The 56,666-nt window shown below is 64.7% G+C and carries 48 protein-coding genes, 1 tRNA gene, 2 pseudogenes and 1 riboswitch (1 of these 52 running past the window's edge); of the genes and pseudogenes, 30 read left to right on the forward strand and 21 right to left on the reverse strand.

Annotated features, from left to right (window positions below; genetic code table 11):
- Positions 1-228, reverse strand: a pseudogene (locus NJLHNGOC_RS07760) (hypothetical protein); the annotation flags it as partial.
- A 298-nt stretch (positions 229-526) separates the two neighbouring features.
- Here NJLHNGOC_RS07760 and NJLHNGOC_RS07765 point away from each other — a divergent pair.
- The 6 genes from NJLHNGOC_RS07765 to NJLHNGOC_RS07790 all read left to right on the forward strand — a co-directional run bounded on the left by NJLHNGOC_RS07765 (position 527) and on the right by NJLHNGOC_RS07790 (position 6,833).
- Positions 527-1,573: a rod shape-determining protein gene (locus tag NJLHNGOC_RS07765; protein ID WP_110529819.1), complete on the forward strand. Its 1,047-nt coding sequence runs from the start codon at positions 527-529 to the stop codon at positions 1,571-1,573.
- 144 nt (positions 1,574-1,717) lie between these two features.
- Positions 1,718-2,617 (forward strand): rod shape-determining protein MreC, encoded by a 900-nt coding sequence (gene mreC / locus NJLHNGOC_RS07770; RefSeq protein WP_110529950.1) that lies wholly within the window; start codon positions 1,718-1,720, stop codon positions 2,615-2,617.
- Between the two features lie 12 nt (positions 2,618-2,629).
- Positions 2,630-3,196 (forward strand): rod shape-determining protein, encoded by a 567-nt coding sequence (locus NJLHNGOC_RS07775; RefSeq protein WP_110559314.1) that lies wholly within the window; start codon positions 2,630-2,632, stop codon positions 3,194-3,196.
- 49 nt (positions 3,197-3,245) lie between these two features.
- The gene (mrdA, locus tag NJLHNGOC_RS07780) at positions 3,246-5,171 is read left to right on the forward strand and encodes a penicillin-binding protein 2 (RefSeq protein ID WP_113595885.1); all 1,926 of its coding nucleotides are present in this window, start codon (positions 3,246-3,248) and stop codon (positions 5,169-5,171) included.
- Between the two features lie 118 nt (positions 5,172-5,289).
- Positions 5,290-6,444 carry a rod shape-determining protein RodA gene (rodA, locus tag NJLHNGOC_RS07785; protein ID WP_113595886.1) on the forward strand — a complete coding sequence of 385 codons (1,155 nt, stop codon included), beginning with the start codon at positions 5,290-5,292 and terminating at the stop codon, positions 6,442-6,444.
- Complete coding sequence (locus NJLHNGOC_RS07790; protein WP_113595887.1) at positions 6,441-6,833, forward strand: DUF3293 domain-containing protein; 393 nt, start codon at positions 6,441-6,443, stop codon at positions 6,831-6,833. The genes rodA and NJLHNGOC_RS07790 overlap by 4 nt, the downstream gene beginning before the upstream one ends.
- 204 nt (positions 6,834-7,037) lie before the next feature.
- Here NJLHNGOC_RS07790 and glyS read toward each other — a convergent pair whose 3' ends face one another.
- A complete protein-coding gene (gene glyS, locus NJLHNGOC_RS07795; RefSeq protein ID WP_113595888.1) occupies positions 7,038-9,098 on the reverse strand; it encodes a glycine--tRNA ligase subunit beta in 2,061 nt (686 codons plus the stop codon).
- Between the two features lie 7 nt (positions 9,099-9,105).
- A complete protein-coding gene (locus NJLHNGOC_RS07800) occupies positions 9,106-9,993 on the reverse strand; it encodes a glycine--tRNA ligase subunit alpha (protein ID WP_113595889.1) in 888 nt (295 codons plus the stop codon).
- Positions 9,994-10,205: 212 nt separating this feature from the next.
- On the opposite strand from NJLHNGOC_RS07800, the gene NJLHNGOC_RS07805 reads away from it, so the two are divergent.
- Positions 10,206-10,991 (forward strand): DUF2076 domain-containing protein, encoded by a 786-nt coding sequence (locus tag NJLHNGOC_RS07805; protein WP_113595890.1) that lies wholly within the window; start codon positions 10,206-10,208, stop codon positions 10,989-10,991.
- A 69-nt stretch (positions 10,992-11,060) separates the two neighbouring features.
- Positions 11,061-11,723 carry a DNA oxidative demethylase AlkB gene (alkB, locus tag NJLHNGOC_RS07810; protein ID WP_113595891.1) on the forward strand — a complete coding sequence of 221 codons (663 nt, stop codon included), beginning with the start codon at positions 11,061-11,063 and terminating at the stop codon, positions 11,721-11,723.
- Between the two features lie 188 nt (positions 11,724-11,911).
- Here alkB and eda read toward each other — a convergent pair whose 3' ends face one another.
- Both eda and edd read right to left on the reverse strand, forming a co-directional pair.
- Positions 11,912-12,526, reverse strand: coding sequence for a bifunctional 4-hydroxy-2-oxoglutarate aldolase/2-dehydro-3-deoxy-phosphogluconate aldolase (gene eda, locus NJLHNGOC_RS07815; protein WP_113595968.1), 615 nt, complete (start codon positions 12,524-12,526; stop codon positions 11,912-11,914).
- Positions 12,527-12,583: 57 nt separating this feature from the next.
- Positions 12,584-14,425, reverse strand: coding sequence for a phosphogluconate dehydratase (gene edd / locus NJLHNGOC_RS07820; RefSeq protein WP_113595969.1), 1,842 nt, complete (start codon positions 14,423-14,425; stop codon positions 12,584-12,586).
- Between the two features lie 440 nt (positions 14,426-14,865).
- Between edd and NJLHNGOC_RS07825 the strand changes: the two genes are divergently transcribed.
- On the forward strand, positions 14,866-15,372 hold the full coding sequence (locus NJLHNGOC_RS07825) for a cupin domain-containing protein (RefSeq protein WP_239021417.1): 507 nt from the start codon (positions 14,866-14,868) through the stop codon (positions 15,370-15,372).
- 14 nt (positions 15,373-15,386) lie between these two features.
- On the opposite strand, the gene NJLHNGOC_RS07830 is transcribed toward NJLHNGOC_RS07825, so the two are convergent.
- The 5 genes from NJLHNGOC_RS07830 to ssb form a co-directional block, all read right to left on the reverse strand.
- Positions 15,387-15,462: transfer RNA gene (locus tag NJLHNGOC_RS07830), tRNA-Lys, on the reverse strand.
- 310 nt (positions 15,463-15,772) lie between these two features.
- Positions 15,773-16,261, reverse strand: a complete 489-nt coding sequence (locus tag NJLHNGOC_RS07835; RefSeq protein ID WP_110529854.1) for a peptidylprolyl isomerase — start codon at positions 16,259-16,261, stop codon at positions 15,773-15,775.
- Between the two features lie 97 nt (positions 16,262-16,358).
- Entirely contained in the window at positions 16,359-16,871 is a 513-nt protein-coding gene (gene coaD, locus NJLHNGOC_RS07840; protein WP_113595972.1) for a pantetheine-phosphate adenylyltransferase, read from the reverse strand.
- Positions 16,864-19,650, reverse strand: coding sequence for a DNA gyrase subunit A (gyrA, locus tag NJLHNGOC_RS07845; RefSeq protein WP_113595971.1), 2,787 nt, complete (start codon positions 19,648-19,650; stop codon positions 16,864-16,866). The genes coaD and gyrA overlap by 8 nt, the downstream gene beginning before the upstream one ends.
- Before the next feature lie 314 nt (positions 19,651-19,964).
- The gene (ssb, locus tag NJLHNGOC_RS07850) at positions 19,965-20,504 is read right to left on the reverse strand and encodes a single-stranded DNA-binding protein (protein ID WP_113595973.1); all 540 of its coding nucleotides are present in this window, start codon (positions 20,502-20,504) and stop codon (positions 19,965-19,967) included.
- 280 nt (positions 20,505-20,784) lie between these two features.
- Between ssb and uvrA the strand changes: the two genes are divergently transcribed.
- The 3 genes from uvrA to speE all read left to right on the forward strand — a co-directional run bounded on the left by uvrA (position 20,785) and on the right by speE (position 25,499).
- Positions 20,785-23,850 carry an excinuclease ABC subunit UvrA gene (gene uvrA / locus NJLHNGOC_RS07855; RefSeq protein WP_113595974.1) on the forward strand — a complete coding sequence of 1,022 codons (3,066 nt, stop codon included), beginning with the start codon at positions 20,785-20,787 and terminating at the stop codon, positions 23,848-23,850.
- A gap of 172 nt (positions 23,851-24,022) precedes the next feature.
- Positions 24,023-24,487 (forward strand): adenosylmethionine decarboxylase, encoded by a 465-nt coding sequence (gene speD, locus NJLHNGOC_RS07860; RefSeq protein ID WP_110526671.1) that lies wholly within the window; start codon positions 24,023-24,025, stop codon positions 24,485-24,487.
- Positions 24,488-24,620: 133 nt separating this feature from the next.
- Complete coding sequence (speE, locus tag NJLHNGOC_RS07865) at positions 24,621-25,499, forward strand: polyamine aminopropyltransferase (RefSeq protein WP_113595892.1); 879 nt, start codon at positions 24,621-24,623, stop codon at positions 25,497-25,499.
- A gap of 65 nt (positions 25,500-25,564) precedes the next feature.
- On the opposite strand, the gene NJLHNGOC_RS07870 is transcribed toward speE, so the two are convergent.
- On the reverse strand, positions 25,565-26,578 hold the full coding sequence (locus NJLHNGOC_RS07870; RefSeq protein WP_113595893.1) for a LysR family transcriptional regulator: 1,014 nt from the start codon (positions 26,576-26,578) through the stop codon (positions 25,565-25,567).
- 153 nt (positions 26,579-26,731) lie between these two features.
- Here NJLHNGOC_RS07870 and NJLHNGOC_RS07875 point away from each other — a divergent pair, with 153 nt between their 5' ends.
- Genes NJLHNGOC_RS07875 through NJLHNGOC_RS07900 form a run of 6 tightly spaced genes read left to right on the forward strand, consistent with a single transcriptional unit; the run spans position 26,732 to position 32,125 of the window.
- Positions 26,732-27,622 carry a D-amino-acid transaminase gene (locus tag NJLHNGOC_RS07875; protein ID WP_113595975.1) on the forward strand — a complete coding sequence of 297 codons (891 nt, stop codon included), beginning with the start codon at positions 26,732-26,734 and terminating at the stop codon, positions 27,620-27,622.
- Positions 27,619-28,461 (forward strand): substrate-binding periplasmic protein, encoded by an 843-nt coding sequence (locus NJLHNGOC_RS07880; protein WP_113595894.1) that lies wholly within the window; start codon positions 27,619-27,621, stop codon positions 28,459-28,461. Before NJLHNGOC_RS07875 ends, NJLHNGOC_RS07880 begins: the two co-directional genes overlap by 4 nt.
- 11 nt (positions 28,462-28,472) lie before the next feature.
- Positions 28,473-29,540: an amino acid ABC transporter permease gene (locus tag NJLHNGOC_RS07885; RefSeq protein WP_206059737.1), complete on the forward strand. Its 1,068-nt coding sequence runs from the start codon at positions 28,473-28,475 to the stop codon at positions 29,538-29,540.
- Positions 29,537-30,283 carry an amino acid ABC transporter ATP-binding protein gene (locus NJLHNGOC_RS07890; protein ID WP_239021408.1) on the forward strand — a complete coding sequence of 249 codons (747 nt, stop codon included), beginning with the start codon at positions 29,537-29,539 and terminating at the stop codon, positions 30,281-30,283. The genes NJLHNGOC_RS07885 and NJLHNGOC_RS07890 overlap by 4 nt, the downstream gene beginning before the upstream one ends.
- Positions 30,280-31,341, forward strand: a complete 1,062-nt coding sequence (locus tag NJLHNGOC_RS07895) for a DmpA family aminopeptidase (protein WP_206059738.1) — start codon at positions 30,280-30,282, stop codon at positions 31,339-31,341. Before NJLHNGOC_RS07890 ends, NJLHNGOC_RS07895 begins: the two co-directional genes overlap by 4 nt.
- Complete coding sequence (locus NJLHNGOC_RS07900; protein WP_113595897.1) at positions 31,325-32,125, forward strand: M55 family metallopeptidase; 801 nt, start codon at positions 31,325-31,327, stop codon at positions 32,123-32,125. The genes NJLHNGOC_RS07895 and NJLHNGOC_RS07900 overlap by 17 nt, the downstream gene beginning before the upstream one ends.
- 179 nt (positions 32,126-32,304) lie before the next feature.
- Here NJLHNGOC_RS07900 and NJLHNGOC_RS07905 read toward each other — a convergent pair whose 3' ends face one another.
- The 3 genes from NJLHNGOC_RS07905 to NJLHNGOC_RS07915 all read right to left on the reverse strand — a co-directional run bounded on the left by NJLHNGOC_RS07905 (position 32,305) and on the right by NJLHNGOC_RS07915 (position 33,988).
- On the reverse strand, positions 32,305-33,057 hold the full coding sequence (locus tag NJLHNGOC_RS07905) for an FkbM family methyltransferase (RefSeq protein ID WP_165837884.1): 753 nt from the start codon (positions 33,055-33,057) through the stop codon (positions 32,305-32,307).
- Positions 33,058-33,246: 189 nt separating this feature from the next.
- The gene (locus NJLHNGOC_RS07910; protein ID WP_113595899.1) at positions 33,247-33,651 is read right to left on the reverse strand and encodes a hypothetical protein; all 405 of its coding nucleotides are present in this window, start codon (positions 33,649-33,651) and stop codon (positions 33,247-33,249) included.
- Between the two features lie 22 nt (positions 33,652-33,673).
- On the reverse strand, positions 33,674-33,988 hold the full coding sequence (locus NJLHNGOC_RS07915) for a putative quinol monooxygenase (protein ID WP_113595900.1): 315 nt from the start codon (positions 33,986-33,988) through the stop codon (positions 33,674-33,676).
- A gap of 162 nt (positions 33,989-34,150) precedes the next feature.
- Positions 34,151-34,238: riboswitch (glycine riboswitch) on the forward strand.
- A gap of 299 nt (positions 34,239-34,537) precedes the next feature.
- On the opposite strand from NJLHNGOC_RS07915, the gene gcvT reads away from it, so the two are divergent.
- From gcvT to NJLHNGOC_RS07945, 6 genes are all read left to right on the forward strand, one after another.
- Entirely contained in the window at positions 34,538-35,671 is a 1,134-nt protein-coding gene (gcvT, locus tag NJLHNGOC_RS07920; protein WP_113595901.1) for a glycine cleavage system aminomethyltransferase GcvT, read from the forward strand.
- A gap of 64 nt (positions 35,672-35,735) precedes the next feature.
- Entirely contained in the window at positions 35,736-36,101 is a 366-nt protein-coding gene (gcvH, locus tag NJLHNGOC_RS07925; RefSeq protein WP_113595902.1) for a glycine cleavage system protein GcvH, read from the forward strand.
- 44 nt (positions 36,102-36,145) lie between these two features.
- The gene (gene gcvP, locus NJLHNGOC_RS07930) at positions 36,146-39,031 is read left to right on the forward strand and encodes an aminomethyl-transferring glycine dehydrogenase (RefSeq protein WP_113595903.1); all 2,886 of its coding nucleotides are present in this window, start codon (positions 36,146-36,148) and stop codon (positions 39,029-39,031) included.
- A 177-nt stretch (positions 39,032-39,208) separates the two neighbouring features.
- The gene (locus NJLHNGOC_RS07935) at positions 39,209-40,309 is read left to right on the forward strand and encodes an ABC transporter substrate-binding protein (protein ID WP_113595904.1); all 1,101 of its coding nucleotides are present in this window, start codon (positions 39,209-39,211) and stop codon (positions 40,307-40,309) included.
- Positions 40,310-40,320: 11 nt separating this feature from the next.
- Positions 40,321-41,331 (forward strand): FecCD family ABC transporter permease, encoded by a 1,011-nt coding sequence (locus NJLHNGOC_RS07940; protein ID WP_113595905.1) that lies wholly within the window; start codon positions 40,321-40,323, stop codon positions 41,329-41,331.
- A gap of 17 nt (positions 41,332-41,348) precedes the next feature.
- Positions 41,349-42,095, forward strand: a complete 747-nt coding sequence (locus tag NJLHNGOC_RS07945) for an ABC transporter ATP-binding protein (protein ID WP_113595977.1) — start codon at positions 41,349-41,351, stop codon at positions 42,093-42,095.
- Between the two features lie 151 nt (positions 42,096-42,246).
- Here NJLHNGOC_RS07945 and NJLHNGOC_RS07950 read toward each other — a convergent pair whose 3' ends face one another.
- The 3 genes from NJLHNGOC_RS07950 to NJLHNGOC_RS07960 all read right to left on the reverse strand — a co-directional run bounded on the left by NJLHNGOC_RS07950 (position 42,247) and on the right by NJLHNGOC_RS07960 (position 45,397).
- Positions 42,247-42,573 (reverse strand): hypothetical protein, encoded by a 327-nt coding sequence (locus tag NJLHNGOC_RS07950; protein ID WP_239021409.1) that lies wholly within the window; start codon positions 42,571-42,573, stop codon positions 42,247-42,249.
- Between the two features lie 155 nt (positions 42,574-42,728).
- On the reverse strand, positions 42,729-44,600 hold the full coding sequence (locus NJLHNGOC_RS07955) for a hypothetical protein (RefSeq protein WP_113595906.1): 1,872 nt from the start codon (positions 44,598-44,600) through the stop codon (positions 42,729-42,731).
- A 149-nt stretch (positions 44,601-44,749) separates the two neighbouring features.
- Positions 44,750-45,397 (reverse strand): class I SAM-dependent methyltransferase, encoded by a 648-nt coding sequence (locus NJLHNGOC_RS07960; RefSeq protein ID WP_113595979.1) that lies wholly within the window; start codon positions 45,395-45,397, stop codon positions 44,750-44,752.
- Positions 45,398-45,539: 142 nt separating this feature from the next.
- Between NJLHNGOC_RS07960 and NJLHNGOC_RS07965 the strand changes: the two genes are divergently transcribed.
- From NJLHNGOC_RS07965 to ftsY, 4 genes are all read left to right on the forward strand, one after another.
- Positions 45,540-45,941: a VOC family protein gene (locus NJLHNGOC_RS07965; protein ID WP_113595907.1), complete on the forward strand. Its 402-nt coding sequence runs from the start codon at positions 45,540-45,542 to the stop codon at positions 45,939-45,941.
- Between the two features lie 76 nt (positions 45,942-46,017).
- Complete coding sequence (gene dapF / locus NJLHNGOC_RS07970; protein ID WP_113595908.1) at positions 46,018-46,842, forward strand: diaminopimelate epimerase; 825 nt, start codon at positions 46,018-46,020, stop codon at positions 46,840-46,842.
- On the forward strand, positions 46,839-48,089 hold the full coding sequence (mtaB, locus tag NJLHNGOC_RS07975) for a tRNA (N(6)-L-threonylcarbamoyladenosine(37)-C(2))-methylthiotransferase MtaB (protein ID WP_113595909.1): 1,251 nt from the start codon (positions 46,839-46,841) through the stop codon (positions 48,087-48,089). The genes dapF and mtaB overlap by 4 nt, the downstream gene beginning before the upstream one ends.
- Before the next feature lies 1 nt (position 48,090).
- Positions 48,091-49,083, forward strand: coding sequence for a signal recognition particle-docking protein FtsY (gene ftsY / locus NJLHNGOC_RS07980; protein WP_113595910.1), 993 nt, complete (start codon positions 48,091-48,093; stop codon positions 49,081-49,083).
- Positions 49,084-49,336: 253 nt separating this feature from the next.
- On the opposite strand, the pseudogene NJLHNGOC_RS07990 reads toward ftsY, so the two are convergent.
- The 3 genes and pseudogenes from NJLHNGOC_RS07990 to NJLHNGOC_RS08000 form a co-directional block, all read right to left on the reverse strand.
- Positions 49,337-50,562: pseudogene (locus NJLHNGOC_RS07990) on the reverse strand (phosphoglycerate kinase).
- Entirely contained in the window at positions 50,562-51,584 is a 1,023-nt protein-coding gene (gene gap, locus NJLHNGOC_RS07995) for a type I glyceraldehyde-3-phosphate dehydrogenase (RefSeq protein WP_113595911.1), read from the reverse strand. Before gap ends, NJLHNGOC_RS07990 begins: the two are co-directional and overlap by 1 nt.
- A 19-nt stretch (positions 51,585-51,603) precedes the next feature.
- Positions 51,604-53,613 carry a transketolase-like TK C-terminal-containing protein gene (locus NJLHNGOC_RS08000; RefSeq protein ID WP_408890693.1) on the reverse strand — a complete coding sequence of 670 codons (2,010 nt, stop codon included), beginning with the start codon at positions 53,611-53,613 and terminating at the stop codon, positions 51,604-51,606.
- Between the two features lie 275 nt (positions 53,614-53,888).
- Between NJLHNGOC_RS08000 and NJLHNGOC_RS08005 the strand changes: the two genes are divergently transcribed.
- Together NJLHNGOC_RS08005 and hemA are read left to right on the forward strand one after the other, a co-directional pair.
- Complete coding sequence (locus NJLHNGOC_RS08005; RefSeq protein WP_165837885.1) at positions 53,889-54,407, forward strand: hypothetical protein; 519 nt, start codon at positions 53,889-53,891, stop codon at positions 54,405-54,407.
- A gap of 246 nt (positions 54,408-54,653) precedes the next feature.
- Positions 54,654-55,949, forward strand: coding sequence for a 5-aminolevulinate synthase (gene hemA, locus NJLHNGOC_RS08010; RefSeq protein WP_113595913.1), 1,296 nt, complete (start codon positions 54,654-54,656; stop codon positions 55,947-55,949).
- Between the two features lie 171 nt (positions 55,950-56,120).
- Here hemA and NJLHNGOC_RS08015 read toward each other — a convergent pair whose 3' ends face one another.
- On the reverse strand, positions 56,121-56,666 hold the 3' portion of the coding sequence (locus tag NJLHNGOC_RS08015; protein WP_113595914.1) for a GNAT family N-acetyltransferase. 9 nt of this gene lie beyond the right edge of the window; the window shows 546 of its 555 coding nt (coding positions 10-555); its start codon lies off the right edge, out of view; its stop codon occupies positions 56,121-56,123.

The raw sequence follows: 56,666 nt of genomic DNA on the forward strand, positions 1-56,666 counted from the left end.
GGCGCCCACGGCCGCGCCGCCCGCCGCGCCCGCCAGCGCGCCAATGGCCGCACCTTCGCCACCACCGGCCAGTCCCCCGATCGCGGCCCCGCCGCCTGCCCCGATCAGCCCGCCACCCAGCGCGCGCTGCCCGGGGTCATAGGGGTTGGTGCAGGCGCCCATGGTCGCGCACGTCAGTGCCGCGACGAGAAAGCCGGTCCGCCGACGCAGGAAATCGTGAAGGATCATTCGTGTTAATCTCTTGTGCAGGGGCGGCGGAACTGCCGCGCCGACCATGGTCATATTGTAGCTTGCGCCCCGCAGGAAAGGACATCGCGCAGGATAAAATTCGGGCATTTTGTAACAAAGCGCCTTGGCGGCCATAAATTAACGAATTAAAACCATGTCTCCTCTTGCTCCCATCCGTCTGCATCGGTAAGCCCTCGACCTGATCCAGGATTTCTCGGCAGGGGAACAGGCGTCTGGCCGCGTTATCCGGTCGGGGCTTCGGAATGGGTCATGGCTGCTTTGTTGTCGGGAGTTTTGGATGTTTGCTCGTGTGCTGGGTCTGCTGTCCGCTGATATGGCGATCGACCTCGGCACGGCCAATACACTGGTCTATGTCAAGGGGCGCGGCGTCGTCCTGAATGAACCTTCGGTCGTTGCCCTGGCCGAGGTGCGGGGCAAGAAACAGGTTCTGGCCGTTGGGGAGGAAGCCAAGCTGATGGTTGGCCGTACCCCTGGCAATATTACGGCCATCCGCCCGTTGCGTGATGGCGTCATCGCCGATTTTGAAGTTGCGGAAGAAATGATCAAGCATTTCATCCGCAAGGTGCATAACCGGCGCATGTTTGCCAGCCCGCTGATCATCGTGTGCGTCCCGTCCGGCTCGACCGCGGTCGAACGCCGCGCGATCCAGGAAAGCGCCGAAAGCGCGGGCGCGCGCAAGGTCTTCCTGATCGAGGAACCGATGGCGGCGGCGATCGGGGCGGGCCTGCCCGTGACCGAACCGTCGGGCAGCATGATCGTCGATATCGGCGGTGGCACAACAGAGGTTGCGGTCATCTCCCTTGGCGGGATTGTCTATGCCCGTTCCGTGCGCGTGGGCGGCGACAAGATGGACGAGGCGATCATCTCCTACATCCGGCGCAACCATAACCTGCTGATCGGCGAAAGCTCGGCCGAACAGATCAAGATCGGGCTGGGATCGGCCATCGCCCCCGATGATCCGGACGACATGGGCCCCTGGCGGGAGGTCAAGGGACGCGACCTCATCAACGGCGTCCCGCGCGAGGTGGTGGTGTCGCAGGCACAGATCGCCGAAAGCCTTGCCGAACCCGTCAGCCAGATCCTCGACGCGGTGACGACGGCGCTGGAGAATACACCCCCCGAACTGGCCGCGGATATCGTGGACAAGGGGATTGTCCTGACGGGTGGCGGCGCGCTGCTGTATCGTCTGGACGAGGTGCTGCGCCGGGCGACGGGCCTGCCGGTCACGGTGGCGGAGGACGCGCTGTCCTGCGTTGCGATGGGCACCGGGCGCGCGCTGGAGGAAATGAAGCGGTTGCGCAATGTGCTGACAAGCATGTACTGACGACAGGCAACCGCATGACCACCCGCCGCGGGGGATGGTCGATGCAACACGATGAGGGGGATGCAGGACGATGGGGGGCCGGCGCTCAGGCACGTTCGATAGCTCCGCGCGTGGCGTGGACAGATGGACGGCGCGCCCATGGTGATGCCGGTTTCCATCCAGTCCCGCCAGGCGATGGGCAAGCTGGTGCTGCCTTTCCTGATCCTTGTCGCCTGTGGTGTCATCCTGCTGGGCAAGGCGGATCGTCCCCTCGTTGAGCATATGCGCATGCAGGTGGCCGACCTGCTGGCCCCGGCCTATGGCCTTGTGGCATGGCCACAGGCGCGGTTGCGTGAACTTTCGGGGAATCTTCAGGACATCCGGAATCTGGAGGCGGAAAACATCCGCCTGCGCACCGAAAATGCCAACCTCCAGCACTGGTATGACGTGGCGGCGGCGCTGGCGGACGAGAATGCGACGCTCAAGGCCAACCTGCACTGGATCCCGGACGAGGCCCCGTCCTATGTGACCGGGCGCGTGGTGCGCGATACCAGCGGCCTGTATGCCCGCGCGGTGCTGCTGGCGATCAATCCCGACACCAATGTGCGCAAGGACGGGATCGCGCTGGATGGCGCGGGACTGGCCGGGCGCGTGACGGAGGTGGGCAAGCGTTCGGCGCGCGTGCTGCTGATTACCGATTCCTCCAGCCGGCTGCCGGTCACGCTGGAATCCAGCCACGCGGCCGCCATCATGGCGGGTGACAATTCATCGACGCCAAAGATCATCTATTACCCGCAGGACAACCTGCCGGTGGAGGGGGAACGCGTCGTGACCAACGGCGAAATCGAATCCCTGCCTGCCGGCCTGCCGGTGGGGCATGTCCATTACCTGCGGCCCGGAACGCCGGTGGTGATTCCCGCCGCCGCGCTGGAACACCTCGATATCCTGCGGATTTTCAATTATTCCGACGCCGTCGTCCCGCCGGACGCGCCGGGACGGATTCCGCTGCCCACGGTCGGGCGCACCATGACCCTTCCTCCTCAGTTCCAGCCAAAGCGGGGATGAAAGAGTGCATGGATGAAACCGCTTTCGCCACCGTCCCTGAAGCCCGAAATCCAGCCCCGTTCCGGACTGGCCCACGGCACCGACCTGTTCGTGCGTCACTGCCTGCCGTGCCTGTTCGTCCTGCTGGTGACACTGGTGCTGTCCGCGCCGCTCAACATACCGGGGCAGGCGGAACTCATGCCTGCCATCGTGCAGGTATCGGTATTCCTGTGGTCGGTGTTCCGGCCCGCGCTGATGCCCTCTGTCGCGGTGTTCGGGCTGGGGATGTGCGTGGACCTGCTGAGTTTCGATCCACCCGGCGTCATGCTGCTTGTCCTGCTGGTGGTGCATGGCGTGGGACTGTCGGGGCGTTACGTGCTCGCGCGGCTCAACGTCTTCGTGCTGTGGCTGGTGTTCGGCGTGGTCATGGTCATGGCGACGGCGATGCAGTGGGTGCTGTGTTCGGCGCTGGCGCTGCATCTGGTGGAAACGGTACCGTTCATGTTCGAATGCGTCTTGGCATTTGGCAGCTTTCCGGTGCTTTATGTCATATTCGTCTGGACTTACCGCTTTATCGTCAACGACGCGAATCGCGCCTGAACAACAGGGCTGATGGGCCAGCCGTATTCCGATCTGCCCGGATGGGTGAATGAAGTTCCGTAAGAAGAAGACCGCCACGCGTCTGATGACCCGGCCCGAAGAGGGCAAGAACCCCTCCCGCGGGGTGTTCACCCGTCGCGCTCTGCTGCTTATGGCGGCGCAGGGGGCGGTGCTGGGCGCGCTTGCGCAGCGGCTGTATGGCCTGCAGGTCCGCGATGGTGGCCATTATGCGCGGCTGGCGGAAAACAATCGGTTAAGCAAACGCTTTTTTGCACCTCCTCGTGGCCGCATCACCGACCGTTTTGGGATCGCGGTGGCGGCGAACAAGGTGAACTGGCGCGCGCTTCTGCTGGCGGAGGAGACGAACGACCTGCCGGGCACGCTGGAACGTTTTTCCCAGCTTGTCCCGATGGAGCCGCGCGATACGGCGCGCGTCGAACGCGAACTGCGGCACAAGCGGCGTTTCATTCCCATCATGCTGCGTGATTTCCTGTCATGGGACGACATGGCGCGGCTGGAGCTCAACATGCCTTCGCTGCCCGGCGTGCTGATCGATGTGGGCACGACGCGCGTCTATCCCTTCGGCCCGCTTCTGGCGCATGTCGTGGGATACGTGGCCCCGCCATCGGAAAAGGATGTCGTCAGGAACGCGGAACTTGCCCTGCCGGGGATGCGCGTCGGACGTTCCGGCATCGAGCAGACGCAGGACGAAGGCCTGCGCGGGCAGGTCGGCTCGGTGGAGATGGAGGTCAACGCGGTTGGCCGAATCATGGCTGAACTTGACCGTGACGAAGGGCATCCGGGCAACGAAATCGCGCTGACCATCGACAGCGGCCTGCAGCAGCAGGTGCTGGGCCGGATGGCGGACCAGTCGGCCAGCGCGGTTGTCATGGACTGCCGCAACGGGGAAGTGCTGGCGATGGTCAGCAACCCCTCCTTCGACCCTTCGCTGTTCGACAGTGGCGTCAGCCAGGCGCAGTGGATCGAATGGACCAACAACAGCCAGACCCCGCTGATCAACAAGGCGGTTTCGGGCCTGTATCCGCCCGGCTCCACCTTCAAGCCGGCGGTCGCAATGGCGGCGCTGCGGGCTGGCACGCTTTCGCCGGGCGATCGCATCAACTGTCCCGGCTATATCGACGTGGGGGGGACGCGCTTTCACTGCTGGTCGCGTTACGGGCATGGGTCGCTGACCCTGCGGCAGGGGCTGAAATTCTCCTGCGACGTGTTTTTCTATGAGGTCGCGCGCCGCACCGGCATGGACCCCATTGCCATGACCTCGCACCAGTTCGGGCTTGGCGCGCCGCTGGATATCGAACTGCCGCATGTGCGTCAGGGGCTGATCCCCACGCCGCAGTGGCGGCGGGCGCATGGCCATCACTGGAATGGGGGTGATACCATCGTCAGCGGCATCGGACAGGGCTTCATGCAGGTCACCCCGCTGCAGCTTGCGACCTATGCCTCGCGCATTGCCACGGGCCGGAACGTGCAGCCCCATCTGGTGCGTGCCGTCAGCGGCAGGATCGGCGACATGGCGGCGCTGGACCATGCCGGGCCGATGGAAAACATGCCCGATCATTTCTTCAGCGCCATCCGCGAGGGGATGTATGCCGTCGTGAACGAGGAAAGCGGCACCGCCCCCAAGGCGCGCCTTGCCATTCCCGGCGTGCAGATGGCGGGCAAGACCGGATCGGCACAGGTGCGCCGCGTGTCGCGCGCGATGCGTGAAAGCGGTCATTTCAATTCGGCCAACCTGCCGTGGGAATATCGCCCGCACGCCCTGTTCATCTGCTTTGCCCCTTATGACGCGCCGCGTTACGCGGCGGCGGTGGTGGTGGAACATGGCAATGCCGGGGCGGAGGTCGCGGCCCCGCTGGCGCGTGACATCATGACCGACACGCTGATGCGCGATCCGGTCAATCACAAGGAATCGCCGGGTCAGGAAGTGGCGCAGGCGGACGTGGACCAGGGATAGCCACCAGACGTTTCCGATATCCGTTGCGGGCTGTCCGTTACCGGCCGTCCCTTACTGGCGCCGGGCGTGGGGATCGCATACGTTTGCGCCATGTTGTCCCTGCCGCCGGAGGACCGAGATGAATTTCCAGAAACGCCTGCTGCGCGCCGAACCCAATTTCCAGATCCTTGCCAAGCTGTGGCAGATCAACTGGATCTATGTCGTGCTGATCTGCCTGCTGGCGGCGGTGGGATATGGGGCGCTGTATTCGGCGGGCGGGGGCACGTCGCGCCCGTTCGCCGAACCGCAGACCATCCGTTTCTGCTTCGGGCTGGTCATGATGCTGGGCGTGGCGATGATGAGCCCGGCCGTGCTGGTGCGTCTTGCATGGCCCCTTTATGGCGTGTCGCTGGTGCTGCTTGTGGCGGTGCTGCGCATGGGGCACGTCGGAAAGGGGGCGGAGCGATGGCTGATGATCGGCGGCCTGCAGGTCCAGCCTTCGGAACTGGCCAAGATCGCGCTGGTCCTTGTTCTGGCAAGCTGGTTTCACAAGGTCAGCTATCGCAACATGGGCAATCCGCTGTACCTGATTCCGCCCGCGCTGATGGTGCTTGTGCCTGTGGGGCTGGTGCTCAAGGAACCGAACCTTGGCACGGCGGTCATCATCGCGACGGTGGGGGCCAGCCTGTTCTTTGCGGCGGGGATGCGGCTGTGGCAGATCGCGCTGCTGATCGCGCCGCTGCCGTTCCTGACCAAAATCGCCTACAGCCATCTGCATGATTATCAGAAGGCGCGGGTCATCACCTTCCTTCATCCCGAAAATGATCCGCTGGGCGCGGGGTACAACATCATCCAGTCCAAGATCGCGCTGGGTTCGGGCGGGATGTGGGGGCAGGGATACCTGCATGGCACGCAGGGGCAGCTCAACTTCCTGCCTGAAAAGCAGACGGATTTCATCTTTACCATGATCGCCGAGGAATGGGGGTATGTCGGCGCGGCCTCGGTCATCGGGCTCCTGCTGGTGATGATCCTTGGCGGCATGCTGATCGCCATGCGCAGCCGCAACCAGTTCGGGCGCCTGCTGGGGCTGGGCATCTCGATGAACTTCTTCCTCTACTGCGCGGTCAACCTGTCGATGGTGATGGGGGCGATCCCGGTGGGCGGGGTGCCGCTGCCGCTGATTTCATATGGCGGGTCGGCCATGCTGATGGTCATGTTCGGGTTCGGCCTGCTGCTGTCGGCATGGGTGCATCGCAACTCCACCTTTGGCGAAACGACGGACAGGGAGCCATGAGCGGCATCCTGCCTCCCTCTGCCGCCACCCGAAGGTCCTATCGCCTCAGCACCTATCACGCCGCCACCCTGCCGGTCGTGCGCGTGGGGCGGCGTCCTGCCGATGCCGGCCTGCCACGGCGGGGCACGGTCGTGATGCTCAGCGCGTGCAATCCGGGTGGGCGGCGGCGCATGGACGGATGGAATGCGCGCATGATGGCGCGTCTGGCCGTCGACCTGCGTCGCGTGCCCCATCATCGCGGCGAAGGGCGGCTGGGCCGGTGGTCCGAACCGCTCTATGCAGCGGAGATGGCACTTGCCCCGGCATTGCGCCTTGCGCGGCGGTATCGGCAGAACGCGGTCGTGGTCGCGCGGCGCGGGCAGGCGGCGCGGCTTGTCTATCTGGCCTGAGGGGCTGTCAGTTTCCGGACGTGCGCGGCAGTCGGCGCATGGATGGCCCGGGCCCTGCCCGGACCCAGCAGGGAGCGTAATTCCCGCGCCCTGATCTGTCTAAAAACTATGGTTTCCAAAGGTCCGCGACCTTTGGTGGGGTTTCAGGGGCAAAGCCCCTGAGAAAGCCGCCGCCCCCGCATTCATGACTGCGGGGGCAGAGGATCAGCCTTCGATCTGGCTGAAATCCGCGATCAGCACGGTCATGCGGCGCAGTTCCGACAGCAGGCGCAGGCGGTTGCGACGCACGGCCGCGTCTTCGGCATTGACCGTGACATCTTCGAAAAACCGGTCCAGCACGGGGCGCAGGCGGGCGACATCGCGCATGGCGTCGGCAAAGCGTTCTTCGCTGATGGCGTTTTCCACGGCCGGGATCGTGTGGGTCAGGGCCTGTGCAAGGGCGCGTTCCTCGTCCTGCGCATACAGGGCGGGGTCGGGGGTGCCTTCATGCGGGCCGTCCTTGCGGTCCTCGATACGCAGGATGTTGGCCGCGCGTCGTGTCGCCGCCAGCAGGTTGCGCCCGTCCTCCGTCGCCAGCATTTCCGCCAGCGCGTCGCTGCGGGCCAGCAGGCGGGTGATGTCGGTATCGGTATTGCCCACCGACACGGCGGCAAGGATGTCGTGACGCGCGCCCTCGTTGCGAAGCTGCACCCGCAGGCGTTCGGCCACGAACTGCGGCAGCAGGTCGAGGTCCGGGGCCAGGCGCAGCTTTTCCGGCAGGCCATGGGCGGCCATGACGAAGATTTCCGCAAGGTCGAGGCGCAGGTGGTTTTCGCGGATGATGCGGATCAGTCCCAACGCCGCGCGCCGCAGGGCATAGGGATCGCCCGAGCCACCCGGCTTTTCCCCCGCCGCGAAGAACGCGACAAGGCTGTCGATCTTGTCCGCCAGCGCCACGGCGATGGAAACGGGCGCGTGCGGCACGCCGTCATGCTGCCCGCGCGGCATGTAATGTTCGCCAATGGCGTCCGCCACCGCGTTGTCTTCGCCGTCATGCCGCGCGTAATAGGCCCCCATCGTGCCCTGCAGTTCGGGGAATTCGCCCACCATGCCGGTCGTCAGGTCGGCCTTGCACAGCAGGGCGGCGCGTTCGGCCTGTTTCACATCCGCGCCGACCATGGGGGCGATCAGCCCGGCAAGGCGCACGATGCGCCGTACCCGTTCCCCCTGGCTGCCGAGGGCTGCGTGAAAGACGATGCGATCAAGCTGCGCCACACGGCTTTCAAGCGTATGGGTGCGGTCCAGGTCCCAGAAATGCCGGGCATCGGCAAAGCGCGCGCGCAACACGCGCTCATTTCCCGCGATGGTCAGCGCGCCGCCGTCGGAGGGTTCCATGTTCGCGACGAAGGCAAAGCGCGGGGCGGCGGACCCATCGGCGTTGCGCAGCGCGAAATAGCGCTGGTTGACGCGCATCGACACCTGCATCACCTCTGGCGGCAGGGTCATGAATTCATCGTCGATCTGGCCAAGGAAGGGGACCGGCCATTCCGTCAGGCCCGCCACCTCGTCAACCAGGCCGGGGTCCGAGACGACGCTCAGCCCTTCTTCGGCGGCAAGGCTTGCGACCCCTTCGGCGATCAGCCGGACGCGCGTTTCGGCGCAGGGTTCGACCTGCCGCGCGCGCAGTCCCGCCAGCCAGTCCTGCGTCCCGGTGACGGCAAACGCGCCGGGCGCGGTGAAACGATGCCCCTCGGTCAGGTTGGACGCCACCAGTCCGTGGCCGTTATCCTCGCCTTCGGCCAGGGTGAAGGGCACGACCTGCCCATCCAGCAGGCAGGCAATCCGGCGCAGCGGGCGTACCCATGTAAAGCTGCTGCCCACGCCCCAGCGCATCGATTTGGGCCACGGGAAACGGCGCAGCAGCGCAGGCACGGTGGCGGCGATATGGGTCGCGGCCTGCACCGCCGGGACGTCGCGGCGCAGGACCCAGAACCCGTTTTCCAGCACCAGCGCGTCGCGTTCGACCCCATGCTTGCGCATGAAGCCCGCCAGCGCCTTTTCCGGCGCGCTTTCGCGCGGGCCGCGTTCATTGACGGTGCTGCCGGGCACGGTCGCGTCGATATCCAGCGAAATGGCGATGCGGCGCGGCCCGGCGAAGGTGCGGGGGTTACGCGGGTTGAGCGGGGACAGCGCCTCCGTCAGGAGGCGCTGCAGGTCCCCGGCCGCGCGCGTCTGCATGCGGGCGGGAATTTCCTCGGAAAAGAGTTCAAGCAGAAGTTCGGGCATGATCCTGTTATTCCTCGCCCGCCAGCCATGCTTCGCAGCATCGTTTCGCAAGCGCGCGCACGCGGCCGATATAGGAGGCGCGTTCGCTGACGCTGATGACGCCCCGCGCATCCAGAAGGTTGAACAGATGACTGGCCTTCAGGCACTGGTCATAGGCGGGCTGCGCCAGGCCGCAATCGGCAAGGGCGGCGGATTCGCGTTCGGCGTCGATGAAATGCCGGTGCAGCATTTCCACATCCGCCTGTTCGAAGTTGTGACGTGAATAATCGCGTTCCGCGCGCAGGAACACGTCGCCATAGGTCAGGCCCTGCCCGTTGAAATCGAGGTCATAGACATTCTCGATCCCCTGCACGTACATCGCCAGGCGTTCCAGCCCGTAGGTCAGTTCGGTGGACGGCATGACGGTGGGGATGCCGCCGACCTGCTGGAAATAGGTGAACTGCGTCACCTCCATCCCGTCGCACCAGACCTCCCAGCCCAGTCCCCATGCCCCGATCGTCGGGTTTTCCCAGTCATCCTCGACAAAGCGGATGTCGTGTTCCATCGGATCGATCCCGATGGCGCGATAGCTGTCGAGCAGGAGTTTCTGGCTGTCTTCGGGCGTGGGCTTCAGCAGGACCTGATACTGGTAATAATGCTGCAGCCGGTTGGGGTTTTCCCCGTAACGCCCGTCCGACGGGCGACGGCAGGGCTGCACGTACGCCGCCTTCCACGGGCGTGGACCCAGCGCGCGCAGCGTGGTGTGCGGCGACAGCGTGCCCGCGCCCACCTCGGTATCATAGGGCTGGAGGATGGCGCAGCCCTGTTCGGACCAGAACTGGTGCAGTTTCAGGATGAGTCCCTGAAACGACAGGGGACGCGTACGGGATGATTGGGGCACGGGGGCCGGGTCCATGAACAGGATGCTCCGTTGAACGGGGACAGGTCTGCGCCATCTGGCGCAATTGCTGCGAACAGCATACCGTCATGTTGTCCCGACCGGAAGGCGGGGCGTGCCGTGTGGCTGTCTGTTGCCTGCATGGCGCGTGGTCTTGCGCATTGCCGCGCCGCGCGCCACATGATGGATGGCTGGTTCAGTATCCGTGTGTGGAGCAGGATGGAATTACGATGAATACTCAGGAACGCGATCTGATCGCACAGTTCTTCGCCCGCGTTGGGGGCGCGACCACGGGCAGCGTGCCGCAGACGACATCCTCGCTGCCGCCGATCGACCCGCAGGCCGACCAGTATATCGGGGAAATGTTCCAGAAATACCCCGAGGCGCGTTATCGCATCACGCAGATGGCCGTGGTGCAGGAAGCCGCCCTGGCGGAGGCGCAGAACCGCATCCGCCAGTTGCAGTGGCAGCTGCAGCAGGCGCAGCAGCAGCTTGCCGCCGCCCAGCAGCAGGCACAGCCCCAGCCACAGCAGGCCGCGCGTCCCGGTGGTTTCTTCAGCGGCATGTTCGGTGGCGGGGCGCAGCAGGCCCGTCCCGCCGCGCCGCCGCCGGGATGGGGGGGCACCGCGCCGTCCTCCGCCCCGCCGCAGCCCGTCTATCCGCCGGGAATGCAGCCGGGCATGTTTCCGCAGCGCGGGTCGGGCTTCCTCGGCTCCGCCCTGACGACGGCGGCGGGCGTTGCCGGTGGCATGATGGTGGGCAACGCGCTGACCGACCTGTTCAGCGGCCATCATGATGCCGGTGGCATGGGCGCGGGCATGGCCCCGCCGATGGGGGGTGGTGGCGAGACCATCATCAACAACAATTATGGCGATTCCGCCTCTGCCGATCCGTTTGGCGGCAGTGGCGTCGCGGCGGATCCGGGTTTTGATGCCGGTGGTGATGCCGGCGGCGGCGATGCTGGCGGCTTTGACGATGGCGGTGGCTTTGACGCGGGCGACGACAACAGCTTCTGACGTTCCTGCGCCCTCAGCGTGTGTGAAAAGGCCATCCTTCGTGATGGCCTTTTTTACGGGATGGCACCTATGACGCAGGGCATGCTGTTTGATACGGGCGAACCGCCGGGGCCGGTGGACCAGCGGCCGCAGTTCCTCGCCCCCGGCGCATGGCTGATGCGCGGCGTGGCGCGGGTACAGGCCCCGGCATTGCTGGATGCCATCAGGGACGTCACCCGGCAGGCTCCGCTGCGGCAGATGACGACGCCGGGCGGGGGCCGCATGTCGGTGGGGATGAGTGGCTGTGGCGCGCGTGCATGGATCAGCGATGCGACGGGATACCGGTACGAGGCGCGCGACCCCCTGACGGGAAAGGACTGGCCATCAATGCCCGGCATCCTGCGCGAACTGGCGCGCGATTGCGCCAGCCGGGCGGGATATGACGGTTTCTGTCCGGATTCGTGTCTGATCAACCGCTATCGCCCCGGGGACCGGATGGGCCTGCATCAGGATCGTGATGAACGACGCGACGTTCCCATCATTTCGGTCTCGCTTGGGGTGTCGGCGGTGTTTCTGTGGGGAACGCCGGTCCGTTCGGACGGCGTGCGCCGCCTTGTCCTGAATAACGGCGACGTCGTGGTATGGGGCGGTCCGTCGCGTCTGGCATGGCACGGCGTCGCGCCCCTGCCGCAGGCGCATCATCCGCTGAGCGGGGAGATACGCTACAACCTGACATTCCGCGTCACCGCGTAAGGAAAGGGCAGGGGCTATCTGAAAAGATGGTCCCTCAATAATAATCCATTGAATTATAAAAGTTTTTGGTGAAGCTTTTTTGCAAAAAGCTTCAAAGGACGTCGCCTTTTTTTAAAAAGGCGACACCCAAAACTTTTCTTTTTTATCAACAGGCTGTTTGAAACCAGTCTTTCGTCCTCACCGCGGCCTCAGGCAGCAAGCGCGGTTGCCGCCTTTGCGCGCGCGGTAATTTCGGGCAGGTCGGGCGTGCCCGATGGCACCAGCCACGATCCCCCCACGCACAGGACCGACGGCAGCGCCAGCCAGTTGGCGGCCGTATCCTGCCGGATGCCGCCCGTGGGGCAGAAACGCACCTGTCCGAACGGGGCCGACAGCGCCTTGAGCGCCGCGATGCCGCCCGAGGCCTCGGCCGGGAAGAATTTGAATCGCGTCAGGCCAAGGTCGAGGCCCCGCATGATGTCGCCCGCATTGGCGATGCCCGGCAGCAGCGGCACATCCGCGTCGCGCGCCGCGTGGGCAAGCGGCGTGGTCAGGCCGGGGCTGACGATGAAGCGCGCACCCGCCCGGACGCTTGCATCAAGGTCGGAACGGTTCAGCACGGTGCCCGCGCCGACGACAGCGCCTTCGACCTTTGCCATTTCGGCAATGACGTCGAGCGCGCGTTCCGTGCGCAGCGTGACCTCCAGCGTGCGCAGGCCGCCTGCGACCAGGGCCTCCGCCACGGGGCGGGCATGCGCGGGGTCATGGATGACAAGCACCGGAATGACCGGCGAAAGGGTCATGATGTCTTCGATAGTGGCCACGATGGGGTTTCCTTGGTTCAGGTCCATGGGAACAACGGGTAAGGGGCATGCCGGATTTTACGACAGCCCTTCGGCTTCGGCCATATGGTCCATCGCGGCAAGAATGGCCGAGGCCCCGCGTTCGGGACTGTCCACCCCGTCACGCATCAGCGCGAACAGTTCCCGCCCGGTGCCAAAGCCGGGCTTTGGTCCGGTGGCCGGGGTGCGCTTTTCCCATTCCGCGTCGTCGATCAGGACGTCGATGCGTCCCGACTGCGCGCAGACGCGCACGACATCCCCATCGCGCAGGCGCGACAGCGGACCGCCCGCATGGGCTTCCGGCCCGATATGGATGGCGGCCGGCACCTTGCCGCTGGCGCCGGACATGCGGCCATCTGTGACCAGCGCGACCTTGTGCCCGCGATCCTGCAGTACGCTCAGCGTCGGGGTCAGGCGATGCAGTTCGGGCATGCCGTTCGCCGCCGGTCCCTGGAAACGCACGACCACGATCACGTCGCGATCCAGTTCCCCCGCCTTGAATGCGTCGATGACGGCCTGCTGGTCCTCGAATATCCGGGCCGGGGCCTCGATCGTCCAGCGTTCGGGGGCGACCGCGCTGGTCTTGTAGATGCCGCGCCCAAGGTTTCCCTGCATCAGGCGCATGCCGCCATCCTTGCGGAAGGGGGCGGCAGGTGCGCGCAGGACCGTGTCGTCACGCGACGGCCCGGCATCTTCCCACACCAGCTGGTCGTCGCGCATGTGCGGCATGTCGCGATACCGGGTAAAGCCGCCTTCGCAGACGGTCAGGATATCCGGATGCAGCAGCCCCGCATCCAGCAGGGAACCGATCAGGCTGGGCATCCCGCCCACCTGGTGGAAGCCGTTCACGTCCGTCGATCCGTTGGGATAGACGCGCGTCAGCTGCGGAACGACGGCGGAAAGACGGTCGAGATCTTCCCAGTCGATGATGATGCCCGCCGCACGCGCCATCGCGGGGATATGGATGGCAAGGTTCGTCGAACCGCCGGTCGCCAGCAGCCCGACGGCGGCGTTGACGATGGCGCGTTCATCGATGCAATGGCCCAGCGGGCGATAGTCATTGCCGTTCGGCCCGATCTGCGCCAGCCGGTGGATGGCCGCGCGCGTCAGTTCCTGCCGCAGTTTCGTATTGGGCGGCACGAAGGAGGAGCCGGGCAGGTGCAGGCCCATGACCTCCATCAGCATCTGGTTGGTGTTGGCCGTGCCGTAGAAGGTGCAGGTGCCCGGCGCGTGATAGGACGCGGCCTCTGAATCCATCAGGCGTTCGCGGTCCACCTTGCCTTCGGCGTAAAGCTGGCGGACGCGCTGCTTCTCGCTGTTGGAAATGCCCGATGGCATTGGGCCCGAAGGGATCAGGATGGCCGGCAGGTGCCCGAACCTGAGCGCCCCCATCAGCAGGCCCGGCACGATCTTGTCACAGATGCCCAGCATTGCGACGCCTTCGTACATCCCGTGGCTGAGTGCTACCGCCGTGGACATCGCGATCACGTCGCGGCTGAACAGCGACAGTTCCATGCCCGGCTGGCCCTGTGTCACGCCATCGCACATTGCGGGCGTCGCGCCCGCGACCTGCGCCGTGGCCCCGACCTCACGCGCGAAAAGCTTGATCTGGTCGGGATAGCGGCCATAGGGCTGATGCGCCGAAAGCATGTCGTTATAGGACGTGACGATCCCGATGTTCATCGCACGCCGCGCGCGGATGGCGGCCTTGTCCTCTCCCGCTGCGGCAAAGGCATGCGCAAGGTTGCCGCAGGCCAGCTGTGGCCGCGATATCCCGGCGTCCTTTTCACGGGCGATCAGGTCAAGGTAATGACCGCGTGAGCGCGCGGAACGTGCGATTATGCGATCCGTTACGGCAGTCAGGACAGGATTGAGGTTCATCAGTTCCCACAGAATGTAATGTGGCCGCGGATTGCCGTTGCAATCACGATGATACATTTTCTGTCGCGTCCGGAGGCAATGCGGGTCAGGACGCTGTATTTCGGCCGGATTGGTGTCGCGTCAGAGGCGACATGTCAGTGTTCGATCATATATGCCATAATATTCGCGCGCACAAGACATAAAATTATAATTAAAGTCTCGTTTCGGTATTTTAATTATAATGGTCTATGATCAGGCGCACGCTGCATGTTTCCCCGCGCCTGGCCTTCCGACATCCTCACCGCCCTGTGCCATGCGGAAACGGGTGGGTTCATGATAATGACATGACAGGGGGATGGGAACGGCGAATGCGCGACATTGACGTGATGGGGTATCATCCGATGATCCTTCGACATGGCACGAAACGCAGGGGGCTGTGGGGCAGGGCTGCCATCGGCTGCATGATGCTGATGGTGGCTGTGCTGCCGGCGGGGCCGTCGCGGGCCGCGACGGAGCAGGCGCCGCGCCTGACCTATCATCACATGTGGACCGATGATCGGGGCGTCAGCCACCTTGCGACCTGTCCGCTGACGCAGTTCGTGCTGAAAAGCATGTCGCCCCCGGCGGGGCCGCAATGGCAGGACCGGCAGCCCGACGGACGCGCGACCGTGCTGATGACGGTGCAGCCACCGCATTGGGATGGGGCGTGGCACGAGGACCCGAAGGTGCAGTGGATCGTGCCGTTGCGCGGACGCTGGTTCGTTCAGGCCATGGATGGCACGCGCGTCGAAATGGGACCGGGCGACGTGCTGCTGGGCGAGGATCAGAATACGCGCCCGCTGTCCACCGGGCCGATGCGTGGGCGCAAGGGGCATCTGGGTGGAAATGTGGGCGATGGTGCGGTGGACCTGATGGTCGTGCAGATGGACATTGCCCCCACCGTGGGGCAACCCTGCCACTTCCGCTGATTTTCAGGAAAAGATGGTGAGCCGGGTGGGATTCGAACCCACGACCATTCGATTAAAAGTCGAATGCTCTACCGACTGAGCTACCGGCTCATTGATTCAGGTACTCTGGCCCGTCACAGGTCACGTTCAGGACAAACCTGATGTGGTGTGAGCCCCAGAACTGCTCAAGCCGGGGTGATAGGCGGCCTGATCCGCGCTGTCAAGGCGGGAGCGAAAATATGTCCCCGAACTAAAGCGCTGATATTAAGGAAAGTTGTCGGCTGGATCGCCTTAATTTCATGGTTGTGCCCATGAAATCCATGCCGAATGCGTGACCGGACATGGGAATGGGGGAGGCGGGCCGTCCCCATTTCTATCCGGCCGCAGGGGACGGGGGCCACGTCGGGCCCCCGTCATGACATCAGGCTTCGGCGTCGGCGGGACGCATCTTGATGATGCGGTCAGGGTCCTGGACCATGCCGCTGTGGCCCGCGCCACGCTTGATCTGGTCGATATGGTCCATGCCCTCGATCACCTGTCCGACGATCGTGTACTGGCCGTCCAGATGGGGGGAGGGTTCGAACATGATGAAGAACTGGCTGTTGGCGCTGTCGGGGTTCATGGTGCGCGCCATGCCGACAGTGCCGCGCTCGAACTTGGCGGCCTTGGTGAATTCCGCCTTCAGGTCCGGCAGCTTGCTGCCCGACGTGCCGGTGCCGGTCGGATCGCCGCCCTGCGCCATGAAGCCGTGGATGACGCGGTGGAACGGCGTGTTGTCATAGAACCCTTCGGCGGCCAGCGTGCGGATGCGTTCCGCCGCCAGCGGGGCAAGATCGGGACGCAGGCGGATGACCACCCGTCCGGTCTTGAGGTCCATGTTGATGAGGTCGGCCTTGCTGGTATCTGACATGGCTGTCCGTTCCCTGTTGCTTGTGATTGGAAATGAAGGGGGTGAAAACTGGCGGCAGGCAGGCCCCATGCCGGGGCATGCCCGCGTCGGGACCGGATCAGCGGTCCTTCAGGCGCGCCAGAACGTGCTGGCGGGTGGAAGGCGACACGAAATCCGCGATATCGCCATCCAGCCGCGCGATCTCCTTGACCACGCGGGAGGAGATATACTGGTTCCCCTGTCGCGCCATCAGGAAAATGGTTTCGATATCCGGGGCCAGATGCATGTTCATTGCAGACATCTGGTTCTCGTAATCGAAATCCGCAACCGCCCGCAGGCCCCGAAATATTGCATGTGCCCCATGCGCGCGCGCGGCATTTACCAAAAGCCCTTCGAAACCCACCACCTCGATTGCGATGGGATGGGCGGCATGGATGTCGCGGATATCGGCGCGGATGCACGCGATCCGTTCCTCCAGCGACAGCAGGGGCTGCTTGTTCGTGTCCTTCGCCACCCCGATCACCAGGCGGTCCACCAGGCGTGCGGCACGCGCGATGATGTCGAGATGCCCGCTGGTCACGGGATCGAACGTGCCGGGGTAAAAGCCGGTGCGCGCGGTGGCCTCAGTCATCGGCATCGGTGTCCGCCCCGGCGGGTGGCGCCGCGCCGTCTTCCCCGTCGCCGCTCACCTCGTTCGCGTCCGCCGCGTCATCCTCGTCCGATCCGTCATCCATGACGGGGAACACGCTGGTGACTTCTTCCGTATCGTTCAGCCGGAACAGGGTGACGCCGCTGGCCTGTCGGGACATGATGCGGATCTGGTCCACCGGCAGGCGGATCAGGCGGCCCGCGTCGGTAACCAGCATGACATCCGTGCCCGCCAGCACCGGCAGCGTGGCGACAACGGCGTTGCCCCGCCGCGCGGTGGGGAAGGACATGTTGTTGATGCCCTGTCCGCCGCGCCCGCTGACGCGGTAGTCATAGGCCGAGGACCGCCGCCCGAAGCCGGCATTGCTGACGATCAGCAGGATTTCCTCCGCCGCCTCCAGTTCCGCCACCCGTTCGGGCGGCAGGGCAAGGTCGGTGGACGTCTCTTCCTCGTCCATGGTGGCGTTTTCGGGGACGGTTTCGGCCTCATCCCCGTTCTGGGCCGCATTTTCGGCGCGGCGGCGGGCATTGGCGATCCGCAGATAGGCCGCGCGTTCCTCCACCGTGGCATCGACATGGCCCAGCACGCACAGGCTGTTGACCTCGTCCCCTTCGGCAAGGCGGATGCCGCGTACGCCCGAGCTGCCGCGCCCGGCGAACACGCGCAGGGTTTCATCGGTGATCTGGAAACGGATGCAGCGCGCGTTGCGGGTGCCAAGGAAGACATCCTGCCCCTCGCGACAGGTGGCGACGCCGATCAGGCGGTCCCCCTCGTCCAGTTTCATCGCGATCAGGCCGGAGGAGCGGATGTTGCGGAAATCGCTCAGCCGGTTGCGGCGCACGTTGCCCGACGCCGTGGCGAAGACGAGGTGGAGGTTCTCCCACAGGTCCTCGTCCTGCGGCAGCGGCAGCACCGCCGTGATCGAATCCTCGCCCAGATCGGGCAGCAGGTTGACCAGCGCGCGTCCCTTGGCCGTGGGGCTGGCTTCGGGCAGGCGCCACACCTTTTCCCGGTAGGCCTTGCCGCCGGAGGAGAAGAACAGCACCCACTGGTGCGTATGCGCGTTGAAGGAGCGGATGATGATGTCGTCACCACGTCGCCCGGCGGCCGTGCGGCCACGGCCGCCACGGTTCTGCGCGCGGAAGATGTCGAGCGGCGTGCGCTTGATGAACCCTTCGCGCGTGATGGTCACGACCATCTGGCCCGGCTCGATCAGGCTTTCGTCCGTCTGGTCGCCTGCGTAATCGGCGATGTCGGTGGCGCGGGGCGTTGCGATTTCCGCGCGCACCGTCGCCAGTTCGTTGCGCATGACCTCCAGCCGGCGCGGACGGCTGGCGATGATTTCCAGCAGTTCGTTGATGCGGGTCGCGACTTCGGAAAGCTCCTGCTGGATCTTGTCGCGCTCCAGCCCGGTCAGGCGCTGCAGCCGCAGTTCCAGGATGCCGCGCGCCTGCGCTTCCGTCAGGTGGACGCGCCCGTCAACCACAACGTTGCCTTCGTCATGGATCAGCGCGAGCAGCGGGGAAATGTCGCCCGCGTCCCATGCGCGTTCCATCAGGGCAGCGCGGGCCGTGGCGGCGTCGGGGGCGGCACGGATCAGGGCGATGACCGCGTCGATGTTCGCCACCGCGATGACCAGCCCGACCAGCAGGTGCCCACGGTCACGCGCCTTGTTCAGGTCAAAGCGCGCGCGGCGCAGGATCACCTCCTCGCGGAAGCGGATGAAGGCCTCAAGGACCTCCTTCAGCCCCATCAGGCGCGGCTGCCCCCCGTCAAGGGCAAGCATGTTGACCCCGAAGGAGGTCTGGAGCTGCGTGAAGCGGTAAAGCTGGTTCAGCACGACCTCGGGCGTTGCGTCGCGCTTGATCTCGATGACGATGCGCATGCCCGAGCGGTCGCTTTCGTCGCGGATGTCGGCAATGCCTTCCACCTGTTTGGAACGGACCAGGTCGGCAATGCGCTCCTGCAGGGTGGCCTTGTTCACCTGATAGGGGATTTCGGTGATGATGATGGCCTTGCGGTCGCGGCGAAGCTCCTCGATTTCCGCACGGGCGCGGATGATGACCGAACCGCGTCCCGTCTCGAACGCGCTGCGGATGCCCGCGCGGCCCAGGATCGTCCCGCCGGTGGGGAAGTCGGGGCCGGGCACGTACTGCAGCAGATCATCCAGCGTCATGTCGGGGCGTTCGATCATCGCCAGCGTCGCGTCAATGATTTCGCCCGGATTGTGCGGCGGGATATTGGTGGCCATGCCAACCGCGATGCCCGACGCGCCGTTGATCAGCAGGTTGGGGAAGGCGGCGGGCAGGATCTGCGGTTCCTGCTCGCTTTCGTCATAGTTGGGCTGGAAATCGACGGTGTCGCGGTCGATGTCATCCAGCAGGAACGACGCCGCGCGTGCCAGCCGTGCCTCGGTATATCGCATGGCGGCGGGGGAATCGCCATCGACCGACCCGAAATTGCCCTGCCCGTCAATCAGCTTGACCCGCATCGACCACGACTGCGCCATGCGCACCATCGCGTCGTAGATGGAGGAGTCGCCATGCGGATGGTACTTACCCATGACATCGCCGACGGCGCGGGCCGACTTGCGGTACGGCTTGTCGTGGGTGAAGCCGCTTTCGCGCATGGAATACAGGATGCGCCGATGCACCGGTTTCAGTCCGTCGCGCACGTCGGGCAGCGCGCGGCTGACGATGACGGACATGGCATAGGCCAGATAGGAGGAGCGCATCTCCTCCTCGATGGTCACCGGCAGCATGTCGGAGGGCGGCGTCTGTTCGGGAATATCGGTCAAGGCAGTTCCGTCATGGCTGGTTTTCGCACGCGTTCCGGTGGAAGCGCGCAGGGGCGGACACGGGGGCGGGCATCAGGACTCGCGTCGGGGGAAGATGCCGCGTGAAATTACGTCCCACCATTAGCAGAATTGCGCCCCCGCGCGAAGCGTGTCGCGCAGGCACGCGCGTCATGGGGGGACGCGTCAGGGGAAAGGGCCGGCGGGGATGGTCGCGCGGCGCATGGGGGCAGTGCGCGCGAACGCATGCCACGGCCGGCGTCCGCGTCCATCCCTGCGTCCTAGAACGGGATTTCGTCGTCGAGGTCGCTGCCGCCCGCTGGCGCGTCCCAGCCGCCACCGCCACCCGAACCGCCCGCCGGGGCGGAACGGGGGGGCTGTGACGTGCGGCCGGGGTTGCCGCCGCCATATCCGCCACCGCCGTTTCCGCCGCCATAGCCACCGCCCATGTCGCCGCCTTCGCCGCCGCGATTGCTGTCAAGCAGGACGAGATCGCCACGGAAGCGGTCGATCACCACCTCGGTAGTGTAGCGTTCCTGCCCCGACTGGTCCGTCCACTTGCGCGTCTGAAGCGTCCCTTCGAGATAGACCTTGCGTCCCTTGCGCAGGAAGCGTTCGGCCACGTCGCCGATGCGTTCGTTGAAGATGACCACCCGGTGCCATTCGGTGCGTTCGCGCCGTTCGCCAGAGGCACGGTCGTTCCATGTCTCGCTTGTCGCAAGGGTCAGCGATACGATCTTCGCGCCGCTCTGGCTGTTGCGGATCTCCGGGTCCTTGCCCAGATTACCTACGAGGATGACCTTGTTGACGCTACCCGCCATTTGATGTCCTGCTTGCTGTTCGGGTTCACCGGCGGCCTGTTCCCAGGCCCCGGGGGGCCGGGCCGGTCCGTCGGAAACCGCCATGTCCGCCCTGCGGCGGAACGGCCGTTCATGATGCGCCCATCCTAGACTGAAATGGGCGGCGACCGGAAGGGTGGCGCGTCATCGAAAAAGAAGTCCCGCCTTTTCGCCCCCTTGCCCTGTCGCGCGTATGGGGACAGAACAACATGGCAACATCACATTCGGTTCCCGCGGGATGCCCGCGGGGCAGGAGGATAACATGGACGATTCTTCTCCCGCGCGGGCGGGGGCCGGTGTGCCGCAGGTCACGGGGCCCGCGATTCGGGTGCGGGGCGCGCGCGCGCACAACCTGAAGAATGTCGATGTCGACATCCCCCGCGACGCGCTGACGGTCATGACCGGCCTGTCGGGGTCGGGGAAATCGTCGCTGGCGTTCGACACCATCTATGCCGAGGGGCAGCGGCGCTATGTCGAGAGCCTTTCGGCCTATGCGCGGCAGTTCCTTGAACTGATGGGCAAGCCGGACGTCGATTCGATCGAGGGGCTGTCCCCCGCGATTTCGATCGAACAGAAAACCACGTCCAAGAATCCGCGCTCCACCGTGGGTACGGTGACGGAAATCCATGATTACATGCGCCTGCTGTGGGCGCGTGCCGGTGTGCCCTATTCCCCCGAAACCGGCCTGCCGATCGAGGCGCAGACCATCAGCCAGATGGTCGACCGCATCATGGCCATGCCGGAGGGGACGCGCCTGATGCTGCTGGCCCCGGTCATCCGCGACCGCAAGGGGGAATGCCGCAAGGAACTGGCGGACCTGCAACGCAAGGGCTTCACCCGCGTGAAGGTGGACGGCACGCTGTATGAAATCGGCGATGTGCCGGACCTCAACCGCCGCCTGCGCCACACGGTGGAGGCCGTAGTGGACCGCATCGTCGTGCGCGAGGGGCTGGAATCCCGTCTTGCCGACAGTTTCGAGACCGCGCTGTCGCTGTCCGACGGCCTTGTCTATGCCGAGGAAGTGCGGCGTGAGAAGGACGATGACGGCACGCCTGCGGAACGCACCGTCTTTTCCTCGCGCTTCGCGTGCCCCGTCAGTGGCTTCACGCTGGAGGAGATCGAGCCCCGGCTGTTTTCCTTCAATGCGCCGCAGGGGGCGTGTCCCGCGTGCGACGGCATCGGTCAGGAAACATTTTTCGACCCCCACCTTGTCGTGCCGGATGAGGGGCTGTCGCTGAAGAACGGCGCGATCGCCCCGTGGCGCAACAGCCAGAGCCCCTATTACCAGCAGACCCTGGCGGGAATCGCCGCCCATTACGATGTCAGCATGGACACGCCGTGGCGCGACCTGCCCGAAGGGGTGCGCGATGTCATCCTTCACGGCTGTCGCGATCCCATCGCCTTCACCTACAGTGACGACCGGCGCACCTATACCCTGACCAAGCCGTTCGAGGGGGTCATCACCAACCTGCGCCGCCGCATGGCGGAGACCGACAGCGTCTGGGTGCGCGAGGAGCTTTCGCGATACCAGTCCGAAAAGCCGTGCCATGTCTGCCACGGCGCGCGCCTGCGGCCCGAAGCCCTGTCGGTCAAGGTGGCGGGCCTGAACATCGCGCAGGCTTCCGACATGCCCATCCGCCGCGCGCTGGAATGGTTCGCGACGGTGGAACCCACGCTGAGCCCGCAGCGCGCGGAAATCGCACGCCGCATCCTGCGCGAAATCCTCGACCGGCTGCGCTTCCTTGATGATGTGGGGCTGGATTACCTGACCCTGTCGCGCGGTTCGGCCACGCTGTCGGGCGGGGAGAGCCAGCGCATCCGCCTTGCCAGCCAGATCGGTTCCGGCCTGACGGGCGTGCTGTACGTGCTTGACGAGCCATCCATCGGGCTGCACCAGCGCGACAATGAACGCCTGCTCGGCACGCTGGAGCGGCTCAAGCGGCTGGGGAACACGCTGATCGTCGTCGAACATGACGAGGACGCGATCCGGGCCGCGGACTGGCTGATCGACATGGGGCCGGGCGCGGGCGTCAATGGCGGGCATGTGGTCGCCTATGGCACGCCGCAGCAGGTCGCGGCCAATCCCGACAGCCTGACGGGCGCGTACCTGTCGGGGCGCAGGCGCATCGAGGTCCCGGCGCATCGCCGTCCCGTCGACCCGGCGCGGGAGCTGGTCCTGCGCGGGGCAACGGGCAACAACCTCAAGGACGTGACCGCGCGCTTCCCCCTGGGCACGTTCACGTGCGTCACGGGGGTTTCGGGCGGTGGCAAGTCCACGCTGGTGATCGATACGCTGTACAAGGCCCTGTCGCGGCGGCTGATGGGATCGGGGCAGAACCCGGCCCCGTATCGTGAAATCGACGGGATCGAACAGCTCGACAAGATCATCGATATCGACCAGTCCCCCATCGGACGCACGCCGCGATCCAACCCCGCGACCTATACCGACCTGTTCACCCCGATTCGCGACTGGTTCTCGGAACTGCCCGAAAGCAAGGCACGGGGGTACAAGGCGGGGCGCTTCTCCTTCAACGTGAAGGGCGGACGGTGCGAGGCATGCCAGGGCGACGGCGTGCTGAAGATCGAGATGCACTTCCTGCCCGACGTGTTCGTGACATGCGATACCTGCAAGGGCGCGCGCTATAACCGCGAGACGCTGGAGGTAAAGTTCCGGGGCAAGTCGATCGCCGACGTGCTGTCGATGTCCGTGGACGAGGCGCTGCCGTTCTTTTCCGCCGTGCCGCGCATCCGCGACCGCCTTGCGATCCTGCAGAAGGTGGGGCTGGGCTATGTCGCGCTGGGACAGCAGGCCACGACCCTGTCCGGGGGCGAGGCGCAGCGCGTGAAGCTGTCGAAGGAACTGGCCCGCCGCGCCACGGGCCGGACGCTGTATATCCTCGACGAGCCCACCACCGGCCTGCATACCGAGGACGTGCGCAAGTTGCTGGAGGTGCTGCACGCGCTGGTGGCGCAGGGCAACACGGTCGTGGTGATCGAACATAACCTGGAGGTCATCAAGACCGCCGACTGGGTGATCGACATGGGGCCGGAAGGGGGGGACGGCGGTGGCCGCATCGTGGCCGAAGGTACGCCCGAGGAGGTCGCGGCGAATCCCGAAAGCCATACCGGCCGATTCCTTCGCCCCCTGCTGGCGGAGCGTCCGGTGATCGCGACGCCGCCGCCAAAGCCCGCGCGGAGGAAAAAGGTTGCGTCCCCCGCCACGGCACGCGGAAAAAAGACCGCCGGCGCACCAAAATCGCCCACGTCGGGCGCACCCGGCGGAGGGAAAGCGAAAAAGGGCGGAAAAAAGCCGAAAAAAGCTGAATGAAACCCGGCGGCGCGCGATAGGGTTGCATGGCGGGAGGACGGAATTGAAAAATATTCCGCCAAACAGGCGAAAAGTGCTTGCATCCTGCCCGGCAGAGGCCCTATCAGCGCCACTCTTGGCCCAAGGGGGCAATGTCTGCCCAACAGGCTGTCTACTGGTTTGGGGGTACGTGATGAACGCACTTGCTCAACTGGGGATGGTCTCGGAACTCCCGAGCGATAACCAGATCTCTTCAGCGCCGTTTTCGTCCGACGACGACCGGAAAGATTATTTCGTCGAAAAAGACGGGATGAAGTTTGCGGGCACGCATCTTCTTGTCGATCTTTGGGATGCGCACAATCTTGACGATCCCGACAGGATTGACCGCACCCTGTGCGAAGCCGCAGTGACGGCCGGGGCGACGATCCTGCACAGCCATTTCCACCACTTCACGCCCAATGGCGGCGTGTCCGGGGTGGTCGTGCTGGCGGAAAGCCACATTTCCATCCATACGTGGCCGGAACGCAATTTTGCCGCCGTGGACATCTTCATGTGCGGCGCATGTGATCCGCATCTGGCGATCCCGGTCATGCAGCGCCTGTTCCAGGCAGGCCGGATCGAGGTGGACGAGCAGCGTCGCGGCCGCGTCCAGCCCTGATTTCGTGCATGGGGGCACGCCATGTGTTCCCATGACCTGCTGTAGCCGATGCCCCCGCGCAGGGAGGTAATGACAGGCCGGACCGATATGTCCGGCCCGTTTTCGCATGGATATTTTTCAAGGAGCACCACGGATGTCCGACGTCTGGATCAGCGAGACCCTGTACGGGGGATGGCGACAGCAGTTTCGTGTCAACAGGATGCTGGCCCAGACCAAAAGCGCGTTCCAGGACATCGTGGTCTTTGAAAACGAGGATTATGGCCGTGTCCTGATGCTCGACGGCGTGGTGCAGATCACCGAACGTGACGAGTTCGTCTATCAGGAAATGCTGACGCATGTGCCGCTGCTGGCGCATGGGGCGGCGCGCAATGTCCTGATCATCGGGGCGGGCGATGGTGGCGTCCTGCGCCGCGTGCTGCAGCACAGTACGGTCGAACGCGCGGTGATGGTCGAAATCGACGGGGAGGTCATTTCCCTGTCCAGAAAATTCCTGCCCGACATTTCAGGCGATGCGTGGAACGACCCGCGCGCGGACGTGATCGTGGGCGATGGCATCGAATACGTGGCCAACGCGCCGGATGGGTCCTTTGACGCGATCATCGTGGACAGCACCGATCCGATTGGCGTGGGCGAAGTCCTGTTCACCGATTCGTTCTATCGTCACTGCGCGCGCATCCTGACCGATAACGGCCTGATCGTGAACCAGTGCGGCGTGCCGTTCATGCAGGCCGACGAACTGCGTGACACCAGCGCGCGCCGGGCGCAGTTCTTCCGTCATGTCTCCGCCTATGTCGCGGCCGTTCCGACCTATGTCGGCGGGTTCATGACGCTGGGTATCGCCGCCAAGGGCGAGGCCCCCGGACAGCACGATGTCAGCGTGATCCGCGAACGCGCGCGCAAGGCCGGCATTATCGAGGGATGCCAGTACTGGACCCCCGAAATGCACGTCGCGTCCTTTACGCTGCCGCCCTATATCGCGCGCAACCTGCCCGGCCACGGCCAGAAGGGTTAAGGCCGGAGCGGCATCCGGTGAAGACCGTTTGAAAAGGCAGGTTCGGCAGTGCCCCGGACCTGCCTTTATTTTTTATCAGCAGGCTGATTCCAGACGCTCTCCTGACGGCCGGATGGCGTCGTCGCGGCAGGCGATGGCGCCTCGGGCGCACCAGTGTTCGCGTTGCGCCTGGCGCAGTCCCACAGGCGTCCCACGTCGCCCCTGCCTTCGTCCATGTGGCGATACAGGCGGATGTCGATGTCGAGGTTCCATCGCGGATCGCGCGAAGCAGGCACGAGCGCGCCGGTGGCAAGTTCCGTCCTTATCAGGCTGCGCGGCAGCCAGCACAGCCCACCCCCGGCAAGCACGACGGCCTTCAGCCCATGGGCAATGGCATTCTGGTGGACCGTCACGCGCTCAAATGGGGGCGAGACATCGAACAGCCGTCGCAGCACCAGCCCGAAGAAGGAATCATCGCCATAGGTGGCATAGGGCACCGCGATCGGTCGGGCCAGTGCCGCATCCAGAAGGCCCTCTCCCGTCCATTTCATGCCATCGACGACAAGTTCGCGCGCGGTCACGGGGATTGCCTCGTCCGAGGAAACCTTCAGGAATTCGAACTTCCCTTCCTCCAGCCGCAGGCTGACGTAACGGTGCGCATAGGTCAGGAAGAAATCGGCCTCTTCCTCCACCAGCGCTGACAGATTGGCCTCGATCCCACCCCGGTCCGGCAGGATCGCCGTACGGATCGGTGGCGCATCCCGGCTGAGGGTCGCCATCCAGTTTGGAAAGAACGCCACGGCCAGCGTATGCAGCGCCGCGAAGCGCACCAGCTTCGCCGCCGCATCCCCCCTGAAAGCTTCACGCGCCCCGTAAAGCTGTCGGATCATGTCGCGCGCCTGCGGAAGGAAGCGCAGCCCTTCGCGCGTCAGCTCGGCAGGGAGGGAGGCGCGACTGACCAGCGTCGTGCCGAGCCAGTTCTCAAGCTGCCGGACCCGTCGGCTCAGGGCGGGCTGTGTGACATGGCGAAGCTCCGCGGCACGCGAAAAACTGCCTGTTTCCGCCAGTGCCACGAAATCTTCCAGCCATTTCAGTTCCATCTACCCATGACCTTTTCCCAAGGGGGACTTATCTAGCAAGTGCATGATATTCCTACATTATGCAGAAATGGAATATCTTTGTGCCAAATTGCTATTGGCCTTGTCGGGCACGATCCGCCAGCATCCGGGCATCATCTGCTGACGAAGGCGCCGATGGAACGGACTGTATATTGTGCCGGCACGTACATGCCGCAAAGCGAGGCGCGCCTCAGCATCTTTGACCGCGGCACGCTGTTCGGGGACGCGATTTACGAGGTTACGGTCGTTCTGGACGGGCGGCTGATCGACAATGGCCTGCATCTCGATCGGCTTGAGCGTTCGCTTGCCGCGCTGGCGATTCCCATGCCGTTGCCAAGGCATGAAATCGAGGCCATCCAGCACGAACTCGTCGCGCGTAACGAACTGGTGGAAGGCACGCTGTACCTGCAGGTCAGCAGGGGCGAGGCCGACCGTGATTTTGTCTATCCCGCCGACATGCGGCCCGGCTTTTTCGCCTTTACCCAGCACAGGGCGATCCGCGATACCCCGGCGCAGAGGCAGGGCATCAGCGTCGCCCTGATGCCTGATCCACGCTGGGCGCGACGCGACATCAAGACGACGATGCTGCTCGGGCAGGTGCTGGCAAAGCGGGAGGCACGGGCCACGGGTTTCGCCGATGTCTGGTTCGTCGAGGAGGGCGTGGTTACGGAAGGCGCATCTTCGACCGCGTTCCTCATCACCCGCGCGGGCGCGGTGGTGACCCGTCCGAATTCCCACGCCATCCTGCCCGGATGCACACGCAAGGCCGTGCAGGCCCTGTGCGCCCGTCATAATCTGGAGTTCGAGGAACGTGGCTTCACGCCCGATGACATCGCGATGGCGGCCGAGGCCTTCCAGACCAGTGCCTCCTCGCTTGTCACGCCGGTCGTAAGGGTCGGCGCGATTCCCATCGGGGATGGAGCGCCCGGCCCCATGACCCGCCGGCTCCAGCATTATTATCTTGAGGCAGCACTTGGGCAGGGATCCGATACGCCGCCCGGTAAGCCGGGGCCTGATCTCTTGTGAGGCGGGTCCGGCATACCGGCCTGGCATTCGCGCTGCTGGCGGGCCTTGCGTTTCATCAGGCCCACGCGGCCGAGGGCTATGGGCAGTGCAGGCTGTTCGGCCACGGTGCGACGCATCACGTGACACCGGCCGTGCCGGGGCAGCTGACCGTGCTGATCAATCTTCCGGCTGTTGGCGAATTCAACGGGGATACGCCCACGACCATCCGTTCGGGGCGGGAGTTCTGTCTTGCGGTGAATATTGCCTACCGCCTTGGCCTTGATCGGGTCGTCCTGCGCAATGCCTCGTTCGATTCCCTCGTGGCCGGACGGAACCGGGATTATGATCTGGCCCTGGCGCTTGTGTCCGTGCGGCATCGGGAACATGAGGTCGTCACGTTTTCCGCGCCCTATGCCTTCGACAGCTATGGCATCGCGACGCGCGCCACCACGCGGATGGACGAAAACACCCTGCGCGCGGCCCGCGTCGGCACGCAGCTGGGCACCAACGTCACCTCATGGGCGCGGGACAGTCTGAAGATCCGCCGTCTTTCCGCGTTTGACGATACCGGCACGATGTTCACGGCCCTGGCGGCGGGGAACGTGGATGCGGTCATCACCAGCCTGTCCGTCATCCTTGGGCAGGCCGGCGCCGCGCAGGGACGTTTCAGGGTGGTGGGCCAGTTCCCCGAGGGAACGCCGATCGCGGCGGTGCTGCCGCTGCATTCGCCCGAAGCCCCCGTGATCGACCGGATCATCAATGACATGCGAACGGAGGGAACGCTGCGCGCGCTTGAAATGACTTACCTCGCGCCCCTGTGGAAGGGCGCCGATCCCGCGACGATTCCGGTATGGCATTGAGGGCGGGCGACATGGGACGGCCCGCGCGTCCGGTTCATATCCATCGCGGGCGATCGCTGCTGTCCCTGCTGGTCGCGCTCGGAACAACGGGCGTGTCCGTGCTTTCGGTCCTGCGGATCGGCGGTTATGCGCATGGGCAGGGGATCGGGCTGCCCGTCATCGTGGCGGTGGCGGCCGTGACCTGCGCGGCCTGCGCGCATGTCATCGCGCTGGGCTGGCGTGCTGTCGCACTGTCGGCGCGGGCCGGACGGGTGGACGAGGTGCATCGCGCACGCGAACTGGGCGCGCGGGCCTCCCTGCGGTCGTGGAACGCCCTGGCATGGTCCTGCGCGTTGCTGATCGGCGTCGGGCTGGCGTGGCTTCTGGCGCTGAATGACGCGGCTGTCAGCCGGACCTTCTTCGACCTTGCGCTGATCCGGCGTTCGGCGGGCGAAATCCTGTCCGCCTTTACCACCAACATCGTCATCTTTGCCGTCTCGATGGTCCTGATCCTGGTCTGGGCGCTTCTTATCGCCATCGCGCGCACCCTGCCCGGCGAGGCGGGGCGGCCGCTGCGGCTGATGGCGACCGTCTATTGCGACCTGTTCCGTGGCCTGCCTTCAATCATTACCATCTACCTTATCGGCTTCGGCCTGCCGCTGACCAACCTTCCGTTCGTCTCCACCCTGTCGTCGAGCACCTATGCCATCATCGCCCTGACGCTGACCTATGGTGCCTATACGTCCGAAATCTACCGCGCGGGGATCGAGGGCGTGCATCACAGCCTGATCGCCGCCGCGCGTTCGCTGGGGTTCAGCCATGCCATGACCCTGCGCCATGTCGTGGTTCCCATTGCGTTGCGCAACATTGTTCCGCCGCTGATGAACGACTGCATCAGCCTTCAGAAGGATACGGCGCTGGTGTCCGTCATCGGCACGATCGACGCGTTCAACCAGTCGAAGATCATAGCCGCCAACAATTTCAACCTTTCCGCCGTGACAACGGTCGCGATCCTGTTTGTCCTGATCACGATCCCGCAGGCACGGCTTGTCGACCGGCTGACGCAGCGCGCGCGCAGCCGTCGGACGGGAAATGCATGATGGCCCTTCTGGAAATCGATAACATCACCAAATATTACGGCGCGAACAGGATTCTGGCCGACCTTTCCCTTTCGGTCGACGAACATCAGGTCGTCTGCCTGATCGGGCCGTCGGGATGCGGGAAATCGACGCTTCTGCGGTGCATCAACCGGCTGGAGGAAACCAGTTCGGGTGAAATCCGCATCCATGGCGAACGCATTACCGGACCGGGTGTCGATCTCGACCGCCTGCGACAGGATATCGGCATCGTTTTCCAGTCCTATAATCTTTTTCCCCATATGACGGTGTTGCACAATACCATCCTTGCCCCCACGACGCTGCGCAACCAGCCGCGCGCCGAAGTAACGGATCGTGCGATGGCGCTGCTGGAACGCGTGGGGCTTGCGCGCAAGGCCCATGAATATCCCGATCGCCTGTCAGGGGGACAGCAGCAGCGCGTCGCGATCGTCCGGGCATTGATGATGGATCCCATGCTGCTGCTGCTCGATGAGATAACCTCCGCCCTGGATCCGGAGCTTGTTGCCGAAGTGCTTGACCTTGTGCGCGATCTTGCGACACGTGGCATGACCATGATTCTTGCGACGCATGAAATGGGCTTCGCGCGTGAAGCCTCCGACCGGGTCTGCTTCCTCTATCAGGGACGGGTTCATGAGGAAGGGACCCCGCAGGAAATCTTCAGCGCGCCGCGTCAGGAAAAGACACGTGCCTTCCTGCGTGACCTTGTCAAGGCGGGGCGGCTGTGAGCGGGGCCTTCCCCCTTGCGCGTGACTTCGGGCTGATCCCCGACGGGCATCTGCCGCCCGGCGCGCTGAATGCGCTGTGTGACGTGCCGGGTGTCACGGTCGGGCATCGCACCATCCGCCGGGATGCGATCGCAACCGGCGTGACCGCGATCCTTCCCCATGGCGGGGACCTGTTTCGCGAAAAGGTCCGCGCGGGGGTGGAGGTCATCAACGGCTTTGGAAAATCGGTCGGGCTGATCCAGGTCCGCGAACTGGGCACGATCGAGACGCCCCTGCTGCTGACCAATACGTTTGGCGTCAGCGTCTGCGCCGACAGGCTGATCCGCCGGGGCATCGTCGCCAATCCCGCCATCGGTCGCGCGACCTCGACAATCAATCCGCTTGTCCTTGAATGCAACGACGGCGCGATCAACGACATCCAGGCCTTTGCGGTCAGCGGGGATGACGCGGACGCGGCACTTGCCGCCGCGCGCCCCGGCCCCGTGACGCAGGGCGCGGTCGGCGCCGGGACGGGAATGACGGCGTTCGGTTTCAAGGCCGGTATCGGCACGGCCTCGCGGCGCATGACGCTGGATGGGCGGACTTTCACGCTGGGCGTGCTCGTGCTCGCGAATTTCGGCGTTTCGGGCGATCTCGTGCTCCCGGACGGGCGGCGTCCGTCGCCGCGTGCGCCCGGTGGGGAGGAACGCGGATCGGTCATTGTCGTCATGGGCACCGATCTTCCCCTTGATGACCGCCAGCTGACGCGCGTGGCGCGGCGTGGCGCGGCCGGCCTTGCGCGGCTTGGCGCGTTCTGGGGCAATGGCAGCGGCGACATCGCGCTGTGTTTCAGCACCGCCGACAGGGTCGCGCATGATCCGGCGACGCCCTTCGCACCCGTCATGCGCATTGCCGAGTCACTGATCGATCTTCCATTCCGCGCGGCGGCCGAAGCCACGCAGGAAGCCGTGCTGAATGCGCTTTGCGCCGCCCCGCCGATGCCGGGTCGGGATGGCGCGTTTTTCCCATCCCTTACCGACTGGCTGCGAGAACATCCGATCCATGAAAATCTTTCTTAGCGCGGATATGGAAGGCACGGCGGGCATTACGGCGTGGAGCGAAACCGAACCGCAGCATGCCGATTACGCCGCCTTTCGCATCCTGATGACCGATGAAGTCGTTGCCGCCTGCGAAGGCGCCCGGCAGGCGGGGGCCGCCACCATCGTGGTGAAGGACGCCCATGACAGTGGCCGCAACCTGCTTGTGGATCGCCTGCCGGCGGATGTGACCATCGTGCGCGGCTGGGCCGGGCATCCCGATGGCATGATGTTCGGCATTGACGACGGTTTCGACGCCGCCCTTTATACCGGCTGTCATGCCCGGGCGGGGGCGGAAGGAAATCCGCTGGCCCATACGACGACCACCCGCATCGCCGGCGTCACGCTCAATGGTGCGCCCGCGTCGGAATTCAGGCTCAATGCCCTGTGCGCCGCGCGTTACGGTGTCCCGTCGGGGTTCATCAGTGGCGATCGTGATATCTGTGCGGAGGCACGTGCGCTCGTGCCGGGGATCGACGTGGTGGAAACAATGACCGGGACCGGTTTTGCGACGACCTCCCTCGTTCCCGCCCGCGCGACCACCCTGATCCGCGATACCGTCGCGCGTGCCCTGTCCCGTCCCATGGAGGGGTGTTTTCCCCCAAAGGCGGACGGGTACGAACTGATTGTCGAATTCCGCTCCCCCAATGATGCCTACCGGGTCCAGTGGTATCCGGGTGCCCGCCTTCACGGCCCCTGCCGGGTCGCGTTTGCCGCGCGGGACTATTTCGAAATCCAGCGCGCCTACATGTTTCTGACACGTTAGGCCGCGCGGGGCCTGATTTGGAAGCGACGGGGGGGACTGTCCGTGCTTTTGCGAACATGCGTGGCGATGTCCCCGGCACGAAAGACGCATGCCCGTGCGCGGACCCGTTCAGGTGCGATACCCCGTCCCACAGGCCGACAGGGTGCGTTTCACGCCGGATGGAGTGCTCCCAGCCGTGACTATCGGGAAAGGACCAGCATCCGGTCAATGTTGGCCGGGTCTTTCATGATGTCGTCGGGGGTGACGGGCTGCCTGCCGCTGGCCGTGATCTGCGACAGGTCGAACCCGGCCTGCAGGAAACTGTCCAGGAACGTCATCGGGTCGGCATACCGGTCGGGGGTGAATTCCAGAATGATCGAAAGGGGTTTCCCACGGCCGAGGATGCCCTGCATGCCCGCCCATACGGCCTGCTCGCTTCCTTCGACATCGATCTTGATGAAATCGACAGGCCGGTCCCCCACAATGTCATCAAGTGTCCTGGTCCTGACGCGAACGGAGGTGCTGTTGTCATCCCCGCCTGAATGGGGGGCGCCGTAATGGACCGCGCCGTTCTGGGGAAAATTCCTGGGAATTGTCAGGGTCATTTCCTGCCCTGATTCCGCGGTTATCGCATCGGTAACCAGTTCCACGCGACTGTCAAACGCATTTACCCGTATGGATTGGGTCAGCAGGGACGCCATGCGCGGATTGGGTTCCGCCACGATGGCCTTGCCATCCGGTCCGACCAGATCCGCCAGCAGCACGGAGAAATAACCAAGGTTTGCCCCCACATCAATGGCGGTCATGCCTTCCCTGACCAGGTCGATCATGACTTCCGTGACCGCCATTTCCCAGTAACCATCAAGTATGAGGTGGGGAGACAGGCCACGGTCTTCCGGATTGACGAACATTTTATACTTGCAGAGAACGCGGCACAGGATGGCATCATCCATGGGGACGCCACAAGCTTTTGCCCGGCTGCGTTGCCTGTATATCGCACGGGGAAGTTTACGCATGAACCGTGGATGTAAAATGCCCGCATGCAAGGGTGGCGTATGTTCTTTTATATTCCGGAGTATTCTGGATTTTGTGGAAATTATTTTTTTGAAATTCAGGTCCAGCGTTCCCAAAGACACCATCATCTAAAATCCGGAATATTTATTCATGTGAAAACCCCATACATTATTGGAAAATATTTGTCCATATTGTTTATTTTGTGTCAAAAGTGACCCAATACATGAAAAATACCATCCGATGGGGGCGCCTTGGGCAATGAAGATGGTCGTCAGGTTGCCTGCCGGGGCTTCCATGTAATCCTCCACGGATTGACGGGGAAAAACTGCCTGGATGAGGCTGGGCCGGACAGGACGCCCTGTGGTTGGGCCATCCGCCGGGTCATCCACTGGCGCGCACCGAACCGTCAGGACCGACATGTTCCTGACGGGGTACGTCTCCAGCATTGCCGGATGGCGCATGCGCGACCTTCCCCGAAGGGAATGGCGATCCGGGTCCTTGCCCCGGCCCATTCCCGTGATGGCAGGATCCATTCTTTTCCGGGCTGCTGGGTCCTTAAGTGCGGGACGGCGCGTGGCGCGATGTCTTGCGCACGCTGACGGTGCGTACCTTCAGCGTGTTCACCGTCTTGTCGAAGGCCTTGAAATGTGGCGTCGCCAGATGCGCGTCGAATGCAGCCGCGTTGTCATACACCTCGTGCAGGATGACGGTATCGGGCTCCTCGCTGGTGGTCAGCACGTCAAAGCTGGAACAGCCCGGCTCGTCCGTGACCGAGCGGATGCTGTCCTCGACGCAGGCATCGAGGAACTGCTGGCGTGTCTGTGCCGTGGTCTGGAATTCCGCCACGATGATGAGGGGGGCGTCTGTCATGTCTGTCATCCTCCTGTTTGGGTCCGGCATCCGTGTCGCAGGGGCGTGTCCGCAAGGGATCGAGGGCGCGCCGGACCGTGGCCGCATTGACGGTCGCGCGGGCGCGGGGATGCGAACGTCATTCATGGATTGACTTGTGTTCCGGTGTCATGTCAAGCAGTCGGATACTGACACGGGAGAGACCGGCCATGCCGGCGCCGAAGGAGCAACCGCCCCGGAAACTCTCAGGCAAAAGGACCGGTCGGTGATAACTTCTGGAAAGAGATGTCCGCTCGCCGGGCATCCGCCGACGGGATAGCGATCTCAGGCACAGGTGACAGAAGGGGCAGGTGATATCCATTACGGAGTCGCGGGAGCCCTTTTCATGTCCATGCCATCGGCGCAGATCATAACGACTTCGCAATTTCCTGCCCTTTCCCCCATATATTTCCCATGCGCGCGTCCTGATGCCGCGAATCGCATTCCCCCGGCGCGCCCCGTGTCGTGGCATGCGTGTCGTGGCGCCGGTGGCGTCGTCGGGACATATCGTAATGACGAGGTAGTCTTCGCATGACCCAGGGTCTTTTGCGCACGCCGCTGCACGCGCTGCATCTTGAGCTGGGGGGACGCATGGTGCCCTTCGCCGGATATGAGATGCCGGTCCAGTACGCCGCCGGCGTCATGGCAGAGCATCTTCATACCCGTGCCGCGGGCGGGGTGTTCGACGTCTCGCACATGGGGCAGGTGCGGGTCCGTCCGCGTTCCGGCGTGATGGAGGATGCGGCGAAGGCGCTCGAACGTCTCGTGCCTGCCGATATCGTGGCACTGCGTCCGGGACGGCAGCGTTACGCCCTGCTGATGCGCGACGACGGGGGCATCAGCGATGACCTGATGATCGCCAACATGGGGACGTGGTTCCTGCTGGTGGTCAACGCGGCCTGCAAGGAGGCCGATTTCGCGCTGATCAAGGCCGGCATCTCCGATGTCTGCGAGGTGGAATTCCTCTCCGATCGCGCGCTGATCGCGGCACAGGGGCCTGCGGCGGTCAGGGCGATGGCGCATCTTGCCCTCGAAACGGCCGGCATGCGCTTCATGGATGTGATCGAAACCGAGGTCGCGGGCGTGAAATGCGTCGTTTCGCGCTCCGGCTATACCGGCGAAGACGGGTTCGAGATCGGCATGCCGGCTTCGCAGGCCGAAAAGGTGGCGCGTGCGCTGCTGGCCTGTCCCGACATGGCGGCGGCCGGGCTGGGCGCGCGTGACAGCCTGCGGCTGGAGGCGGGGCTGTGCCTGTATGGTTCGGACATCGACACGACGACATCCCCGGTCGAAGGTGCGCTGGAATGGTCGATCCAGAAAAGCCGCCGTCCCGGTGGCGCGCGCGCGGGCGGCTATCCGGGGGCGGATGTCGTGGCGCGGCAGCTGAGCGAAGGTGCACAGCGGCGGCGCGTCGGACTGCGCGGGGAGGGACGCGCCCCGATCCGTGGCGGCGCGCCCCTGTTCAGCGACGCCGAGGGCACGCACCAGGTCGGCCATGTGACGTCGGGCGCCTTTGGCCCCAGCGTGCCCGGCCCTGTTTCGATGGGATACGTGGATGGCGCGTGCGCGGCCGTTGGCACGCCGCTGTTCGCGGGCGTGCGTGGCCGCTTCCTGCCGGTCCATGTGGTGGCGCTGCCGTTCGTGGCGCCGACCTTCCGGCGCTAGGCCCCGGTTCCACGCTGTTTTTCACCCGGTTTTCCAACATCCACATCAAGAAGACGAGCGGATCATGAGCATCTATTACACCAAGGAACATGAGTGGCTGCGCATCGAGGGCGACGAGGTTGTCGTCGGCATCACGCAGCATGCGGCGGACGAGCTTGGCGAACTGGTGTTCGTCGAGGGCAAGGACGCCGGGACCGAAGTCGCGCAGGGCGACAGCGTCGCGGTCGTGGAATCGGTCAAGGCCGCGTCCGACATCTATGCCCCCGTGTCGGGCACGGTCGTGTCCTTCAACGACGCACTGTCGGAGGATCCCTCCCTCATCAACCGCGAGCCGGAAGCCGCTGGCTGGATCGTGCGCATGACGATGGCCGACAGGGCGCAGCTTGATGACCTGCTGGATGCGGCCGCCTACGCCGCGCTGCTGGCCTGATAATCCTGCCGCCTGCCTGTGTGACCTGACGGAGTTCCCCGATCATGACGTCTTTCACTGATAATTCCCCCCTGTGGCAGGGCGCGGGTGGCGATCCTGACGCGTTCTGTGCGCGTCATGTCGGCCCCGATGCCCATGACGTGCGCGAAATGCTGCATGTCGTCGGGGCGGAAAGCCTTGATGCCCTGATGGCGCAGACCGTTCCCGGCGATATCCGCCTCAAGGGGGAAATGGGTCTTGGCGCGGGGATATCCGAAACGCAGGCGCTCGACCGCCTGCGCCAGATCGCCCGGCGCAACAAGGTGATGACGTCACTGATCGGGCAGGGTTACTACAACACCATCCTGCCGGGCGTGATCCAGCGCAACGTGCTGGAAAGCCCGGCATGGTACACGGCCTATACCCCGTACCAGCCGGAAATCAGCCAGGGCAGGCTGGAGGCGCTGCTGAACTTCCAGACGCTGGTCATCGAACTGACGGGACTGGATGTCGCCAACGCCTCCCTGCTGGACGAAGCCACCGCGGCGGCGGAGGCGATGGCCATGGCGCGCCGCGTCGCCCGCAGCAAGGCGAACGCGTTCTTTGTCGATGCGGACTGCCACCCGCAGGTGATTTCGGTCCTGCGCACCCGGGCCGAGCCGATGGGATGGACGCTGGTGGTGGGCGATCCCGCGCACGACCTGCGCGCGGCGGAGGTTTTCGGCGCGCTGTTCCAGTATCCCGGCTCCTCCGGGCAGGTGCGCGATCCTCGCGCCGCGATCGCGGCACTGCACGAGGCGGGGGCGATTGCTGCGATGACGGCGGACCCGATGGCGCTGGTGCTGCTGGAAAGCCCCGGCGCGCTTGGCGCGGATATCGCGGTCGGCTCGATGCAGCGTTACGGCATGCCGATGGGGGCGGGCGGTCCGCATGCGGCCTATATGGCGGTGCGCGATGCGTTCAAGCGCAACATGCCCGGGCGGCTGGTCGGGGTTTCCGTCGATGCGCGGGGCAAGCCCGCCTACCGTCTGGCGCTGCAGACGCGTGAACAGCATATCCGCCGTGAAAAGGCGACGTCGAACATCTGCACCGCGCAGGTGCTGCCGGCAGTCGTCTCGTCAATGTATGCGCTGTATCATGGGCCGGAGGGGCTGCGCGCCATCGCCGGGCGCATCCACCGCCTGTGTGTTGTCACGGCGGCAGGTCTGCGCGCGCTGGGCGAGGACGTGCGCACGGATGCGTTCTTCGACACGCTGACCGTCGCCACGGGTACGCGCACGGCGGATATCGTCCGTCGCGCGACCGGGGCGGGGATGAACCTGCGGCAGGTCGATGCCGGGACGCTGGGCCTCAGCCTGGACGAAACCACGACGCCCGAGGTCGTGCGCGCCATCTGGACCTGTTTCAGCGGCGATGCCGCGCGTGTCGGCGCGATGGAGGGCACGCTGTCTGCCCCCGGCACGGCCATTCCGGACTCGCTGACGCGCAAGGACAGCTTCCTGACCCAGCCGGTCTTCAGTGCCTATCGTTCCGAGACGGACATGCTGCGCTACCTGCGGCGTCTGGCGGACAAGGATCTGGCGCTTGACCGTTCGATGATCCCGCTGGGGTCCTGCACGATGAAGCTGAACGCCACGGCGGAAATGATACCCATCACGTGGCCGGAATTCTGCGACATCCATCCCTTCGCCCCGGCGGACCAGATGGAAGGGTACGCCGAACTCTTCGCCGACCTGCAGGACATGCTGTGCCGCATCAGCGGGTATGACGCGGTTTCCCTTCAGCCCAATTCGGGCGCGCAGGGGGAATATGCCGGCCTGCTGGCCATCCGTGCCTATCACCGCGCACGGGGTGACGAAGGGCGCGACGTGTGCCTGATCCCGGCATCCGCGCACGGGACCAACCCGGCATCCGCGCAGATGGCGGGGATGAAGGTCGTCGTCGTCAAATGCGACGAACATGGCAACGTGGACATGGACGACCTCCGGGCCCGTATCGCGCAGCACGCGCCGAAACTGGCCGCGATCATGATCACCTATCCCTCCACCCATGGCGTGTTCGAACAGAACGTGCGCGAACTGTGCGACCTCGTGCATGCGGCGGGCGGGCAGGTCTATCTGGACGGGGCGAACATGAACGCGCAGGTGGGGCTGTCGCGTCCGGGGTCCTATGGCTCGGACGTCAGCCATTTCAACCTGCACAAGACGTTCTGCATCCCGCATGGCGGCGGCGGTCCCGGCATGGGTCCGATCGGCGTGGGTGCGCACCTTGCGCCGTTCCTGCCGGGACGTCCTGAACTGGGCGAGGCCAATGCCGTGTGCGCGGCCCCGTTCGGCTCGGCCGACGTGCTGCCGATTTCATGGACCTACATGAAGATGATGGGCGACGCCGGGCTGCGTCGCGCGACCGAGGTCGCGATCCTGAATTCCAACTACATCGCGGCGCGGCTGTCGGATTATTATCCGGTCCTGTATCGCGGGGCGAACGGACGGGTGGCGCATGAATGCATCATCGACCTGCGTCCCGTGCGCGATACCGCCGGTGTCACGGTGGACGACATTGCAAAGCGTCTGGTCGATCATGGCTTCCACGCGCCGACCGTCAGCTTCCCCGTGGCGGGCACCTTCATGATCGAGCCCACGGAATCCGAAGGACGGCGCGAACTTGACCGTTTCTGCGACGCGATGATCGCCATCCATGCGGAAATCGGTGAAATCCTCAACGGTGAGCTGACGGTGGAACAGAGCCCGCTGCGTCATGCGCCGCATACCGTGCGCGACGTGACCGATCCGCAATGGGATCGTGTCTATGACCGCGCGCGTGGCTGCCTGCCGGGCGAGGTCGGAGCCGGCACCAAATACTGGTCCCCGGTCAACCGTCTGGACAATGCCTATGGCGACCGGAACCTTGTCTGTTCCTGCCCGGACATCTCCACCTATGCCGAGGACTGACTGATCTCCCCGTCGCGGCGGGGCGCATCGTCGCAGTCATGCAGGAAAGCCGCCTTATGGGCGGCTTTCTTCGTAGCGGGACAGGGAAGGGAATATGGCATCGCCGATGCGATATCGTTTCCAGATCGTCTCTGGCGGCGGATGTATCCAATAGGATATGGTGCAATGACATCAGGCATGAGGGGCGATCAGGGAATGCGGCAGACGCGAAGGTGGGGCATGGGCGCGATCGGCGCATCATTGCTGGTGGCGTTTTCCGCCCATGCGGCGCAGCAGCAGGCGACCCATCCGGTTGCCGACATGACGGGACAGATACAGCAGGTGCCGCAGCAGCCCCGCCACATCGCCGACCTGTGGTTCGCCCATAATGAACTGACGATCATGCTGGGTGCCGCGGACCGGATCGCGGTGACGGTGGACCGCCCCGCGACCCGGCCATGGATGTTCCGCGTTGCCCCGGCGCTGTATCATGCAACTGGCGTCAACGGCCCGGCGGTCAATGCCGAAAGCCTGCTGCAGGCCGGGGTTGATGTCGCCTTTGTCCCTAATGGATCGGCAACGGCGGCGGCCCTGCGTGCGGTGGGAATTCCCGTGCTGGTGGCCGGGTTTTCCGATGTCGCGACGTTACGGCGTTCGCTGGACATGACGGCGCAGGTGATCGGCACGGCGCAGGCGCGCGATGTTGCCCAATCCTATGAAGCCATGCTGGATCGCGTGGTCCATGACACGCGCGCGCGCACCGACACGCTGCCCCCCGACAGCAGGCCGCGCGTGGTGCATATCCAGTCGCTGCATCCCCTGCGGGTGGACGGGCGCAATACGATCATCGACGAATGGCTGTCGATTGCGGGCGCGCGCAACGCGGCGGATGGGGTGGATGGAAACATGAAGCCCGTCTCGGTCGAGCAGATTGCGGCATGGAATCCCGATGTGCTGATCCTTGGGCCCGACAGCGGCAGTTTCGACCCGGCGGCCGATGGGGGCGTGTGGCGCAACATCGCCGCCGTCAAGGCGGGGCGTATCCTCCATAACCCATCTGGCGTGTTCCCGTGGGACCGGTACGGAAGCGAATTCCCCCTTCAGGTCGCATGGGCCGCGCAGGCGCTGCATCCCGACCTGTTTGCCGGCACCAACATGGTGGAACAGACCCGCGCGTTCTATCGGGAGTTTTTCCATTACGACCTCGATGCCGCGCAGGCGGGGCGCATACTGGCGGGCCTTCCCCCCCTTGATGACGCCACGGGGAGTGCGACTGGTACGGGGACTGGCGCCCATTGAACCGTCATGTGATGGAACGCCATGCCGGGTGGGTGGTGTCGGGTGGTCTTGTGCTGTGTGTCGTGGTTTCGGCCTGTCTGGGGCGCTATGCCATCGCGTCCGGCGTCATTGCCCGCTTCATTGTGACGGCCATGGGGGGGCATGCCCTGTCCCCCGCACAATATGACATGGTGCATGCCGTTTTGACGGGCGCGCGCCTGCCGCGTATCGGGGCGGCGGTCTGCGTTGGCGCGGCGCTGTCGGTGTCCGGCGCGACGTATCAGGCGGTGTTCCGCAATCCCCTTGTCTCGCCCGGGTTGCTGGGCGTGCTGGCGGGGGCCGGGTTTGGCGCGGCGCTGGGCATTGTCACCAACATGGGGACACTGGGCGTGCAGGCCCTGTCGTTCGCGGGCGGTATCATGGCCGTGTCGTTCGGCGTGGGGATCGCGCGCATGTTCGATGCCGCCTCGGTCCTGATGCTGGTTTTCGGGGGGCTGATAAGCTCCGCGCTGTTCACCGCGCTGATGTCCATGCTGAAATATGTCGCCGATCCCCAGCAGCAGTTGCCCGATATCGTTTTCTGGCTTCTGGGCAGCCTGACGCAGGTCGATGTCCTGCGGCTGGAAATCATGGCCGGGCCGGTGCTGGCGGGGATTGTCGCGCTGTCGGCGTGCGGGCGGATGCTTGACGCGCTGGCGATGGGCGATGACGAGGCACGGACGCTTGGCGTGCCGGTCGTGGCGTTGCGTTATGGCACGATCGGCATCGCCACCGGCCTTTCGGCGCTGACGGTTTCGGCGGTAGGCATGATCGGCTGGATCGGCCTGATCATCCCGCATGTCGCCCGCCTGCTGGCGGGGCCATGCAATGCCCGCGTCGTGCCGCTGAGCGCGGGGCTGGGGGCGATGTTCCTGCTGATCTGCGATGATCTGGCGCGGTGCCTGTCGGTGGAGGAGATCCCTGTAGGGCTGCTGACGGACCTGCTGGGCGTGGTGATTTTCATCTCGGTCCTGCGCCTGCTGCGGCGGGGGTGGCGGCTGTGACGCAGGCGGTGCTGGGCATGCACCATGTCGGCCTGGATCGACAGGGGCGGCGTGTGCTCGATGATGTCTCGCTGGAAATAGGCGCGGGACGGATGACGGGCCTGCTGGGGCCCAATGGCGCGGGGAAGAGTACGCTGCTGCGTCTGCTGCTGGGCCTGCTGCGGCCCGATACGGGGCGGGTCGTGCTGGATGGGCGGGACCTGTCGACCTGCGCGCGGCGTGAGATCGCGCGGCGCATTGCCTATGTCCCGCAGGGGCACATGTCCCTGTTTCCCTATATCGTGCGTGACGTGGTGGCGTTGGGGCGGGTGTCGTACTCGCCCTTTGCCCGGCATGTCGGGCGGGAGGACATGGCCATCGTGACGGAGGCGCTGGAGCGGCTGTCGATTTCCCATCTGGCGGAACGTCCCTATACCGACCTGTCCGGTGGGGAACGTCAGGCCGTGCTGATCGCCCGCGCGCTGGCGCAGGGGGGACGGATACTGGTTCTGGACGAACCGGAAACCGGGCTGGATTACGGGCAGCAGCAGCGGCTGTATGGCCTGTTGCGGGAACTTGCGACCGATGGATATGCCATCATGGCGACAACGCACGACCCGCTGCGTGCCGCGGTGGCGTTCGATCATGCGGTGCTGCTGCGCCATGGCCGCGTGATGGAAAGCGGACCGGCCGCCCAGGTGCTCGATGCAGAAGGTATCGCGCGACTGTATGCACGCGACGCCGGGCCGGATTCTGCCGGGATTACGGATGTTTCAATAGGATAGGGGGCTGGAGGCTGTTTGTACGGGACAGTCCCCGGTCAGACCTTGATGTCATGAAGGTTGCTGGCGAAGCTTTCCACCAGAAGCATCATGAAGACCTCACCTTTTGAAAAAAGCGATATCTGAAAACTTTTACTGTTCTTCAAACAGCCTCTTAACGGGCACCTGAAAGCGGAACGTTATCGACGCGTACCGCCTTGCCCGTCCGGTCGTAATACACGATCGCCCCGCCATGCCGTTCGGCATAGCCGTCGGGTTCGCCATGCTGCGTCCAGAACAGCAGCCTGTTGACGTCAGGCTGTTCCTTGATCTTGTCGCCGGGGGGAATGAAACGGAACTGGCCGTAATCCATGTGCAGATGGGGCGCGGGGGGATGACGCGCAAGTTCATGCAGGGACTGGTGACGCTTGAACGCGGCTTCGTCCTGATCTTCCTGCGCCATGGCGGCGGGGCACGACAGGACGGCCGGCACCATTCCCATTCCAAGGCTTCCGGCGATCAACCAGTGTCGCAGCTTTACCGACATGAGTGTTCCGACCTTTCGCCTCATCCAGACAGGAAAGGCAACATCCCCTTTTTTCCTGTCTGGCGCAAGGCGTTGCCCGTCCTATCTGCCCCGGCGACGGCGCAGGGCGATTACTGGAACGGCAGATAGCGGAAATCAAAGAAGATTTCGCTCAGGCTTGTGGTGGGGGATCCGCCAATCGCCCCCCATGTATGCACCCGCGAATAGGCCAGCTGCGTGCCCGCCTGTACCGTGCCGTACTTGCCCTTGATGAAGCGGTACCAAGCGCCGATCGTGAATTCCTCCACCGACTTGATGCTGGCGGTACAGGCGGCGGATGACGTTTCGCTCCAGCAGCCGGTATTGTCGGACATCGGGTTGCCATAGCCATAGGCCGAGCCATCGGCATCGAAATAGTTGCGGCCCGAACGCTGCATCCCGAAATAGCCATAGACGTCAAACAGCTTGTTCGGATGGGCGATCACGCCCGCCGTGGCCTGCGCGCTGCTCAGCAGGCCGGGCGCGCCATTCTCCTTCAGCGTCGTATCCGGCAGCAGGACCGAGCCGTAACGGCCGATGCCTTTTCCCGCCAGACCGGCAAGGCGTATTTCCAGATGATGCGGAATGACCGGCAGGATCATGGACCCGCCGCCGCCCCATGCCACGGCGGTATGGTTTTCGCCCACGCCATCGACAACCGAACGGGTATGCGGGAAATGGACGATGCCTTCCATTTCATAATGGCCCCATGACGGGTCCCATGCCACCTTGGCGATGACATCAGGGGCGATTTCGTTGGAATAGTTGGTGGTCGACCCGGTCAGGCCCACGCCGTTCGACCCCACCTTGGCGTAATTGCCATTGCCGGGCAGCGCGTATTCGCCATTGTCGCTGCCGTTATAGGCGCCAAAGCCGGTGGTGTCGTAAATCGTGGCCGGATTTTCAATCGACAGGCCCGTCCACAGGCGATGCTGCAGGAAGTCCTTGACCATGCGGACCTGCCACTGCCGCGTCCATGTCTGCCCGGCAAGGATGGAGGATTCGATCGTTTCCGGGAGGCTTTCCTGACGGGGGATGATGCCGACACGATCAGGCGTCAGCATCGTCCATGCCTGCCCGATCAGGAAATGCACGTCGCGCTTTGCGTCATCAAGCGTCAGGTAAGCCTGCCGCAGGCGCGGAACATAGGAGTTGCTTTCATACGGATTGGTCGTTTCCGCGCTGGCGCCGAAATCGCTTTCGACAAATCCCGCGACGGTCGTGTGCGCGTTCAGCGGCGCGCGCGCCATCAGGGAGAAGCGGGTGTAACGCGCATCGCCGGTAAAGTTGTCAGTGTGGAAATTGGGGCTGTTGTGGAAGGGAATGTTCGCCCACGAATTGAAGATGCCCGAGGCCACATGGCGGTTTTCCTCCACCGCGGCGGCGTCGAAGAAGCCGCCAAGGATGATGGAGACCGAACCGGCATGGAAAACCTTGCTGCCCAGCGCGCCTGCCGACTGCGCACCCACGGTTTCGCGGGTGTGCGGGCCGACATTGTTGTTGGCCATGTGCGAAATCAGGTCCTCGTCACGGTGGGCGACGACGGATTCAAATGTCGGCGTGTCGATGAACGATCCGTTGGGATTGTCGGAATGGCCGCCGATATGGGGCCGGCCCATCGACGCGGGCATGCGTTCGCCCATGGCGGTCGGCTGCCCTTCCTGCGGGGTCCAGCCGCCACGCACGTGGCCCGCGCTGCCGGATACCTGCAATGAATGACCACCCGTGCCGGTGGAACCGCCCAGATGTGCCCGGTGCTGGGCGATCTGCTTGCGCATGGTCATCAGGTCGCGCTGCAGTTCCATCTGCTGCTGCTGGAGACGCTCCATCTGGCGCTCCATGATATCGAGCGATTCCGGATCATCTTCCGCCCGGCTGGCCGAGACAGGCACGATGAAAGAGCACAGCAGCAGCGCGCCTGACAGGCAGAGCCAGCCAGCGGGACGGGAAGAAAAATTCCGCATATATTACCAGTGGGCCTCGGACTACGGGTCAAGACTATTGTGTGTCAAAACATTTCCCGACACAGGCGTAAATGATAATTTCTTTTAAGAAGAATATTTTTACACTTTGTAATATATGGCAGTCAGAAGGGCTGCGGGCCAGCCTGTATTTATATTATATCGCCCTCCCGCCGGGCCGTAACGCCATAGATCGTGTCGTGCCAGACGGCATCGTTGGGCGGGGGCGCCACGCTGCCGGTATCGGTGTGTTCGAATCCGCCGCGCTGCATCAGGATGCGGACAAGGCGCTGCCGGTCGTCTGTCTCAAGTGCCTGCCACAGTGCGACGGCTTTTTGTGCGACAAAACCGTTACCGTATGTGACAAGTACTAAGCCGCCGGGTTGCAGGACCCGGGCGATTTCGCGAAAAAGCGCCACCGGCTGACGCAGATAGGGCACGACATCGCACAGGCACACGGCGTCAAGGGATTCATCGGCCAGCGGCAGTTCGGGCGTTTCGTTCAGGTCCTGGACGATCCGCTGGGTCAGGCGCCCGTTCGCCTCCAGCGCCGGGGCTTCGACCCCGATGCCGATGACCTCGTCAAAGGGAACGTCCGCCGGCAGGTGGCTGTCGCTTCCGGCCATCAGATCGAGTATCCGCCCCCCTTCGGGCAGCATGGTGCGGTACAGCGCGGTGACCGCCGTGCACGCCCCCGCGTCAAGCATCGGTCCGGACGGACGGGTGGACCAGAAGGCGGTATCGGATTCGGATGACGCGCAGACGAAGGCACCAGGGTGAAAGCCGTGCAGATCGTTCATGAATGTGCCACATGCGACGGGTGGGACGAAACGGCCGGTCGCCTGCACGTTCCGTCGTGCGTGAAAGGACGCCACGGCGTATTGGCAACGCCGTCAGTGGCAGCCATTTACGACAGATTGCCAGAAAGGAGAAATCACAGGCATGGCGAGAATGATCCATTCCATGATCCGCGTGCGCGATGCCCGCGCCAGCGAGGCGTTCTATAAGCGTGCCTTTGGACTTGAACCGGTGGACCGGCTTGTGTTCGACACGTTCACGCTTATCTATCTTGCGAATGACGAACAGACGTTCGAACTGGAACTGACGGTCAATCATGATCGCGACCGTCCCTATGACCTTGGGGACGGGTATGGGCATCTGGCGGTTTCGGTTGCGGACGTGGATGCCGAACATGCCCGGCTGGAGAAGGCGGGCCTGTCGCCGCTGCCGATCAGGGACATGTATTGCGGGGAACGGTTTGTCGGGCGGTTTTTCTTCATCACCGATCCCGATGGTTACCGTATCGAGGTGCTGCAGCGTGGCGCGCCGGGGCGTTTTCTGTAAAAACGCGTCAGCGGGGAGCCGCGGACGGCGCGATCGTGTTCGCGCCGGGGCGTGATGTGCCGTATATAGGGCGGAGATGGAAACCAGCTTTTACAAGATGCACGGCCTTGGGAACGATTTTGTCGTCATGGACGAACGTCGTGGCCGTCTGGACCTGACGCCCGCGCGCATTGCCGCGCTTTCGGACCGGTTCAGGGGGATCGGGTGCGACCAGTTCGTGCTCCTGCGTCCCGCCTGCCGCGAAGGGGCGGACGTGTTCGTGCGCTTTTTCAATGCCGATGGCAGCGAATCGGGCGCGTGCGGCAATGCGTCGCGCTGTGTCGCCTCCCTGATCGGGCGCGAGGCGGGGATTACGGCCCCCGTTCTTCAGACGCGCGCGGGCCTGCTGGGCACCGAAATCGGGGATGACGGCATGATCACCGTCGACATGGGTCCCCCCGCGCTGGGATGGCGCGACATTCCCCTGTCGCATGAGGTCGATACCCTGCGCCTGCCGCTGTGGGGCGAACCGGCGGCCGCGTCGATGGGCAACCCGCATGCCACCGTATTCCTGTCCCCTGACGACATGACGGACCCGCGCCAGCGCGGGCCGCTGCTGGAACATGACCCGCTGTTTCCCGAACGCGCCAATATCGGCTTCGCGCAGGTGCGTTCCGCGCGGGAAATGCGGCTGCGGGTGTGGGAACGCGGCGCGGGGCTGACGCTGGCCTGCGGTTCCGGGGCCTGCGCCGCGGTGGTCAATGGTGTCAGGCGCGGACTGCTTGATCGGACATGCCGGGTGGAAATGGATGGCGGCGCGCTGTCGGTCACATGGCGCGAAACCGATGGACATGTGCTGATGAGCGGACCCGCCGTGCTGAGTTTCACAGGCCTTGTGGCGCTGGATACCTATCCCCGATGAAAAAGCCTGAAATCCTGACCTTCGGCTGCCGGCTCAACACCTACGAAAGCGAGGTGATGCGCAACCATGCGGCCGGCCTCGACAATGTGGTCATCATCAATACCTGCGCCGTCACGGCCGAGGCCGAACGTCAGGCGCGCCAGGCGGTGCGACGCGCCCATCGCGACCGGCCCGATGCGCGGATCGTGGTGACGGGCTGTGCTGCGCAGATCGATCCCGAACGCTGGGCCGCGCTTCCCGGCGTGACGCGCGTCCTTGGCAACCGGGAAAAACTTGCCGCCGAAAGCTGGAGCGAGACCGCCCTGTCGCAGGGTAACGCCGTTTCCGACATCATGGCCGCGCGGGAAAGCGCGCCGCATCTGGTGACCGAATTCGCCGGACGCACCCGCGCCTTTGTCGAGGTGCAGCAGGGATGTGACCATCGCTGCACCTTCTGCATCATCCCCTTCGGACGCGGGCCGTCGCGCTCCGTCCCCGTGGGCGTCGTGGTGGAACAGGTGCGCGCGCTGGTGGCATCCGGTTACCGCGAGGTGGTGATGACGGGCGTGGACATCACTTCGTGGGGGGGGGACCTGCCGGGGAAGCCTTCGCTGGGACAACTGTGCCGCAGGCTGCTGGCGCTGGTGCCGGAACTTGAACGGCTGCGGCTGTCGTCGGTCGATCCGGTGGAAATAGACGAGGATCTGTGGCAACTGTTGGCGCATGAGGCACGTTTCATGCCCTATCTGCACCTGTCGCTGCAGGCGGGATCCGACATGATCCTCAAGCGCATGAAGCGGCGGCACCTGACGGCGGACGTGGCGGCCGTGATCGACCGGGCGCGCGGCCTGCGTCCCGAAATCGGCATCGGCGCGGACGTGATCGCCGGCTTTCCGACGGAGGACGAGGCCCTGTTCAACGAAACGCTCGATTTCATTGAACGCCAGGGCCTGCCCTACCTGCATGTCTTTCCCTACAGCGAACGTCCCGGCACGCCGGCCGCGCGGATGCCCGCCATTCCCATGGCGCAGCGTCGCGAACGTGCCGCACGGCTGCGGGCTGCGGGGGCGCAGGCGGCGCGTGCCTATCACGCGGGCCTCCTGGGGCGGCCCCTGCGGGTGTTGATGGAAACACGGACCAGCGGGCATTCCGAGGAATTCGCCCCCGTGCGGCTGGCCGATGGCGTTGCGCCGTCGGAGGCGGGACGGATCGAAACGGTACGGCCCGTGGCTTTTGACGATAACGGACTGGTGGCGGAATTACCCTGATATGGCTCTTGGTTTCTTTTCACGACTCAAGGCGGGGCTGTCGCGCTCCACCCAGAAACTCAGCGGCGGGCTGAGCGCGGTCTTCACGCGGCGCAAGCTTGACGATCAGGCGCTGGAGGATCTCGAAGATCTGCTGATTTCCGCTGATCTGGGGCCGAATGTCGCGGCGAAGGTCATCGATTCCTTCCGCACCTCCAAATTCGGCAAGGAAGTCACGGATGAGGAAGTGCGCACCGCGCTGGCGGAAGAGATCGCGAAGATCCTCGAACCCGTCGCCATCCCGTTCGAACCCGATCCCGCGCACAAGCCGCATGTCGTGCTGGTGGTGGGTGTCAACGGCACGGGCAAGACCACGACCATAGGCAAGATGGCCCGTTATTACGGCGAACAGGGCAAGAAGGTCATGATGGTCGCGGGCGATACGTTCCGCGCCGCAGCCGTCGAACAGCTTCAGGTCTGGGGCGAGCGTGTTGGCGCGCCCGTCATTGCCGGTCCCCCCAATGCCGATGCCGCCGGCCTTGCGTTCGAGGCCCTGAAGCGCGGGAAGGCCGAAGGGGCGGACCTGCTTCTGGTCGATACCGCAGGGCGCCTGCACAACAAGGGCGCGCTGATGGAGGAACTGGCGAAAATCATCCGCGTGATGCGCAAGTTCGATGAAACCGCGCCCCATTCCGTCCTGCTTGTGCTGGATGCCACCACCGGCCAGAACGCGATGGAACAGGTGCGCGTGTTCAAGGAACTGGTGAATGTCACCGGGCTGGTGGTGACGAAGCTCGACGGTTCGGCGCGTGGCGGCATTGTCGTGGCGCTGGCGGATGCGTTCGGCCTGCCGGTCCACATGGTGGGCGTTGGCGAACAGGCCGAGGATCTGCGTCCCTTCTCCGCGCAGGCGTTCGCGCAGGGACTGGTGGGCGACGATATCAAGGTGATCGATCGCGAAGCCCCGCCGCAGGAGAGTGAAGGGAAGGAAGATGCCCATCCTCCGGCGGAATGAGCAGCCGATAACAGACTGAAAACAAAAAGAAGTTTTTGGTGAAGCTTTTTCCAAAAAGCTTCGGGGAACGCCGCTTTTTTGGAAAAAGGCGGCACCCGAAAGCTTTTATCTGTAGTCTGCTGAATGGCAGAATTCGGAAGTTCTTTTTGCCTCAATGTTCCCCGCAAAAAGAAGATCCCAAATAGGCACAAAAAAGGGGACCACCCCGTCAGGGATGATCCCCGCGCCCATCCGGGCGGCGGCAGGCGACCGATCAGATCGGCAATGCGCGCTCGAAGATGGATTCCAGCGCCATGATGCCCGGCAGGGTCTTGCCCTCCAGCCATTCAAGGAAAGCGCCACCGGCGGTAGAGATATAGGAAATCTCCTTCGTTACGCCGGCATGGCGCAGGGCGGATACCGTATCGCCCCCCCCCNGCGATGCTTTTCAGCCTGCCTTCCTGCGTCAGGCGGCCGACCTCNCTGCGCCACGGCGTTCGTGCCTGCGTCGAATGGCGCGATTTCGAACGCACCCAGCGGGCCGTTCCACACCAGCGTCTTCAGCGTCGCGATGCGCGTGCACAGGTCACGCACGGTCTGCGGGCCGATATCAAGGATCATCGCGTCATCCGGGATGGCGTCGATGGCGACAACACGCGTGGGTACGTTGGCCTTGAATTCGGTCGCGGTCACCGCATCGACCGGCAGCACGACCTCGCACCCCTTTTCCCTGGCCTTCGCCAGGATGGCGCGCGCGGTGTCATGCATCTCCCCTTCCTGCAGGGAACGCCCGACTTTCACGCCCTGCGCCGCAAGGAACGTGTTGGCCATCGCGCCGCCGATGATCAGCACCTGCACCTTTTCCAGCAGGTTGCCGATCAGGTCCAGCTTGGTGGAGATCTTGGCCCCGCCAATGATCGCGCCCACCGGGCGTTCGGGATTTTCCAGCGCGATGTTCAGCGCGTTCAGCTCCGTCTCCATCAGGCGTCCGGCAAAGGACGGCAGGTGGCGTGCCACGCCCTCGGTGGAGGCATGGGCGCGGTGGGCCGCGGAAAAGGCATCATTGACGTAAAAATCCGCCAGTGACGCCAGCGCCTTTGCCAGTTCGGGATCGTTGGCTTCCTCGCCGGGGTGGAAACGGGTGTTTTCCAGAACCACGACGTCCCCGTCCTGCATGGCGTCCACCGCCTGCTGTGCGACGGGACCGACGCAGTCCGCGGCAAAGGTCACGGGACGGCCCAGCGCGTCGCCAAGCGCATCGGCAATCGGGGCAAGCGACATTTCCGGCACGCGCTGGCCCTTGGGGCGGTCGAAATGGCTGACGACGATGACGCGCGCGCCCTTCTGCGCCAGTTCCTGTATGGTCGGCAAAAGGCGGAGCAGGCGGGTGGCATCGGTAATCTGCCCCCCCTGTACCGGAACGTTCAGGTCCGCACGCAGAAGAACCTTCTTGCCTGCGGGCTGAAGCTGATCCAGCGTCTTGAAAGCAACGGTAGCCATTACAGGGACCCGAACAGCGCGGCAGTGTCGGACATACGGTTGGAGAAGCCCCATTCGTTGTCATACCAGCTGCAGATGCGCACCAGCTTTCCGCCGTCGATCACCGCCGTCTGTGTCGCGTCGAAGGTGGAGGAAGCAACCGAATGGTTGAAGTCCGAGCTCACCAGCGGGGCGGTGTTGTAATCAAGGATCCCCTTGAGCGGCCCTTCGGCGGCGGCCTTGCGCATGGCCTCGTTCACGTCCTCGACGGAGAAGGGCGCGCGCGTCGGCACGAAGTCGAGCGAGACGAGCGAGACGTTGGGCGTCGGCACGCGGATGGCGGTCCCGTCGAGGCGTCCCTTCAGGTGCGGCAGGACCAGCCCGACGGCGCGCGCCGCCCCGGTGGAGGTCGGGATCATGTTCAGCGCCGCGCCACGCGCCCGGCGCGGGTCCTTGTGCAGCGTATCGACCGTGCGCTGGTCGCCGGTATAGGAATGGATCGTGACCATGTAGCCGCATTCGATGCCAAAGGCGTCGTCCAGCACCTTTGCCACCGGGGCAAGGCAGTTGGTCGTGCATGATGCGTTGGAAATGACCGTCATGTCGGACGTCAGCACGTCCTGGTTGACGCCATAGACGATCGTCGCATCCACACCCGACGCGGGGGCGGAGACGATGACCTTGCGCGCGCCCGCCCGGATCAGCTGCGAGGCGCTTTCCTTGTCGGTGAAGCGGCCGGTGCATTCCATGGCCACGTCCACGCCTTTGAACGGTACTTTCGTCGGATCAGCCTCGGCCGAGACATGGATCGGGTCATAGGTGCGGCCATTGGCCTTGATGATGATGCTGCTGCCTTCGACGCGGACTTCGGCCGGGAACCGGCCATGCACGCTGTCATAGGACAGGAGGTGGGCGTTCGCCTCGACACTGCCGAGGTCGTTGATGGCGACAGGGACGACATCCGTGCGTCCGCTTTCGATAATTCCGCGCAGGACGAGGCGACCTATGCGACCGAAACCGTTGATCGCGACTTTGACAGCCATTTCTTATTCTCCGTTAAGGTCAGTTCTGTAATGCAGCGTTTCGTATGGACGCGCCCGAAAAAGGAAGATCCCCGTCATGCGGCCGATGGCGTTGGCCATGGGCCTGGGTGCTGTTGTCGGCGGCATGGATCAGCTCCATTGCCCTGGCGACGATATGTTCGGGCTGGATGGCGCCGCTGCGGCCCTGCTGTCCATCGGCAGGCGCGTCCTTGCCAAAACCATCGATCCCGATGAATGCCCCTTCCTGTCCCAGCCAGCGTTCCCATCCAAAACCGGACGCGGCTTCCACGCCGATCCGGGGTGCCGTTCCCAGCACCCTTTCACGATAGGATATTTTTTGCGCCGCGAACAGTTCCCAGCATGGCAGGGACACCAGCGCGGCGCCAATTCCGCGTTCGCGCAGCATCAGCTGCGCCGTGCGCGCGGTTGCCAGTTCCTGCCCCGTGGCGATCAGCGTCACCTGCCGCGCCGATGGGGACTCGGCCACTACATAGCCGCCGCGCGCGCACTGGTTCGTCAGCGCGGGGGCCTCGGGCAGGGTTGCATCACTTGCGACGTCAACGGCGGGAATGAACGGATACAGCGTCAGCAGGCTGGGCCCGTCCGTCCGGTCAAGGGCCAGTTCCATGCATTCCATGGTTTCGCGCCGCGTGGCCGGGCGGAAAACCGCGACATTGGGCATGGCGCGCAGGCTGGCAAGCTGCTCCACCGGCAGCCATGCCGGACCGTCCTCTTCGGGCGACAGGCCCCCGTCGGTCAGGCAATAGATCACCTGGCGTTTCATCATGGCGGCAAAGCGCAGGGCGGGACGCATGCGGTCCACCGCCACGAAGGTCGCCGTCCCGCACGGCAGGAAGCCGCCATGCATCGCAATCCCGTTCAGCAGCGCCGCCATGCCATGCACCTGGGTGTCGCATCGCGTCGGCAGGGCGGTCGGCCCATGCGCCACGTTGCCGCCCGACGCAAGCCCGAGGCGCGAGCGCAGGCACAGCACTTCGGGCAGGAGTTCGCGCAGGATATCCAGCCCCCGCCGGGCATAGCTGGTGGTCGGCAGCGCGGGATGGGACGCATGGTGCCGTCCGGCCCCCTGCCATGACCTGCGCCAGTCCGTATGCCACAGGGCGGGACGCTGTCCGGAAATGATGCGCTCGAAATCGATGCGCTGGCGGTCCTTGCCCAGCCGCCGCAGCCACGACCGCCGGGCCGTTGCCCCGCGTCGCGATGCGGAAGCCCACAGCCCCGGATCATCCACGAACGGTTCGTCCGTTTCGGCCACGGGCGGCGGCGACAGGCAGGCGATCAGGCAGGGGCGGTGCGTGCGGATGGACGCCGCGAGTGCCGTTGCGATCTGGTCGGGCTGGTCCGCCGCCACCTTGCGCACCGACCATCCCGACGCGGCATAGCGGGGGAGGGCGGCCTCCGCCTGCACGCGTTCATGTTCCGACAGGCCCACCAGGACGGTGATGCGTTCCAGTCCCATCTGTCCCGCAAGGGCCGCCGCCTCCAGCGCCACGCCGGTGGACAGTTCGGACCAGCAGCTGATGGCCCATATGCGGTGGTTGACCAGCGTGCGCCCGAAACGCGCGGCCATGTGCTGTTCCGCCATGGCCATGCCGATGGCCGCGCCCAGGCCCTGACCACTGGGGCCGAAGCCCATGGTCGTTGCCGGATGGGGGGCATCCCCGGTCCTGAGCGCCGCCTGTCCCGACAGGGAGACGAGCGCGTTGACGAGGGTGCGGTACCGCACCGAGGACACCACGAAACGGTCGCGGTCGAACCATGAGGGGGCGACGGGATCGAACCTCAGATACCGGCTCCACAGCACGGCGCAGGCCGTCGCCATCGCGCAGGCATGGATGACGTGGTGGCTGTCGGGTTCGTGCGTGCGGACGAACTGCCGGATGGCGGCGGCAAGGCGCCCTGTCTGGTCCAGTGGCGCGCGGGCCATGGGGGCGCCGGAATCTGGGGAAACGGGACCGGGGGCGGTGGGGCCGGTATGCGCAGGTCGGGTATTGCTGGGCTGTTCCATGCCGTATGGCCTGATCCACCTGTGGGGTTCATGAAGGAAAGCGGACGTGCCGGTGGCGGACAGGGTGTCGTGCCGCGCCAGTCATGTCGGGCATCGCGTGATCCCTCAACGACTACAGGATGATGCTTCCTGATCGCAAGTCCCCTTGCATGGGGCGCGACCCGTCGCCGGTCACAGGCGTTTGATCGTTTCGCACCCCGCAGATGGCGCGTCAGCCCCGATCGCGTCGCGATGCCCGCGCGAAGGCGACGGCGGGCTGGAGGAATGGAAATATCGTGCCCGCCCCTTGCCCCGTATCGTGGATGCTGTATCGCTTTGCGATCATGCCTGCATCACGCCGCTTCGCGCCGCCTGCCGTCCGTGTCGCCCTTGCCGCCAGCCTGTCATGGCTGCCGGCATGCACGCTGGTGGGGCAAAAGACGTTCAATCCCCATGCGGGGGACCCGCCGCGCGTGGTGATCCCGCCGCCACCGCCCACGCAGGTGCGCCATGTCCCGCCCCTGATTGAAATCATGGCCGGAACGCCCGTGGCGCAGTGGCAGGCCGACCTGAAAAAGGGCGTGGCGGACGCACTGGCGCGCAAGCCCAATGTGCTGTTCACCGTCGTCAGCGTCATTCCCGACACCGGCACCGCCGATGAACAGGCCGCCCTGCTGTCGCATGTCGTCACCACGGACGCGCAATCCGTCGCGGCGGAAATCGTCCAGGACGGGGCGGACCCGGCCCAGATGGAGATGACGGCCACGACGGACCGCGCCGCCAGCGCGCCGGTAATTCGCATCTATGTGCGCTAGCCGCGTGTCAAAAGTGGAGATTTTTTAAATTTCACGACAGCCCAGCCATGGTGACCCGGCGGCCGAAGGCATATAATACTGGGTGGATATGAAGTAATCCGGCCCGTGGGGCGTGACATTGCCGTTCCATGCCGTGGAAGATCGCACGGTGAAACCCGTCGCCGATGACACGTGGGGGCCCGTGCCCCCGGGTGGAATGACGGTTGGTCGTGGGCATGGAACGAGTTCGCATGGAAAGGAAGATCAGTGTCCAGTAATCATTCGGACGGCCATCCATTCTACAGGTTCTGCCGCACGGCACTGGCGGATATCCGGACGCAGGGTCGCTATCGCCAGTTCACGCCGCTGGCGCGCGAGGCGGATCGCTATCCCGTCTATGAACAGGAAGAAGCCCCCGCGACGCCGGCCACCCCCGCATGCGACCATGACCGCGAGGTCGTGGTCTGGTCGGCGAATGATTACCTGGGCATGGGCGTCGAACCCGTGGTGATGAACGCCGCGATCGCCGCGATCCGCGAACATGGCGCGGGCGCGGGGGGCACGCGCAACATCGCGGGGACCAGCCCGCTCCATACCGCGCTGGAACGCGAACTGGCGGACCTGCATGGCAAGGAAGGGGGGCTGCTGTTCGTTTCGGGCTATGTCTCCAACCAGGCCAGCCTGCAGACGATCCTGACGAGCATGCCGGGCTGGATCTGCTTTTCGGACCGGCTGAACCATGCGTCCATGATCGCGGGGATCAAGGGCGCGCGCGGTTCCACCACGGTGATTTTCGAACATAACGACCTTGCCGACCTCGAGGCCAAGCTGGCGGCGGCCCCCGCCGACGCGCCCAAGCTGATCGCGTTCGAAAGCGTGTATTCCATGGACGGCGACATTTCCGATATCGCCGCGACCTGCGCGCTGGCCCGCAAGTACAACGCCATGACCTATCTGGACGAGGTGCATGCCGTCGGCCTGTACGGCGCGCAGGGTGGCGGGATTTCCGAACGCGACGGCGTGGCCGATCAGGTGGACATCATCGAGGGCACGCTGGCCAAGGGGTTTGGCGTCCATGGCGGCTATGTCACCGCGTCAAGCGAGATTATCGAATATCTGCGCCTGGCCGCGTCGGGCTTCATCTTCACCACCGCGCTGCCGCCTGCCGTTGTCGCCGCCGCGCTGACCAGCGTGCGTCAGGTGCGCAAGGACGGATGGCGGCGCGACAGGATGTTCGAGCGCGTGAATGCCTTTCGCGCGCGCCTGCGCAAGGCCGGGGTGCCCTTTACCATGACGCCCAGCCATATCGTCCCGATCCCGGTGGGCGATGCGCAGCGCTGCCGTGAACTCAGCGACCGTCTGCTCAACGAATACGGACTGTATGCGACCCCGATCAATTATCCCACCGTTCCCCGCGGGACGGAGCGCCTGCGCCTGACGCCGGGGCCGTTCCATACCGATGCGATGATGGACCAGATGGTTGCCGCCCTGTCCACCCTGATGGGAATCCGCACGACCGCCCCTGCGGCGGTGGGCGAAAAGGTGGCTGAACCCGCCCGGTGATCAGATGATCCACTGATCCGATGACTGACAGGCTGTTTCAAGGATGGAGGTCCTGAAACGGCCTGTCAGTCATGAAGAAGTTTTTGGTGAAGCTTTTTTCAAAAAGCTTCGAGAGAACGTCGCCTTTTTGAAAAAAGGCGACACCCAAAAACTTTTATTATTTTCTGCCGATTAACTGTTCCGAACAGTCTTTTCATCCCCCGCGCGCCACTGCATTGCGCAGCGTGACCCCGGCGGGAAGCCGTGGGCCTCTTCCTCTTCCAGCATCCGCGCCAGTTCCGGCGATGGCCGGTCCATGACCTCGAATCCCATCTTGCGATAGAATGGCGCGTTCCACGGAACGTCGCGAAACGTGGTCAGCGTCAGGCGTCCTGCCGCCTGTGGCGCATGGCGCGCCCATTGCATGGCCGCATGCAGCAGCCTGCGCCCCAGCCCATGTCCCTGTGCATCCTGACGGACGGAAAGCTCGATGATGTGCAGGCTGTCACCCGTTGGGCGGGCGCTCAGGAAGCCTGCGATTCCACCCTTTGCGTCAACCCCGACCCAGCACGTGCCCTGCGCGATGCAGGCGGCGTGGGTTTCGATGTTGCACACATCGCCCGACGCCAGCCACGCCAGCGCGGGGATCGCGCCAAACAGGCTGGCGGCCGAGCGTTCCACGTCCGGCAGGGCGATGGCGTCGCCGGGGGCGGCCGGGCGGATGGCAAAGGCCGCCGT

This window comes from Novacetimonas cocois (assembly GCF_003311635.1).
GTDB lineage: Bacteria > Pseudomonadota > Alphaproteobacteria > Acetobacterales > Acetobacteraceae > Novacetimonas > Novacetimonas cocois.

What these genes read in the sequence shown, in the direction of transcription:
- NJLHNGOC_RS07885 (WP_206059737.1), top strand. Translation starts at nt 28,473, where the DNA reads ATGGGACGGCCCGCGCGTCCGGTTCATATCCATCGCGGGCGATCGCTG.
- NJLHNGOC_RS07955 (WP_113595906.1), bottom strand. Translation starts at nt 44,600, where the DNA reads ATGCGGAATTTTTCTTCCCGTCCCGCTGGCTGGCTCTGCCTGTCAGGC.
- uvrA (WP_113595974.1), top strand. Translation starts at nt 20,785, where the DNA reads ATGGACGATTCTTCTCCCGCGCGGGCGGGGGCCGGTGTGCCGCAGGTC.
- NJLHNGOC_RS07870 (WP_113595893.1), bottom strand. Translation starts at nt 26,578, where the DNA reads ATGGAACTGAAATGGCTGGAAGATTTCGTGGCACTGGCGGAAACAGGC.
- dapF (WP_113595908.1), top strand. Translation starts at nt 46,018, where the DNA reads ATGGAAACCAGCTTTTACAAGATGCACGGCCTTGGGAACGATTTTGTC.
- NJLHNGOC_RS08000 (WP_408890693.1), bottom strand. Translation starts at nt 53,613, where the DNA reads ATGGAACAGCCCAGCAATACCCGACCTGCGCATACCGGCCCCACCGCC.
- rodA (WP_113595886.1), top strand. Translation starts at nt 5,290, where the DNA reads ATGAATTTCCAGAAACGCCTGCTGCGCGCCGAACCCAATTTCCAGATC.
- NJLHNGOC_RS07910 (WP_113595899.1), bottom strand. Translation starts at nt 33,651, where the DNA reads ATGGATCCTGCCATCACGGGAATGGGCCGGGGCAAGGACCCGGATCGC.
- speD (WP_110526671.1), top strand. Translation starts at nt 24,023, where the DNA reads ATGAACGCACTTGCTCAACTGGGGATGGTCTCGGAACTCCCGAGCGAT.
- NJLHNGOC_RS07790 (WP_113595887.1), top strand. Translation starts at nt 6,441, where the DNA reads ATGAGCGGCATCCTGCCTCCCTCTGCCGCCACCCGAAGGTCCTATCGC.
- NJLHNGOC_RS07965 (WP_113595907.1), top strand. Translation starts at nt 45,540, where the DNA reads ATGGCGAGAATGATCCATTCCATGATCCGCGTGCGCGATGCCCGCGCC.
- NJLHNGOC_RS07835 (WP_110529854.1), bottom strand. Translation starts at nt 16,261, where the DNA reads ATGTCAGATACCAGCAAGGCCGACCTCATCAACATGGACCTCAAGACC.
- NJLHNGOC_RS07945 (WP_113595977.1), top strand. Translation starts at nt 41,349, where the DNA reads ATGCACCATGTCGGCCTGGATCGACAGGGGCGGCGTGTGCTCGATGAT.
- coaD (WP_113595972.1), bottom strand. Translation starts at nt 16,871, where the DNA reads ATGACTGAGGCCACCGCGCGCACCGGCTTTTACCCCGGCACGTTCGAT.
- NJLHNGOC_RS07805 (WP_113595890.1), top strand. Translation starts at nt 10,206, where the DNA reads ATGAATACTCAGGAACGCGATCTGATCGCACAGTTCTTCGCCCGCGTT.
- NJLHNGOC_RS07940 (WP_113595905.1), top strand. Translation starts at nt 40,321, where the DNA reads ATGGAACGCCATGCCGGGTGGGTGGTGTCGGGTGGTCTTGTGCTGTGT.
- NJLHNGOC_RS07935 (WP_113595904.1), top strand. Translation starts at nt 39,209, where the DNA reads ATGAGGGGCGATCAGGGAATGCGGCAGACGCGAAGGTGGGGCATGGGC.
- NJLHNGOC_RS07800 (WP_113595889.1), bottom strand. Translation starts at nt 9,993, where the DNA reads ATGGACCCGGCCCCCGTGCCCCAATCATCCCGTACGCGTCCCCTGTCG.
- NJLHNGOC_RS07905 (WP_165837884.1), bottom strand. Translation starts at nt 33,057, where the DNA reads ATGGATGATGCCATCCTGTGCCGCGTTCTCTGCAAGTATAAAATGTTC.
- speE (WP_113595892.1), top strand. Translation starts at nt 24,621, where the DNA reads ATGTCCGACGTCTGGATCAGCGAGACCCTGTACGGGGGATGGCGACAG.
- NJLHNGOC_RS07875 (WP_113595975.1), top strand. Translation starts at nt 26,732, where the DNA reads ATGGAACGGACTGTATATTGTGCCGGCACGTACATGCCGCAAAGCGAG.
- NJLHNGOC_RS07825 (WP_239021417.1), top strand. Translation starts at nt 14,866, where the DNA reads ATGATGCTGATGGTGGCTGTGCTGCCGGCGGGGCCGTCGCGGGCCGCG.
- mrdA (WP_113595885.1), top strand. Translation starts at nt 3,246, where the DNA reads ATGAAGTTCCGTAAGAAGAAGACCGCCACGCGTCTGATGACCCGGCCC.
- NJLHNGOC_RS07900 (WP_113595897.1), top strand. Translation starts at nt 31,325, where the DNA reads ATGAAAATCTTTCTTAGCGCGGATATGGAAGGCACGGCGGGCATTACG.
- NJLHNGOC_RS07765 (WP_110529819.1), top strand. Translation starts at nt 527, where the DNA reads ATGTTTGCTCGTGTGCTGGGTCTGCTGTCCGCTGATATGGCGATCGAC.
- alkB (WP_113595891.1), top strand. Translation starts at nt 11,061, where the DNA reads ATGACGCAGGGCATGCTGTTTGATACGGGCGAACCGCCGGGGCCGGTG.
- gcvH (WP_113595902.1), top strand. Translation starts at nt 35,736, where the DNA reads ATGAGCATCTATTACACCAAGGAACATGAGTGGCTGCGCATCGAGGGC.
- gap (WP_113595911.1), bottom strand. Translation starts at nt 51,584, where the DNA reads ATGGCTGTCAAAGTCGCGATCAACGGTTTCGGTCGCATAGGTCGCCTC.
- glyS (WP_113595888.1), bottom strand. Translation starts at nt 9,098, where the DNA reads ATGCCCGAACTTCTGCTTGAACTCTTTTCCGAGGAAATTCCCGCCCGC.
- gcvP (WP_113595903.1), top strand. Translation starts at nt 36,146, where the DNA reads ATGACGTCTTTCACTGATAATTCCCCCCTGTGGCAGGGCGCGGGTGGC.
- mreC (WP_110529950.1), top strand. Translation starts at nt 1,718, where the DNA reads ATGCCGGTTTCCATCCAGTCCCGCCAGGCGATGGGCAAGCTGGTGCTG.
- NJLHNGOC_RS07890 (WP_239021408.1), top strand. Translation starts at nt 29,537, where the DNA reads ATGATGGCCCTTCTGGAAATCGATAACATCACCAAATATTACGGCGCG.
- NJLHNGOC_RS07960 (WP_113595979.1), bottom strand. Translation starts at nt 45,397, where the DNA reads ATGAACGATCTGCACGGCTTTCACCCTGGTGCCTTCGTCTGCGCGTCA.
- ssb (WP_113595973.1), bottom strand. Translation starts at nt 20,504, where the DNA reads ATGGCGGGTAGCGTCAACAAGGTCATCCTCGTAGGTAATCTGGGCAAG.
- NJLHNGOC_RS07950 (WP_239021409.1), bottom strand. Translation starts at nt 42,573, where the DNA reads ATGGGAATGGTGCCGGCCGTCCTGTCGTGCCCCGCCGCCATGGCGCAG.
- gcvT (WP_113595901.1), top strand. Translation starts at nt 34,538, where the DNA reads ATGACCCAGGGTCTTTTGCGCACGCCGCTGCACGCGCTGCATCTTGAG.
- ftsY (WP_113595910.1), top strand. Translation starts at nt 48,091, where the DNA reads ATGGCTCTTGGTTTCTTTTCACGACTCAAGGCGGGGCTGTCGCGCTCC.
- edd (WP_113595969.1), bottom strand. Translation starts at nt 14,425, where the DNA reads ATGAACCTCAATCCTGTCCTGACTGCCGTAACGGATCGCATAATCGCA.
- gyrA (WP_113595971.1), bottom strand. Translation starts at nt 19,650, where the DNA reads ATGCTGCCGGTGACCATCGAGGAGGAGATGCGCTCCTCCTATCTGGCC.
- NJLHNGOC_RS07775 (WP_110559314.1), top strand. Translation starts at nt 2,630, where the DNA reads ATGAAACCGCTTTCGCCACCGTCCCTGAAGCCCGAAATCCAGCCCCGT.
- NJLHNGOC_RS07915 (WP_113595900.1), bottom strand. Translation starts at nt 33,988, where the DNA reads ATGACAGACGCCCCCCTCATCATCGTGGCGGAATTCCAGACCACGGCA.
- mtaB (WP_113595909.1), top strand. Translation starts at nt 46,839, where the DNA reads ATGAAAAAGCCTGAAATCCTGACCTTCGGCTGCCGGCTCAACACCTAC.